This is a genomic window from Pseudonocardia oroxyli, assembly GCF_900102195.1.
GTDB classification, from domain to species: Bacteria; Actinomycetota; Actinomycetes; order Mycobacteriales; family Pseudonocardiaceae; genus Pseudonocardia; species Pseudonocardia oroxyli.
The window spans coordinates 17,271-73,498 of record NZ_FNBE01000007.1 but is presented as its reverse complement, the minus strand read 5'-3'; the positions used below and the strand labels follow the sequence as shown (position 1 = coordinate 73,498).

The 56,228-nt window shown below is 73.2% G+C and carries 52 protein-coding genes, 1 tRNA gene and 2 pseudogenes (1 of these 55 only partly in view); 20 read left to right on the top strand and 35 right to left on the bottom strand.

Going from position 1 to position 56,228, the window contains the following annotated elements; all coding sequences use genetic code 11:
* Window positions 1–260 carry the beginning of a metal ABC transporter solute-binding protein, Zn/Mn family gene (locus BLS43_RS12350; protein ID WP_093083017.1) on the bottom strand. The gene continues 700 nt to the left of window position 1, outside the view, so only the first 260 of its 960 coding nucleotides appear in the window; it begins with the start codon at window positions 258–260; its stop codon lies beyond the left edge, outside the window.
* 106 nt (window positions 261–366) lie between these two features.
* Here BLS43_RS12350 and BLS43_RS12345 point away from each other — a divergent pair, with 106 nt between their 5' ends.
* On the top strand, window positions 367–1,470 hold the full coding sequence (locus BLS43_RS12345; protein ID WP_093083013.1) for a LacI family DNA-binding transcriptional regulator: 1,104 nt from the start codon (window positions 367–369) through the stop codon (window positions 1,468–1,470).
* Here BLS43_RS12345 and otsB read toward each other — a convergent pair.
* From otsB to BLS43_RS12330, 3 genes are read right to left on the bottom strand one after another with little or no spacing between them, the layout of a single operon-like run.
* Complete coding sequence (gene otsB, locus BLS43_RS12340; protein WP_093083008.1) at window positions 1,436–2,188, bottom strand: trehalose-phosphatase; 753 nt, start codon at window positions 2,186–2,188, stop codon at window positions 1,436–1,438. The two genes, BLS43_RS12345 and otsB, sit on opposite strands and share 35 nt — an antisense overlap.
* Window positions 2,185–3,597, bottom strand: coding sequence for an alpha,alpha-trehalose-phosphate synthase (UDP-forming) (locus tag BLS43_RS12335; RefSeq protein ID WP_093083551.1), 1,413 nt, complete (start codon window positions 3,595–3,597; stop codon window positions 2,185–2,187). The genes otsB and BLS43_RS12335 overlap by 4 nt, the downstream gene beginning before the upstream one ends.
* A 43-nt stretch (window positions 3,598–3,640) precedes the next feature.
* On the bottom strand, window positions 3,641–5,068 hold the full coding sequence (locus BLS43_RS12330; RefSeq protein ID WP_237195751.1) for a threonine/serine exporter family protein: 1,428 nt from the start codon (window positions 5,066–5,068) through the stop codon (window positions 3,641–3,643).
* Between the two features lie 66 nt (window positions 5,069–5,134).
* Between BLS43_RS12330 and BLS43_RS12325 the strand changes: the two genes are divergently transcribed.
* Window positions 5,135–5,206 (top strand) — tRNA-Thr (locus BLS43_RS12325).
* 363 nt (window positions 5,207–5,569) lie between these two features.
* On the opposite strand, the gene BLS43_RS12320 is transcribed toward BLS43_RS12325, so the two are convergent.
* From BLS43_RS12320 to BLS43_RS12295, 6 genes are read right to left on the bottom strand one after another with little or no spacing between them, the layout of a single operon-like run.
* Window positions 5,570–6,340 carry a DUF6339 family protein gene (locus BLS43_RS12320; RefSeq protein WP_093083003.1) on the bottom strand — a complete coding sequence of 257 codons (771 nt, stop codon included), beginning with the start codon at window positions 6,338–6,340 and terminating at the stop codon, window positions 5,570–5,572.
* Entirely contained in the window at window positions 6,337–7,230 is an 894-nt protein-coding gene (locus BLS43_RS12315) for a hypothetical protein (RefSeq protein WP_093082999.1), read from the bottom strand. The genes BLS43_RS12320 and BLS43_RS12315 overlap by 4 nt, the downstream gene beginning before the upstream one ends.
* The gene (locus BLS43_RS12310; protein ID WP_093082994.1) at window positions 7,227–7,559 is read right to left on the bottom strand and encodes a hypothetical protein; all 333 of its coding nucleotides are present in this window, start codon (window positions 7,557–7,559) and stop codon (window positions 7,227–7,229) included. Before BLS43_RS12310 ends, BLS43_RS12315 begins: the two co-directional genes overlap by 4 nt.
* On the bottom strand, window positions 7,556–9,079 hold the full coding sequence (locus BLS43_RS12305) for a hypothetical protein (RefSeq protein WP_093082989.1): 1,524 nt from the start codon (window positions 9,077–9,079) through the stop codon (window positions 7,556–7,558). The genes BLS43_RS12310 and BLS43_RS12305 overlap by 4 nt, the downstream gene beginning before the upstream one ends.
* A complete protein-coding gene (locus tag BLS43_RS12300) occupies window positions 9,076–10,065 on the bottom strand; it encodes a PD-(D/E)XK motif protein (protein WP_093082984.1) in 990 nt (329 codons plus the stop codon). The genes BLS43_RS12305 and BLS43_RS12300 overlap by 4 nt, the downstream gene beginning before the upstream one ends.
* The gene (locus tag BLS43_RS12295; protein WP_218129800.1) at window positions 10,062–12,653 is read right to left on the bottom strand and encodes a Z1 domain-containing protein; all 2,592 of its coding nucleotides are present in this window, start codon (window positions 12,651–12,653) and stop codon (window positions 10,062–10,064) included. Before BLS43_RS12295 ends, BLS43_RS12300 begins: the two co-directional genes overlap by 4 nt.
* 380 nt (window positions 12,654–13,033) lie before the next feature.
* Here BLS43_RS12295 and BLS43_RS12290 point away from each other — a divergent pair, with 380 nt between their 5' ends.
* Together BLS43_RS12290 and BLS43_RS12285 are read left to right on the top strand one after the other, a co-directional pair.
* On the top strand, window positions 13,034–13,363 hold the full coding sequence (locus BLS43_RS12290) for a DUF6247 family protein (RefSeq protein ID WP_093082981.1): 330 nt from the start codon (window positions 13,034–13,036) through the stop codon (window positions 13,361–13,363).
* 11 nt (window positions 13,364–13,374) lie between these two features.
* Window positions 13,375–13,629 (top strand): hypothetical protein, encoded by a 255-nt coding sequence (locus tag BLS43_RS12285; RefSeq protein WP_093082978.1) that lies wholly within the window; start codon window positions 13,375–13,377, stop codon window positions 13,627–13,629.
* Window positions 13,630–13,899: 270 nt separating this feature from the next.
* On the opposite strand, the gene BLS43_RS12280 is transcribed toward BLS43_RS12285, so the two are convergent.
* On the bottom strand, window positions 13,900–14,679 hold the full coding sequence (locus BLS43_RS12280; RefSeq protein ID WP_245707453.1) for an amidase family protein: 780 nt from the start codon (window positions 14,677–14,679) through the stop codon (window positions 13,900–13,902).
* Here BLS43_RS12280 and BLS43_RS32000 point away from each other — a divergent pair.
* Window positions 14,563–14,814: pseudogene (locus BLS43_RS32000) on the top strand (hypothetical protein); the annotation flags it as partial. The gene BLS43_RS12280 and the pseudogene BLS43_RS32000 overlap by 117 nt on opposite strands.
* Window positions 14,815–14,905: 91 nt before the next feature.
* Here the strand turns inward: BLS43_RS32000 and BLS43_RS32315 are convergent.
* Genes BLS43_RS32315 through BLS43_RS31035 form a run of 3 tightly spaced genes read right to left on the bottom strand, consistent with a single transcriptional unit; the run spans window position 14,906 to window position 16,670 of the window.
* Window positions 14,906–15,961 (bottom strand): FAD-binding protein, encoded by a 1,056-nt coding sequence (locus tag BLS43_RS32315; RefSeq protein WP_093082971.1) that lies wholly within the window; start codon window positions 15,959–15,961, stop codon window positions 14,906–14,908.
* Window positions 15,847–16,455, bottom strand: coding sequence for a hypothetical protein (locus tag BLS43_RS31040; protein WP_245707452.1), 609 nt, complete (start codon window positions 16,453–16,455; stop codon window positions 15,847–15,849). Before BLS43_RS31040 ends, BLS43_RS32315 begins: the two co-directional genes overlap by 115 nt.
* Window positions 16,398–16,670, bottom strand: a complete 273-nt coding sequence (locus tag BLS43_RS31035; protein WP_245707451.1) for an LLM class flavin-dependent oxidoreductase — start codon at window positions 16,668–16,670, stop codon at window positions 16,398–16,400. Before BLS43_RS31035 ends, BLS43_RS31040 begins: the two co-directional genes overlap by 58 nt.
* A 163-nt stretch (window positions 16,671–16,833) precedes the next feature.
* Here BLS43_RS31035 and BLS43_RS12260 point away from each other — a divergent pair, with 163 nt between their 5' ends.
* Window positions 16,834–17,019, top strand: a complete 186-nt coding sequence (locus BLS43_RS12260) for a winged helix-turn-helix transcriptional regulator (protein WP_281245830.1) — start codon at window positions 16,834–16,836, stop codon at window positions 17,017–17,019.
* A 61-nt stretch (window positions 17,020–17,080) separates the two neighbouring features.
* Here BLS43_RS12260 and BLS43_RS12255 read toward each other — a convergent pair whose 3' ends face one another.
* The 11 genes from BLS43_RS12255 to BLS43_RS12205 all read right to left on the bottom strand — a co-directional run bounded on the left by BLS43_RS12255 (window position 17,081) and on the right by BLS43_RS12205 (window position 29,451).
* A complete protein-coding gene (locus tag BLS43_RS12255; RefSeq protein ID WP_093082964.1) occupies window positions 17,081–19,186 on the bottom strand; it encodes a xanthine dehydrogenase family protein molybdopterin-binding subunit in 2,106 nt (701 codons plus the stop codon).
* On the bottom strand, window positions 19,183–20,178 hold the full coding sequence (locus tag BLS43_RS12250; RefSeq protein WP_093082961.1) for an FAD binding domain-containing protein: 996 nt from the start codon (window positions 20,176–20,178) through the stop codon (window positions 19,183–19,185). Before BLS43_RS12250 ends, BLS43_RS12255 begins: the two co-directional genes overlap by 4 nt.
* Complete coding sequence (locus tag BLS43_RS12245) at window positions 20,175–20,675, bottom strand: 2Fe-2S iron-sulfur cluster-binding protein (RefSeq protein ID WP_093082958.1); 501 nt, start codon at window positions 20,673–20,675, stop codon at window positions 20,175–20,177. The genes BLS43_RS12250 and BLS43_RS12245 overlap by 4 nt, the downstream gene beginning before the upstream one ends.
* A 29-nt stretch (window positions 20,676–20,704) precedes the next feature.
* On the bottom strand, window positions 20,705–21,901 hold the full coding sequence (locus BLS43_RS12240) for a cytochrome P450 (protein WP_093082955.1): 1,197 nt from the start codon (window positions 21,899–21,901) through the stop codon (window positions 20,705–20,707).
* A 4-nt stretch (window positions 21,902–21,905) separates the two neighbouring features.
* Window positions 21,906–22,871, bottom strand: coding sequence for a PDR/VanB family oxidoreductase (locus BLS43_RS12235; RefSeq protein ID WP_093082952.1), 966 nt, complete (start codon window positions 22,869–22,871; stop codon window positions 21,906–21,908).
* An 11-nt stretch (window positions 22,872–22,882) separates the two neighbouring features.
* Complete coding sequence (locus BLS43_RS12230; RefSeq protein ID WP_093082949.1) at window positions 22,883–23,128, bottom strand: hypothetical protein; 246 nt, start codon at window positions 23,126–23,128, stop codon at window positions 22,883–22,885.
* Window positions 23,125–24,183, bottom strand: coding sequence for an aromatic ring-hydroxylating oxygenase subunit alpha (locus BLS43_RS12225; RefSeq protein WP_093082946.1), 1,059 nt, complete (start codon window positions 24,181–24,183; stop codon window positions 23,125–23,127). Before BLS43_RS12225 ends, BLS43_RS12230 begins: the two co-directional genes overlap by 4 nt.
* On the bottom strand, window positions 24,180–25,523 hold the full coding sequence (locus BLS43_RS12220) for an MFS transporter (RefSeq protein WP_093082941.1): 1,344 nt from the start codon (window positions 25,521–25,523) through the stop codon (window positions 24,180–24,182). The genes BLS43_RS12225 and BLS43_RS12220 overlap by 4 nt, the downstream gene beginning before the upstream one ends.
* Window positions 25,524–25,679: 156 nt before the next feature.
* Window positions 25,680–26,405 carry an IclR family transcriptional regulator gene (locus tag BLS43_RS12215; RefSeq protein ID WP_245707450.1) on the bottom strand — a complete coding sequence of 242 codons (726 nt, stop codon included), beginning with the start codon at window positions 26,403–26,405 and terminating at the stop codon, window positions 25,680–25,682.
* A 128-nt stretch (window positions 26,406–26,533) separates the two neighbouring features.
* Window positions 26,534–27,934, bottom strand: a complete 1,401-nt coding sequence (locus BLS43_RS12210) for an aspartate aminotransferase family protein (RefSeq protein ID WP_093082931.1) — start codon at window positions 27,932–27,934, stop codon at window positions 26,534–26,536.
* Between the two features lie 11 nt (window positions 27,935–27,945).
* Entirely contained in the window at window positions 27,946–29,451 is a 1,506-nt protein-coding gene (locus tag BLS43_RS12205; RefSeq protein WP_093082928.1) for a CoA-acylating methylmalonate-semialdehyde dehydrogenase, read from the bottom strand.
* Between the two features lie 89 nt (window positions 29,452–29,540).
* Between BLS43_RS12205 and BLS43_RS12200 the strand changes: the two genes are divergently transcribed.
* Complete coding sequence (locus tag BLS43_RS12200) at window positions 29,541–31,058, top strand: PucR family transcriptional regulator (RefSeq protein ID WP_093082923.1); 1,518 nt, start codon at window positions 29,541–29,543, stop codon at window positions 31,056–31,058.
* Between the two features lie 18 nt (window positions 31,059–31,076).
* Here BLS43_RS12200 and BLS43_RS12195 read toward each other — a convergent pair whose 3' ends face one another.
* Window positions 31,077–31,538, bottom strand: coding sequence for a hypothetical protein (locus tag BLS43_RS12195; RefSeq protein ID WP_093082918.1), 462 nt, complete (start codon window positions 31,536–31,538; stop codon window positions 31,077–31,079).
* Window positions 31,539–31,582: 44 nt separating this feature from the next.
* The gene (locus BLS43_RS12190; RefSeq protein ID WP_093082911.1) at window positions 31,583–32,515 is read right to left on the bottom strand and encodes an SDR family oxidoreductase; all 933 of its coding nucleotides are present in this window, start codon (window positions 32,513–32,515) and stop codon (window positions 31,583–31,585) included.
* Between the two features lie 92 nt (window positions 32,516–32,607).
* Between BLS43_RS12190 and BLS43_RS12185 the strand changes: the two genes are divergently transcribed.
* Window positions 32,608–33,441: a helix-turn-helix transcriptional regulator gene (locus BLS43_RS12185; protein ID WP_218129809.1), complete on the top strand. Its 834-nt coding sequence runs from the start codon at window positions 32,608–32,610 to the stop codon at window positions 33,439–33,441.
* 24 nt (window positions 33,442–33,465) lie between these two features.
* On the opposite strand, the gene BLS43_RS12180 is transcribed toward BLS43_RS12185, so the two are convergent.
* Window positions 33,466–34,017, bottom strand: coding sequence for a TetR/AcrR family transcriptional regulator (locus BLS43_RS12180; protein WP_093082902.1), 552 nt, complete (start codon window positions 34,015–34,017; stop codon window positions 33,466–33,468).
* 103 nt (window positions 34,018–34,120) lie between these two features.
* Between BLS43_RS12180 and BLS43_RS12175 the strand changes: the two genes are divergently transcribed.
* Genes BLS43_RS12175 through BLS43_RS12165 form a run of 3 tightly spaced genes read left to right on the top strand, consistent with a single transcriptional unit; the run spans window position 34,121 to window position 37,696 of the window.
* The gene (locus BLS43_RS12175) at window positions 34,121–34,585 is read left to right on the top strand and encodes a (2Fe-2S)-binding protein (RefSeq protein ID WP_093082897.1); all 465 of its coding nucleotides are present in this window, start codon (window positions 34,121–34,123) and stop codon (window positions 34,583–34,585) included.
* Entirely contained in the window at window positions 34,572–35,531 is a 960-nt protein-coding gene (locus BLS43_RS12170) for an FAD binding domain-containing protein (protein WP_093082892.1), read from the top strand. The genes BLS43_RS12175 and BLS43_RS12170 overlap by 14 nt, the downstream gene beginning before the upstream one ends.
* Window positions 35,528–37,696, top strand: a complete 2,169-nt coding sequence (locus BLS43_RS12165) for a xanthine dehydrogenase family protein molybdopterin-binding subunit (protein ID WP_093082888.1) — start codon at window positions 35,528–35,530, stop codon at window positions 37,694–37,696. The genes BLS43_RS12170 and BLS43_RS12165 overlap by 4 nt, the downstream gene beginning before the upstream one ends.
* 9 nt (window positions 37,697–37,705) lie before the next feature.
* Here BLS43_RS12165 and BLS43_RS29955 read toward each other — a convergent pair whose 3' ends face one another.
* Window positions 37,706–38,359: a hypothetical protein gene (locus BLS43_RS29955; protein ID WP_176921292.1), complete on the bottom strand. Its 654-nt coding sequence runs from the start codon at window positions 38,357–38,359 to the stop codon at window positions 37,706–37,708.
* Window positions 38,360–38,979: 620 nt separating this feature from the next.
* On the opposite strand from BLS43_RS29955, the gene BLS43_RS12155 reads away from it, so the two are divergent.
* Together BLS43_RS12155 and BLS43_RS12150 are read left to right on the top strand one after the other, a co-directional pair.
* Complete coding sequence (locus BLS43_RS12155) at window positions 38,980–39,327, top strand: metalloregulator ArsR/SmtB family transcription factor (protein ID WP_176921291.1); 348 nt, start codon at window positions 38,980–38,982, stop codon at window positions 39,325–39,327.
* The gene (locus tag BLS43_RS12150; protein WP_093082877.1) at window positions 39,314–39,754 is read left to right on the top strand and encodes an SRPBCC domain-containing protein; all 441 of its coding nucleotides are present in this window, start codon (window positions 39,314–39,316) and stop codon (window positions 39,752–39,754) included. Before BLS43_RS12155 ends, BLS43_RS12150 begins: the two co-directional genes overlap by 14 nt.
* On the opposite strand, the gene map is transcribed toward BLS43_RS12150, so the two are convergent.
* Window positions 39,742–40,533 carry a type I methionyl aminopeptidase gene (gene map / locus BLS43_RS12145; protein WP_093082873.1) on the bottom strand — a complete coding sequence of 264 codons (792 nt, stop codon included), beginning with the start codon at window positions 40,531–40,533 and terminating at the stop codon, window positions 39,742–39,744. The two genes, BLS43_RS12150 and map, sit on opposite strands and share 13 nt — an antisense overlap.
* Before the next feature lie 34 nt (window positions 40,534–40,567).
* A complete protein-coding gene (locus BLS43_RS12140; protein WP_176921290.1) occupies window positions 40,568–41,557 on the bottom strand; it encodes a YdcF family protein in 990 nt (329 codons plus the stop codon).
* A gap of 75 nt (window positions 41,558–41,632) precedes the next feature.
* Here BLS43_RS12140 and BLS43_RS12135 point away from each other — a divergent pair, with 75 nt between their 5' ends.
* A complete protein-coding gene (locus tag BLS43_RS12135; protein ID WP_093082863.1) occupies window positions 41,633–42,133 on the top strand; it encodes a hypothetical protein in 501 nt (166 codons plus the stop codon).
* A gap of 269 nt (window positions 42,134–42,402) precedes the next feature.
* Window positions 42,403–43,866 (top strand): class I adenylate-forming enzyme family protein, encoded by a 1,464-nt coding sequence (locus tag BLS43_RS12130; RefSeq protein ID WP_093082859.1) that lies wholly within the window; start codon window positions 42,403–42,405, stop codon window positions 43,864–43,866.
* Here the strand turns inward: BLS43_RS12130 and BLS43_RS12125 are convergent.
* The 4 genes from BLS43_RS12125 to BLS43_RS12110 all read right to left on the bottom strand — a co-directional run bounded on the left by BLS43_RS12125 (window position 43,838) and on the right by BLS43_RS12110 (window position 50,216).
* Entirely contained in the window at window positions 43,838–44,914 is a 1,077-nt protein-coding gene (locus tag BLS43_RS12125; protein WP_093082854.1) for an FAD-dependent oxidoreductase, read from the bottom strand. The two genes, BLS43_RS12130 and BLS43_RS12125, sit on opposite strands and share 29 nt — an antisense overlap.
* Window positions 44,911–45,576 carry a TetR/AcrR family transcriptional regulator gene (locus tag BLS43_RS12120; RefSeq protein ID WP_093082850.1) on the bottom strand — a complete coding sequence of 222 codons (666 nt, stop codon included), beginning with the start codon at window positions 45,574–45,576 and terminating at the stop codon, window positions 44,911–44,913. The genes BLS43_RS12125 and BLS43_RS12120 overlap by 4 nt, the downstream gene beginning before the upstream one ends.
* A gap of 2,379 nt (window positions 45,577–47,955) precedes the next feature.
* Window positions 47,956–49,206 carry a DUF4032 domain-containing protein gene (locus tag BLS43_RS12115; protein WP_093083543.1) on the bottom strand — a complete coding sequence of 417 codons (1,251 nt, stop codon included), beginning with the start codon at window positions 49,204–49,206 and terminating at the stop codon, window positions 47,956–47,958.
* A complete protein-coding gene (locus BLS43_RS12110; protein ID WP_245707449.1) occupies window positions 49,203–50,216 on the bottom strand; it encodes a LacI family DNA-binding transcriptional regulator in 1,014 nt (337 codons plus the stop codon). The genes BLS43_RS12115 and BLS43_RS12110 overlap by 4 nt, the downstream gene beginning before the upstream one ends.
* 185 nt (window positions 50,217–50,401) lie before the next feature.
* Here BLS43_RS12110 and BLS43_RS12105 point away from each other — a divergent pair, with 185 nt between their 5' ends.
* The 5 genes and pseudogenes from BLS43_RS12105 to BLS43_RS29950 all read left to right on the top strand — a co-directional run.
* Complete coding sequence (locus tag BLS43_RS12105; RefSeq protein WP_093082842.1) at window positions 50,402–51,697, top strand: extracellular solute-binding protein; 1,296 nt, start codon at window positions 50,402–50,404, stop codon at window positions 51,695–51,697.
* Window positions 51,694–52,653: a carbohydrate ABC transporter permease gene (locus tag BLS43_RS12100; RefSeq protein ID WP_245707448.1), complete on the top strand. Its 960-nt coding sequence runs from the start codon at window positions 51,694–51,696 to the stop codon at window positions 52,651–52,653. Before BLS43_RS12105 ends, BLS43_RS12100 begins: the two co-directional genes overlap by 4 nt.
* Window positions 52,654–53,487: a carbohydrate ABC transporter permease gene (locus tag BLS43_RS12095; protein WP_093082837.1), complete on the top strand. Its 834-nt coding sequence runs from the start codon at window positions 52,654–52,656 to the stop codon at window positions 53,485–53,487.
* Window positions 53,488–53,490: 3 nt separating this feature from the next.
* Complete coding sequence (locus BLS43_RS12090) at window positions 53,491–54,744, top strand: ABC transporter ATP-binding protein (RefSeq protein WP_093082832.1); 1,254 nt, start codon at window positions 53,491–53,493, stop codon at window positions 54,742–54,744.
* A 285-nt stretch (window positions 54,745–55,029) separates the two neighbouring features.
* A pseudogene (locus BLS43_RS29950) lies at window positions 55,030–56,228 on the top strand (hypothetical protein); the annotation flags it as partial.

Genomic DNA, 56,228 nt, shown 5'->3' with positions numbered 1-56,228 from the left:
GCGGCGCGCGCCACGGCCGCCGCGTCCGCCGGGGTGGCCTCGTACTCGTGCGGGTCGGCCGAGGGCGAGTCGATGATCGACCGCACCTCGACGAGGTCGCCGCCGACCGCCGTCGCGATGCTGCCGTAGACGTCGGTGGACGCCACGACGACCGGCTTGGCCGCCTCGGCGGGGGCCGCGGTGTCGGTGGACGAGCCGCAGGCCGCGAGGCCGAACAGGGCCGTGACGGCCAGCAGGGTGGTGGGGACTCGCGTTCTCATCGTGCTCCGTATCAACCTGTGCGCATGGTTTTATTGAAAACCGTTGTCAGTTCACTCTAGCGGGTGGGGTACCGACTGCCCACCACGGACGGCTACCTTTCGGGGTGTGAGCGGTCCCCCCCACGTCAGACGGCCCGCGACGCTGGCGTCGCTCGCCGCGGAGCTGGGCGTGTCCCGCACCACGGTGTCGAACGCCTACAACCGCCCGGACCAGCTCTCCGCGCCCCTGCGGGAGAAGGTCCTCGAGGCGGCACGCAGGCTCGGCTACCCCGGCCCCGACCCGGTCGCGCGCTCGCTGCGCACCCGCCGCGCCGGCGCCGTCGGGCTGCTGCTCACCGAGGCGCTGTCCTACGCGTTCCGGGACCCGGTGGCCACCGGCTTCCTGGAGGGCCTCGCGCTGGCCTGTGAGCAGGCCGGACAGGGGCTGCTGCTGGTCCCGGTGAGCCCCGAGCACGCGGACGTGGCCGCGGTCCACCAGGCGGGCGTGGACGGGTTCGTCGTGTACTCGGTCAGCGAGGACGACCCGCACTTCCGGGCCGTGCTGGAGCGGCCGGTCCCCACGGTGATCTGCGACCAGCCGATCGGTGTGGAGGGCGTCGACCGGGTGAGCGTCGACGACCGGGACGGCATGCGGGCCCTCGGCCGTCACCTGACCGGCCTCGGGCACCGCCGGATCGGGGTGCTCTGCATGCGGCTCGGCCCGCAGCGCCAGGACGGCCCCGCCTCGCTCGCGCGGCAGCAGGAGACGTCCTACCCCGTGCAGCGGGAGCGGATCAGCGGGATCCGGGACGCCCTGGTCGAGGTGGGCGTGGACTGGGCGAGCGTCCCCGTCGTCGAGCGGTTCGAGCACAGTCCGGAGGCGGGCGCCTCCGCCGCGGCCGAGCTGCTCGCGGGGCACCCGGACGTCACCGCCCTGGTCTGCACGTCGGACGTCATCGCCATCGGGGCCCTGCAGTGGGCCGCCGAGCAGGGGATCGACGTGCCGGGCAGGCTCACGGTGACGGGGTTCGACGGCGTGCCGGAGGCGGACCGCCTCGGGCTCACCACCGTGCGGCAGCCGGTGCGGCGCAAGGGGCAGGTCGCGGGCGAGCTGCTGCTCGAACGCGGCGACCGGAACACCCCCAAGTACGTCGTGCTGCCGACCGAGCTGGTCGTGGGCGCCACGAGCGGGCCCGCTAAGAAGCGCGAGGAGTTTTTCTCCGGCTGGTGAGCTCGGCCAGCACGGTCGACAGCTCGGCGGGGTCGGTGACCCGGTGGGCGGCCGCGGTGTCGCCCTCACCCACCTTGACGCCGACGTCCCCGGGCCGCAGCCGGGTGAAGACCGTCTCGTCGGTGGTGTCGTCCCCTGCGAAGAACACCCGCGCGCCGAACCGCTCGCGCAGCGCGTCCACCGCCGTGCCCTTGCTGACCTGCAGCACGGCGAGGTCGATCACCGACTTGCCCTCGATCGCGTCGACGCCGTCCCAGGTCGCCGGCCCGCGGCGGACCGCGTCCAGCACCTGCTCGCCCACCTCGGGTGCGGCGTTGCGGACGTGGACGGCGAGGCCCGCGGGCTTGTGTTCGAGGGTGACCCCGGCCGCGCCCTCGACGAGGTCGGTGAGCGCCAGGGTGAGCTTCTCCTTGAGCGCCTGCTGCTCCTCGGTCAGCAGCGGGGTGTCGCCGTCGAGCAGGCCGGGGCCGAACTCGCCGCCGTGGCTGCCGACCATGAGGACCGGCGGCCCGAAACCCGAGACCGCCGCCAGGTCGGCGAGCCCGCGCCCGGACACCAGCACGACGTGCGTGTCCGGGGCCTCGGCCAGCGCGCGGACGGCCGCGGCGGACTCGGGCAGCGGCCGCGCGTCGGACGGGACGGGCACGATGGGGGAGAGCACCCCGTCGAAGTCCAGGGCGACGAGGAGCGGACCGTCCAGGCCGTCGAGATCGATCACGTGTCCAGCCCCAGCGCGGACAGGAACGACCGGGCCCACCGGTCGACGTCGTGGCTCATGACCTGTTTGCGCAGCGTGCGCATCCGCTTGCGGCCCTCCTGGGGTTCCATGGTCAACGCCTGGTAGAGCGTCTCCTTGACCCCGTCGGTGTCGTGCGGGTTGACCAGCAGCGCGCTGGTCAGCTCCACCGCGGCGCCCGCGAACTCGCTGAGCACGAGCACCCCGCCCAGGTCGTGGCGGCAGGCGACGTACTCCTTCGCGACGAGGTTCATGCCGTCCCGCAGCGGCGTCACGAGCATGACGTCCGCGGCGACGAAGAAGGCGGCCAGCTCCTCCCGCGGCAGCGACTGGTGCAGGTAGTGCACCGCGGGATGGCCGATGTTGGCGTACTCGCCGTTCATCCGGCCGACGGCGAGCTCGATCTCGTCCCGCATCTTCTGGTAGTGCTCCACCCGCTCCCGGCTGGGGGTGGCGAGCTGGATCATCACCGTGTCCTCGACCTGGACCCGGTTCTCCTCCAGCAGCTCGTGGAAGGCGCGCAGCCGCACGTCGATGCCCTTGGTGTAGTCCAGCCGGTCCACGCCGAGGATGACCTTCGACGGGTTCCCGAGGTCCTCGCGGATCTGCGCGGCGCGCTTCTGCACGGCGTCGGTCCGGGAGAGCTCGTCGAGGTGCTTCGAGTCGATCGAGATGGGGAAGGCCCCGAGCGTGATCGTGCGGCGGCCCACGGTCACCTCGTTGGTCTTGTTGCGGACCGTCCCGGCGCCCGCCAGCCGGGTCGCCAGCCAGCGGAAGTTGCGGACCCCGCCCGCGGTGTGGAACCCGATGACGTCCGCGCCGAGCAGCCCCTCCACGATCCGGGTGCGCCACGGGAGCTGCATGAACAGCTCGACCGGCGGCATCGGGATGTGCAGGAAGAAGCCGATCTTGAGGTCCGGGCGGAGCTCGCGCAGCATGCCGGGCATCAGCTGCAGCTGGTAGTCCTGGATCCACACCGTGGCGCCCTTGGCCGCCACCTTCGCGGTGTACTCGGCGAAGCGCTCGTTGACCGTGACGTAGGCCTGCCACCAGTGCCGGTGGAAGGCGGGCGGGGCCACCACGTCGTGGTAGAGCGGCCAGAGGGTGCCGTTGGAGAAGCCCTCGTAGTAGTCCTCGACCTCCTGCGCGGTCAGGTTCACCGGGTGCAGCTGCAGGCCGTCCTCGACCAGCGGCTCCACCTCGACGTCCGGCACGCCGGGCCAGCCCACCCACGCGCCCTCCCGGGCGCGCAGCATCGGCTCGAGGGCGGTGACCAGGCCACCGGGGCTGCGCTTCCAGCGCCGACCCCCGTCGGGGAGCTTCTCCAGGTCCACCGGCAGCCGGTTCGCGACGACGACGAAATCGGGCGGGGGAAACTTCGTACGGGCCATCGGGTCCTCCCTGCCGGTCACGCTGCCGTTCTGCACTGGGACCCTACTGACCGCCGGCGGGGTTCGCGGGATCTGAATCGTCCGCAGTGACGTCGACCGCTCGGCGGCGCGGCCGGAACAGGAACTCCCCGAACGTGACCCCCGCCGCGAGCGCGAGCCCCGTCGCCAGCGCGATCGTGACGGTGACCAGGCCCTCGGACAGCCCCTCGACGGCCAGTTGGTAGAAGCCGCGGTAGGCCGAGTAGCCGGGCAGCAGCGGGGTGATGCCGGCGAGCGTGACGACCAGGCTGGGCACCTGCGCCGTGCGGCGCAGCAGCCCCGCCAGCGCACCCACACAGACCGCCGCGACACCCGTGGCCGTGACCGCCCCGACGTTCCCGAGCTGGGTCAGGGAGCTGAAGACACCCCAGCTGATCGCGCCGGACCCGGCCGCGACGGCCAGGCTGCGCAGCGGCGCGTACCCGGCGAGCGCGTACCCGGCCGCGGCCACGGCGCCGAGCACGATCGCGAGGCTGAACCGCCCGACGGACACCGACACCGACCCCGCGACGTCCAGCGCCACCCCGACCGCGAACCCGAACTTCAGCCCCAGCACGACGCCGGTGAGCAGCCCCGCGGACAGCAGCGCGACCTCGGCGACCCGGCCGGCCGCCGTGACGTAGTAGCCGGAGATCGCGTCCTGCACGGTGCCGACCACGGACAGCCCGGACAGCAGCACGGTGATGCTCGCCGCGACGACCAACGACGGTCGGGTGCCCGGCGGGAACAGCCCCGCGGCGAACAGCCCGACGGTCGCCGTGGTGGCGAGCAGCCCGCCCATGAGCTGCTGGAAGAAGGCGGGCAGCCCCCACCGGCTCAGCACCCGGCCGACCCGGTCGATCGCGCCGGTGACGAGGAAGGCGGTCAGCGCGGTGACCGGCCCGCCGCCGAGCAGGAAGGCGATCGCGCCCGCGAGCAGCCCCCACCCCGCCGTCGCCGCCCAGCGCGGGTAGGGGTGCGGGGTCTCGATCGCCTCGTCGACGGCCACGGCCGCCGCCCGCACGTCGAGCGTGCCCGACTCCAGGTCCTCCACGACCCCGTCGACCTTGGCCAGCCGGGTGAGGTCCAGCGTCCGGTACCGGACCAGCCGCATGGACGTGACCGGGCTGGCGGCGTTGCCGCGGTGGCAGCAGATCGTGATCGAGGTGAACGTGATGTCCACGTCCACGGCGGGCAGGCCGCACGCCTCCGCGAGCCGCAGCATGAGGTCGGTGACGACCGCGACGCTCTCCCCGCTCGACAGCTGCACCTCGCCCACGCGCATGCAGAGGTCGAGAACCTCCTGGACCCGTGCGTCGTCCGGCACCTGCGGGCCCACCATGAGCATGGGCAGCGTCGGGGGCCCGGGGGAGAGCAGCCGCTTCGCGTCCCGCCGCAGGGTCGCACGCAGCCGGTTCGCCAGCCGCTCCGCGGGATTGAGCTCGTCGACCACGCCGCCAGGCTGCCATCCGACCCGCGGGCTCTACACTCGGGGCCGCCCGGTCGAGCGGCGGGGCACGCCGGTGTAGCTCAGTGGTAGAGCAACCGCCTTGTAAGCGGTAGGTCGTCGGTTCGATCCCGACCTCCGGCTCCCTCTGACCTGCGCAGATGGAGATCCATCTCCACTGTGGAAGTTGCGTGACATCATTCGTGACATCACCTCGGTCGGTTCCTCGTCGTGGACTCGGGTCGTCTCGCGCATGCGACGTGTTCTACCGGAGGAGATAGGCTGGACCCGCCATCAGCGATGGACTGGACTGGACTGGCGTCGCGTACGGTGCCGGGCGCTCGATGAACTGCAGCTGCTGATTGCTGTCAGGAGTACCGGCTCCTGGTTGACTCGGTACCGGCGATCGTGTTGCCTGGGGCCAACGAGGATGGGCCCTCGACGTGTCCGGGATCGCGTATGTGCTCACCCCGCATTGTCCTGGTCGGGTCGTCGGCGCCTGCGGGTTCACTGAGCCCGTTGGTCCTCCGCGCGGATGGCGGTGACGGAGGCTGCGGCCTCCCGGCGAATCTCGTCGCAGAGGTCGGCGTAGTCGAGCGCGTCGAACTCGATGATCGGTGCGGTACGTAGTAGCCGTTTCAGGACGTCGCGCAGCACCCGACGATCGGCGAAGCCGCTCTTGGCGACGCTCGGCCAGACGTCGGAGAGGGCTCGGATGAGGGCGCGGCTGCCGCCAAGGCCAGCGCGGCGGGCGAAGATCTGGTCGAAGTCGGACTCGTTGAAGGTGCCGATCAGCCGGTAGGGGTCGGTCTCCGTCGGCACGGCGGTGAGGTGGGCGCGCCACCAGAGCCGTCCCCAGACGTGGCGGGTGATGTCAGTGGCGAGGAACCGATCACCGGTCGGTTCGCGGTAGCGCCAGAACGACACGTCGGGCAGGACGACCAGGGCGAGGAATGCCCAGATCGGCCGGACCGACGCCTCGGCGGCGACGAGGCCCATCCGCTCGTGGAGCAGCTTGGCGATGTCGAGGTCGAAGTCAGTGTGGGCGCGGCGTCGTCCGCCGCCGGGGAAGCCGGCTTCCTCCGCGATCTTGACCACCCGTTCGCGGAGGTCCTGGAGGTGTTCGCGGGGGACTCGGTGTCCGCCGGTGGCAGCGAAGACGGCTGACGGGTGTGCGAAGGCGTGCTCGTTCGTCAGTTCGCCAGGCTCGACGTGCTGGTAGCGCTGGTAGAGCTCGGTGGCGGCGGAGTCGAGCAGCCGCGGGTACAGGATGCTCATGCGCCCGCCAGGAGACCGGTGGCGTTCTGCAACCTGGTGGTGAACAGGATCGGCTCGTGCTGCCGTTCGCGGCGCAGCGCGTCGAGATCCCGGTCGGGGAAGGTCGCGCGCAGGACCGAGGCGAGCAGCGCGCCGACGGTGCCGGTGGCGTAGTCGTGGGTCGGATCGAAGTCCTTGTCGACAACGGCGCGTTCGACGAGTGACCGAATCACCTCGCTCTGCACGGTGGACAGAACGAGGCGGTCGGCGTCGCTGGGGTCGGCGGCGTTCTCAAGGGCGCCGACGACGACGGGGCGGCGCTTGTTGGCGAGCAGCAGGATCGACCCGAGGGCCTGGGAGTCGAGGTCCTCGCTGAGCTCGAGGTGCCATGCGGCGCCGGACGGGTAGCGCACCTGTTCGAAGTCGACGATCGCGAGCGGGAACAGGACGGCGTCCCCTTGGAGCATCACCGAGTGCACCTCCCGCCAGAGGACGCTGCCGGGCCGGCTCGGTGCCGTCGCCGAGGAGCCGGTGCCGGCTGCCCGGAGGATGAGGCTGGTCTCCAGGTCGAGTCTGCCGCCAAGCTCGTCGCCGGGTAGGTCGAAGTCGATCTGCAGCTCGGCGCCGTCGAGGGCAGGGAGGGAGCCCTGCCAGGCCTGGCCCCGCAGTGAGGAGTTCGCGGCGGCCCACACCACGGTGAGGGTGACGGCGGAGTCGGGGGAAAGGCCGCAGGCCTGGCGGGCGCGGAACCCGTCGACGCGCAGGGGACGCCGCAGGTGCAGGATCGTTTCGTAGTCCCAGTCGGGCAGGTCGAGGGGGAGCTCCTCGAGGGAGTCCCCGGTGACGCGCAGCCATGGGCCGGTGGCCACGACGTCGGCCGGTGGGCGTCGGTAGGGGTAGGCGCGGCTCACGAGGCGGCCACCTCCTCCGCGCGGGCACCGGAGACGACGATGTCGGTGATGGTGTCCGGCACGGGGAGGACGACGAGCTCGATCTCGGAGGGGCTGTCGACCACGCAGTCCTCGGTCCTGCGCAGACCCACGCCGTTGTCCCAATAGAGGATCTCGGGACGGGCCGCGCCGACCGGGGCGTCGTCCTCGCGCCCGCGTTCGCCGAGTCCGACGGAGAGCCTGGCGCGCAGGAGGACCGGGCCGGGCCCGCTCACCGCGAACCGCTGAGCGAGGACGACCCTGCCGTCGCGCTCATCGACGGTCGGTTCGGTCAGCTCGGCGACACTCACCTTCTGCCGAGGGGTCGGGGAGGGACGCCCCCACCACCGGCCCCGCGCCTGCCTCCACCCGCGGGTGACGCGGAGTCGGGGCGGGCGAAGGCGGCGGCGACGATCCCGCCGAGGAAGTTGCTGGCTGCGCCGAGCGCCACCCCGCTCTCGGGTCGCACGGTGGTGGCCGCCGAGCCCCTGAACCGCGACAGCCGCTCCTTGATCCGCTTCAGAGTGACGTTGACGAAGGTCCTGTCGTGCCCGCTGAGCTGCTGGCTCACCCACTGGTCGTGCGTCGGCGGCTCGCTGGCGGCGAACACGTCATCGAGCTCGTCGACGGCACGGAACACCCCGGCATAGGCCCGGTTGACCGACCCGGTCTCCGGCCCCTCCAGGTAACACACGACCAGCTCCGGCGCGCGCATCAGACACACATGGTGGGGATCGCCGGGAACGCCGGCGCATACCGCGGCGAGGCTGGCCGAGTCCTTGGCCATCGGGACGACGAAGTCCTGCTCGACGGCAAAGGCCCCGAGCTTCTGCTTGGGGCGCAGGCACTCCAGTGTCTCGCTGGTGCCGTCGCGCTGGACGCGGTAGGCATGGACGAACAGTTCGAGCGGGTAGGTTTCCGCCGGGCCCGGGACAGGGAAGATCGTGCCGGACGCGCGCACCTCCGGGACGAGCCGGTTGTCGCCGCGCTCGGGCAGCATGATCGGCCAGAGCTGCCAGGCAATGGTGTCGGCGAGGTGCCGGGCCGCCTCCCCGACGGTCTCGAAATCGTCGAGGTCGGGGTCGAGCACGGTCAGGGTGGTTCCGGACTCGTCCTCGGCGAAGGGCTGCAGCCCGAGGCTGCGCGCGACGGCATCGGCCTCGACCCCACGGAGGGGCTCGACGTGGTCGGGATCCTGGCGCACGTCGCCCCACCAGTGGCGGCCGGTGAACGGCCGCGGGTCGTCCGTTGGCGTCTCGCGGCCGTCGAACGACTCGCGCAGGGCGATGCCGATCAGCCGGGACTCGAGCCCCACGCCGGGCTCGAGGGTCCGGGTGTAGACGAGAATCGTGCCGACCTTCGACAGCCGGTACAGCACGGCCTTGCCATAGCCGTAGGTCCCGCCGCCCTGGTGGGTGTCGCGCTTCTCCCCGACGTTCAGGACGAACGAGACCCAGTCGCGGCGGTCCACAGCGAGCTCGTCGGCCCTCGTCGGTCCGCCGAGCCCCTTCGTCCCGCGGTCGACCACGGACAGCAGCCGCAGGGTCGGGGTCTTGACCAGCTTTCCGATCCCGAGATGGGGCTCCCGGGGTGCCGCCGGGGTCAGCAGCCGCTCCCAGTTCGGACGGTGCGTCGGGGCGACCGTCGTCAGCTCGAGCCGGAACGACGTGGGCCGGTCACCCAGCCGTGCGTCCCACGAGTTCTGCGCCGTCTCGCGGACGAACACCGTCAGCGGGTCGACCGGCGGGCGGCCGAGCTGGTTGCGGATGCCCTCGGACGCGATCGCGCCCGTCGGTGGGAAGGGCTGGGACCACCAGCGCGGCGTTGTCACGCCTGCTCCAGGAAGGTCTCGACGGGATCCTCCGCCGTCCGGGCGGCTGCTGCGGGGGCGCCGTCGAGGTCGACGTCGTAGTCGATGTTGGCGAGGCCGGCGAGCGTCGCGTCGCCGACCAGGCCTGCCGGTGTCAGGCGCGGGAAGCCCGGGCCGACCTCGTAGGTGTGCTGCTCCTCGACCTCGAAGATCCGTCGCGCATACACCTCCTTCTCGGACTCCTGGTATCCGAACGCGTTCAGGGCCGAGAGGAACGCGGCCTCGTCGTCTGCGACGTGCAGGACTTCGTCGACCAGGTCCGGCACCGTGCGGCCGCGGTCCGTGCGCAGCTTCAGCCAGACCAGCAAGAGCCGCCCGTCGCCACCCTCGAGCTGGCGCAGCCCGTGGATACGGACGCTGCGGGATTCGACCGAAGTCGTCGACTTGACCTCCAGCGCGACGTTCGCGCGATGGAAGTCCTGACGGCTGCGGAACGGCCCGGTCCAGAACGCCACGGCGCCCGGGTCGCGGGCCAGCATCGCGAGCAGGACCGTTAGCTCGCCGTACAGGCCGGCGAGCTCCGAGGGCGTCAGGGTGCGCCGGGATCCTGAGAGCAGGGACCGCCAGTCCGCGAGCGTCCTGCGCAGCGCGGTGACCGCGCGGTCCGGGGCCGCGGCGACGCGGGTGAGGACCTCGACGCACAGCGCGGTGAACATGTCGCGGAGCCGGTCGTCGGCGAGAGCGAGGGAGGCGTAGACACGGATGCTGGTCTCGTCCTCCAGCTCCTGGCGGCGCAGCGTGACCGCGCGCCCGTCGACGTCCTCCTGGAGCGTGTGCTTGGCGCCGATGGGGACCAGCAGATGGCGGGCCCCGGTGTCGCGGACTCCGACCAGCACCGGGCCGTGGGTAGTGTCGATGTCCGTGCTCGCGGTGCGGAACATGCTCGCCACGGGCTGCACCGCGGCTGCGGACCAGAGCTTCTCGAACCGGGCGCCGTCGGGGGTCACTCGTCGTCCTGGTCGAGGATTGAGAGGTCCTCCTCCTCGACGACGACCTGGGACAGGTCCGCGCTCATGTACTCGACGTCGGAGTCCTTGTCCTTCGGCTCCGGGAACACCAGGGCCACTCCCATCACGACGTCGTCGGTGGGGGCGTCGAGCGGGACTCGGCGCTTGGCCCGCGGCTCCGACCGGGGCTCGATCGGGTAGAGCAGAAGCAGACCTTCGGTCGGGCGCTTCGCCTTCCGGAGCTCCAGCAGTTCCTTGCGGCTCATGCCGCTCGCGCTGGGCACGTCAAGGTCGAGGGCCTCGTCCCGGCGGCTGGAGAGGGTCTTGATGTCGGCCACGCCGTCGAACTTGCCGTCCCCCTCGTGCGGCATCCGGGACCGGCGGACCATGCGCACCTCGACACCGTCGCCGAGCCGGCAGGTCTTGGTGTCGGCACCGGGCTGCGAGTTGCCGATCACCCCGATGCTCCAGCGACCAAGCGCGCCTGCCCGGACCCGCTTGCGGATGTACTCGGCGATGCGCCCGGGATCGGCGTCGGTGGAACGCTCGTGGAAGGAGTAGGCGCTCAGGAACTGGAGGACGTCGTCATGGGGGACGTCGGTGAAGAGCACGGTCTCGTCGCGGGACTGTGCTCGGATCCCGTCCTCGCCGGCCCGGGCGATCAGCTCGCGCGCGGCCTCGGCGTTGCCCGCGAGCCAGGGCTTGCCCTCGTCCGAGACGTCGAAGAACCGGGACTCGACGAGCAGGCCTCCGTAGGCAGCGGTGGCCCGGACAGCGCTGGTCATCTTTGCCTTCGCGGTGATGCTCATCTTCGGGTGCGTGCGCAGCCGCACGGCGAAGTTCAGCGGGTCGACACCCGGGTTCATGTAGCGGTCGATGTCCTGGCGCATCTCGGCCTCGACCGTCGCCAGGTGGCTGAACCAGTCCTTGAGCTCGTCGGTCATCCAGATGCGGGGCAGGTCCGGGTAGTGGTTCCGGTAGCCGAACCAGCGGCCCATCTGCAGCAGCGTGTCGTACGCGGAGACGGCGCGGACGAAGAGGCTGGACACCAGCCCCTCGAGCGTCAGGCCGCGGGAGAGGGTGTTACCGCCGACGGCGATCGCAGTCACTGGGCCGGACTCGTAGTCGAGCCGGTCTGTGCTCCGGTAGTTGTCGATCACGACCTTCGTGGCCTGCACGACCTCGGGCAGCTTCTCCCTCAGCGCCGCGAACGACACCGGGCTCTCGTCCAGATCCACGGCCGGGACGAGAGCCGTCTCCCGTGCCCAGGTGTCACGGAGCCGGTCGAGCAGGTCCGGGTCCCTGGCGTCCAGACCGCGCAGCATGCGTGCGCGCAGGTCCAGGAGCGGGTCCTTGAAGCGTCCGTGGACAGTCGTGTCGGTCGTGGTGTGGATGAGCATCGTCGAGTGCGGGTTGCCCCCACCCCGCACCCTGCGTGCCGCGGTCGCGAGCCAGAACCACTCGACGGCGCGCCGCAGCGAGTGGCTCATGCCCGGGTAGAAGTCGGCGGCCTCCTTCTTCGTCCGCGGTTTGAGCTCGTCGACCTCGTCGTCGGGCACCGTGCGGATCATGTCGAACCCGCCCTCGAGGTCCTCCGGGTCGTCCCCCGGCAAGAGGTCGCGGCCGAAGAGGACCTCGGTGCCGTGGTACCCCGTGGGCTGGGGCAGGTTGACAACGAAGTCGCGCGGGTAGAAGTCCTCGTCGTCGCCCGGGTTGATCAGCAGGTTCGCGAAGGGCGTGGCGGTGTAGCCGATGTAACCGACCTTCGGGAACTTGCTCATCACCTCGTAGAGCAGCGGGTTGATCTTCGCTGTCGCGACGGTGGACTGGTCGGCCTCGTCGTCGATGATCAGGGTCGGGATCTTCGTCAGGTATTCGTCCGCGGAGTCGAGCCAGTCGCGGAGCTTGCGCAGCACGGGGGCGTTTTTCTTGACGACCAGCAGCATCGTCTGGTCCTTGGCGGCGAAGTACGCCTTCGCGTTTCCGCCGGGCGGGGTGAAGTCCTTTTGCGGTGTGGTGATCTCGTACCACTGGGCCTGGTTCGGCACCACGAGATCGCCGCCGAGCCGGAGCTGGGTTTGGCGGCGGAGGGTGTTGTGGATGCCCGACAGGACGATGAAGAGTTTGTACCCGCGGTCGGCCGCCTTGGCCATGACCGCAGTGAAGTTCGTGGTTTTGCCGGACTGGACGAAGCCGACGACGAGCCCGCGCGTACGGAACTCGTTCTGCTTCGGATGGTCCAGCAGGGAGACGATCTTCGTCGACGCCTCGTCCACCGAGGCGATGTTGGCGTCGCCGAAGTCCTTCTGCCGCATGGACTTCTCGATGGCCGGCCAGTTCTTGTCATTGTCCTTCGGGCCCGTGTACCAGGTGACGCGCCCGTTCCGCCATACCGACGGGGGCTGGTCGAGGTTGCGGATCCGGATCGTCTCCGCCTCGTGCTTCTGGCGGACGGCCTCTACGACCTGGGGGTCCATCCCGGCGGCCTCGAGGTCGTCGGCGGCTTCCTTGGGCGAGCTGACGTCGGCGTACTTCAGGAAGAGCTTGTAGGCCTTCTCGACCCGCGTATCCGAAACTCCATCAGTCACCCGAAACCCCCACGTGCCCCACCGGTCTTTCGGAAGGCTAATCAGCGGATCGGAGCGGTGCGTTACGGGGCCACTCGTTCGAGTGAGCTGCCGGAGCGACTGAACGCGACACCCGCAACTGCGTTGGGGGCCGCTGCGCGGTCGTCGTCCGGCCGGGGCCGGGCCGTGTTGTCGGGGTGGTTGAACCGCTTACTCCGCGCGGTCTCACGTTCGAGGGTGCTGCGCATCGGCTGCGCCGACGGCCCTGCGGGCCGTCCTTGATTGAGCCTCGCCGCGCGGAGCTCCAGTGCCACTCGCAGGGACTCTGGGCGTGCCCTGCTGCCTCGGTTGCCCATATCGGTTGAGGTTCCAGGTACCTGTCGTCGCGCTATGCTCGGCTTGTGACAGCACTCTGGTCGTTCGACGAGCAGCCGCGCAGGGGGGATCCCCTCCTGCCTGGTGCCTCGCCGGCCGCGATCCGTGAGGGGCTGCTGGTCCAGGATCAGGCGGCGTTCGACTCCGCGTACGCCGATGCACTCGTCTCGGCGAGGGAGCAGCTCGATCTCACGGAGTTGCTGCGCTGTCTGGAGCATTGGCGTCGGCGGGCGTTGCTCCAACGCGACCCGCAGGACTTCGAGGCCCTTGTGCGGCGGGCTTCAGAGCGGTTGAGCGGTACGCCGCTGCCGAAGGACGAGCCGTTGGCGGTCACCCGTCGCCGAGTGGGTATGTAGACCCTCGCCTCGTGTACGACGTCACCACCGACCAGCAGGCGCACGCTCAACTTGATGCCCTGCCCGCGGAAGCCCTGGGCTACCTCGCCGAGGCCCGCGCGGTGCTGGAGGTCGCTCCGTGGAACGGTGAGCCCATCAACACCGGCTACCCGGACGCGCCGGTCCGAACGCTGCTCTTCGGGGCACACGGCGAGGGCATGGTCGTCTACTTGATCCTCGAGGATCGGCGCCAGGTCGACCTGCTCAAGATCCTCTGGTTGAGCTGAGCGATGGCCGGCCGCCCGGTCTGCTGTGTCCGGGCGCTCGTGACATCAGTCGTGACGCGAACTGGGGCATACTCCTGACGCTGGAGCGACGACCATGGAGACTTCGGTACGCGGCTGATACTGGTAGAAGGCTCGGATCGCGCTGTCGCACTGACTTGTAAGCGGTAGGTCGTCGGTTCGATCCCGACCTCCGGCTCCCTCTGAGCTGCGCAGTTCGTGACATCACTCCGGTCGGTTCCTCGGCTCGCCCTTCTCCGCGCTGAGCGTGGTTCAGGCCACCCGGCGTGGCCCCGACGTGATCCACGTCGTCTGCTCGATCAGCCGCGACACGGCGAGGACCTGGTGGTCGCCCAGGTGGGGGCCGATGATCTGGAGGCCGACGGGGAGCCCGGACGGGGTGAGGCCGACGGGTGCCGATGCCGCGGGGCGGCCGGTGAGGTTGGCGATCGCGGAGAAGGGGGTCCACTCGTCCGGCGCGGCGGGGAGGCCGGCGAGGGTGGCGGGTCCGGGGAGGGCGCGGTCGTACGCGGTGGTGCACACCGTCGGGGTGAGAAGGATGTCGATCTCGTCCGTCAGCCGCGCCATCCGGTTCGCCGCCGCCTTGCGTTCGCGGACCGCGTCGGTGAACTGCTCGGCGGTCCAGGATCGCTCGAGGACGGCCCGGACCGGAGCCGACAACGGGACGCGCGCGGCGAGCTCGCGCAGACCGACCAGGTCGGTCTCGGCGGCGACGAGCGCGTCGAACGTCTCGCGCAGGTCGGGCCAGTCGAGGCCGAGCCGCCGGACCGGCACGTCGAGGGCCGCGATCGCCCGCTCCACCACCGCGCGCACGTCGGGGTCGACGCGGGCGTATCCGAGGTCGGGGCTGTAGCCGACGCGCAGCCCGGCGGGGAGGGTGAGGTCGCGCCAGTCCACGTCGTCGCAGGGGATCGAATGCCGGTCCCGCGGGTCGGGGCCTGCGATCACGGAGAGGACCAGCCCGATGAAGCTCTTCGTCAGGCGGATCCGGGCCGGGCTCCCCGCGACGTCCCGCTCACCATCCACGCCCACGACGACTTCGGTCTCGCCACCGCCGACGCACTGGCCGCGGCCACCGCGGGCGCCCATCCGGACGTCTCGGTCAACGGCGTCTCCTACCGCTGCGGGTTCGCCGCGCTGGAGGAGGTCGTGACCGCGTTCGACGTGCTCTACGGCGTGGACACCGGGATCCGCACCGAGGGTCTGCAGGAGCTGGCGGACGTGGTGATGCGCGAGATGGGGGTGCCCCGGCCGAGGTTCAAGGCCGTGACCGGCGAGTACGCCTATCTGACGAGCACCCCCGGGGACGCCCTCGGCTGCCACCGCGACGGCCAACGCTCGTTCCCGCCCGTCTCCGGCTGCCTGCACGCCGACACCGTCGGCGCGGACGTCCGCTGGGTGTGGGACAGCCTGAGCGCCGACGCCATGGCCCGCCGGCTCGCCGTCGACCTCGGATTCGACCCGATCCCGCCGACGTCACCCGGGTGCGCGAGGCCCTCGACGACGCGGTGGCGGCGATCGCCGAGTTCCCCGTTGGCTCACCCCGGAGCAGGCGGAGGGGATCTGTCGGTCGGTGCCGGCCCCGGTGCCGGCGTGACCGACCTCCCCCACCTCCAGCCGGTGGGGGTTGTCCCGGTGGGACAGCGGGTGGCGGTGACGATGTCCCTGCGGGGGATGGGCTGCCCGCGAGTGCCGGGCGCTGATCACACGGTTCCGGCGCTGACGGCGGCGGCCCCGACCCGGTCCGGGTCAGTCCGCGTCCGGGTCGATCGGGAAGTCGTCGCGGAAGAGCAGGTCCGGGTCCCACTCGCGCTTGAGCGCCTGCAGACGCTTGAGGTGCTCGGGCGGGAACGCGCGGGCGACGACCTCGGGGCCGGTGTCGGTCTCGAAGCACCGCGACCCCGAAGTTGGCGCCCGCGCCCCGCATCGCCCAGAACAGGTCGGGATGCTCGGTGGCGCTCGCGTGCACCAGGTCGCCCGCCGCGGTCACCACGTCCACGGACCGGAGCAGGTCGATCGTCAGGCCGTGCTCGCGCGCGAACCAGCCGATCCCCGCGGTGGTCGCCAGCCCGCCGACGCCGGCCCCGCCCGCGTCGCCCGCGGTGATCGCGAGCCCGTGCGGGGCGAGCGCCTGCGCGACCTCGGCCCAGTGGGCGCCCGGCCCGACCCGCACCCGGTCGCCGGACACGGAGATCTCGTTCAGGGCGTCGAGCGCCAGGACGAGCCCGCCGTCGTTGAGCGAGCGGCCGGACAGCCCGTGCCCACCGCTGAACAGCCCGAGCGGGACGTCCCGGTGGCGGGCCGCGAACCGCACGGCCTCCCGGACCTCGGCGACGGTCTGCGGGCGCAGCACCATCCCCGGCCGGGCGCCGCGGAAGTACCCCGAGGTGTAGCGGGCGTAGCCGTGGTCACCCGGCAGGATCGCCCGCTCCGCGAGCGCGGCGGGCACCGGGTCGCCCGCGAAGGACGCGACGGTGCGCGCCGTCGGGCGGACCCGCCGCGGCGGCGCGCCTCACCGACCCGCTCGCGGATCTCCGGCGCGGTGACCTCGGCGAACCGCCGGATCTCCGCCGGGTCGTCGCTCGCCAGGATGAAGACGCCGACGCCGTCCTCGATCGCCCGCTCGGCGAGCGCGGCCGCCGAGTACTGGGGAGTGACGTCGAGCAGCCGGTGGATCGTGCGCGGATCGCGACCCGCGGCGCGGGCGGCCTCGTCGATCACCCGGTTCCCCGCGGCCAGGTCGCCGGGCTTCAGCCAGGGCAGGCTCGGCAGCCACCCGTCTCCCTTGCGCCCGACGAGCTGCTGCATCGCCGCTGCCGCGCGCCCACCCAGATCGGGATGTCGCGGCCGTCGCTGAGCAGGTCCAGGCTCGCGAGTGCGCGGGCGAGCACCGCGGGCGGTCGCAGCGGCAGGTTGAGCACGTTGCCCGCCACGTGGATGCGGGAGGTCCGCGCCGCGACCCAGGTGAGCAGGGTCCAGGTGTCGTGGAACGACGCCTGGTAGGGGTGGTCCTGGAAGGTCACCAGATCCGCCCCAGATCCTCGCTCAGCACCGCCAGGTCCACCGGACGCCGGAGTGTGGCGTGGGCGGGGGTGACGAAGCTGCCGAAGCGGAGCGGATGGCCGTAGTCGGGCATGGCTCCAGCGTGCCGCCGGAGATCATCCTCGACAACACCGCGTCGACGGGCTGTCGAGCCGGATGCTGACCGTCCGGCTCCGCGAGCTCGAGGAGGCGGGCCTCATCGAGCGGATCGTGACCCCGACCATCCCGGTGAGCGTCCGCTACCGCACCACGCAGCGGGGCCGTGAGCTCCTGCGCGCCCTCCAGCCCCTCGGTCAGTACGCCCACCGCTGGGAACCCGAGACCCCGTGAGCGGCGATGGTCGCTCTGGCGACCATCGCCGCTCACGACCTCGGTGGGGTCCGGGCGGCGGTCAGCCCAGGACCTTGTCCAGGGTGATCGGGAGGTCGCGGACCCGGACGCCGGTGGCGTGCCAGGCCGCGTTGGCCACCGCGGCCGCGGTGCCGACGATGCCGATCTCGCCGACCCCCTTGGAGCCCATCGGGTTCACGTAGGGGTCGTCCTCGTCGAGCCAGTGCGCCTGCAGGTCGGCGACGTCCGCGTTCGCGGGCACGTGGTACTCGGCCAGGTCGTGGTTGACGACCGCGCCGGTGCGCGGGTCGAGCAGGCTCTGCTCGTGCAAAGCCATGCCGAGGCCCATCGTCATGCCGCCGAGCAGCTGCGAGCGGGCGGTGCGCGGGTTCACGATCCGGCCGCACGCGAACACCCCGTACAGCCGCGGCACCCGCACCTCGCCGGTGTCGGCGTGCACCCGGACCTCGGCGAACTGCGCGCCGAAGGCCGACATGACGTACTCCTGCTCGGCCGGGTTGGGCGGCACGTCGGCGGCGGCCTCGTCGCCCTCGCGCGGGTCGTCGCCGAACTCGTCCCGGAACTCCCGCGCGGCCTCCACCAGCGCGGACCCCCAGGTCGTGGTGCCGGACGAGCCGCCCGCCACCGACGCCTCGGGCAGGTCGGTGTCGCCGAGCAGCACGTCGACCCGGGCCTCGTCCACGCCGAGGGCGTCGGCGAGGATCTGCGGCAGCACCGTGTACGCGCCGGTCCCGAGGTCCGCGGCGCCGATCCGGCCGACGTAGCGGTCGCCCTCGCGGCGCACCGTCGCCGTGGACTTCGTCATCCGGATGGTCGGGTAGACCGACGCGGCCACGCCCGTGCCGACCCACCAGCCGTCGACCCGCCGCGTCCCCGGCTCGGGGTCGCGGTCGGCCCAGCCGAACCGCTCGGCCCCCGCGCGCAGGCAGGCGACGAGGTTGCGGGAGGAGAACGGCCTGCCGGTCTCCGGGTCGACCTCCGGCTCGTTGCGGATCCGCAGCTCGACGGGGTCGATGCCCAGTTCGACGGCCAGCTCGTCGAGCGCGACCTCGGGGCCGAACATGCCAGGGCACTCGCCCGGCGCCCGCATCCAGGAGGGGACGGGGACGTCGAGCGCGGCGAGGCGGTGGGTGGTGCGGCGGTTGGGCGCGGCGTACATCGTGCGGGTGGGCACGCCGGTCTGCTCCGCGAACTCCTTGACCTTCGACGTCTGCTCGACGACGTCGATCGCGATGCCGCGCAGCGTCCCGTCGCGCTCGGCGGCGAGCTGGAGCCGCTGGATGGTCGGCGTCCGGTGGCCTGCCAGGGCGAACATCTCCTGGCGGGTCAGCGCGAACCGGACGAGCCGCCCCGGCAGCGCACGGGCCGCCAGCGCCGCCGTGACGACGTTCGCGTGCGGGGTGCCCTTCGACCCGAACCCGCCGCCGACGTACGGGCACACCACCCGGACCTGCTCCGGCGCGAGGCCGAAGACCTGCACCACGGTGTCCCGCACGCGGTGCACCGACTGGGTGGAGTCCCACAACGTCAGGTGCGTGCCGGTCCAGAGCGCCGAGGTGGCGTGCGGCTCCATCGGGTTGTTGTGCTGCATCGGCGTGCGGTAGGTCCGCTCGAGCGTGACGGGTGCCAGCGCCAGCGCGTCGTCCATGTTCCCGGTCGCGGTGTCCGTCTCGTGGCCCGCGTTGACCTTCTCCGGGGTGTAGAGGTCCGTGCGGTCGGCGCGCAGCTCGGCGCGCAGCTCGGCGTTCGTGGCCTCGGCGGCGTAGCGGACCTCGACGAGTCCGGCGGCCTCCCGGGCGATCTCGTCGCTGTCGGCGAGCACCGCGGCCACGATCTGCCCGCGGAAGCCCACCTCGGCGTCCTGCAGCACGGCCAGTTCGCGGTCCTCGGTGGACGCCAGGTGCTCGGCGGTGGCGTGGGTGAGGACCCGCTGCACGCCGTCGAGGGCCTCGGCCGCGGTCGTGTCCAGGTCGACGATCCGGCCGCGGGCGACCGTCGAGGTGACCACGCGGCAGTAGGCGGGCGGGCCCGCGCCCTCCGGCACGGGGGTCTCGTCCGCGTAGACGGCGGTGCCGCGGACCTTGAGCCCACCGTCGCGGCGCAGCAGGTCCCGGCCGATCGCGCGGGGCTCGAGCACGTCGGTCATGCCGTCTCCCTCGGTGTGGTCTGCCGCAGAGTCGCGGTCAGGGTGCGCCGGGCGAGCGGGATCTTGAAGGCGTTGCCGCCGTCGAACCCGGGTTGGGGGCGGGCGTCGGCCAGCTCGGCCTCCGCCGCGGCCGCGAAGGCCTCCTCGGTGGCGGGGCCGCCGCGCAGGGTGTCCTCGGCGCGGACCGCCCGCCACGGCGTGTGGGCCACGCCGCCGAGCGCGATCCGGGCGTCCAGGACCGTCCCGTCGACGACGTCGAGCACCGCGGCGACCGAGACCAGCGCGAACGCGTACGACGCCCGGTCCCGCACCTTGCGATAGGCGTGGCGGCCCCGCGGGTAGGAGACGTCGATGGCGGTGATCAGCTCGCCGTGCGCCAGCTCGGTGTCCTGCTCGGGGGTGTCGCCGGGCAGCCGGTGCAGGTCGGTGAACGCGAGCGTCCGGCCGCCGTCGGGCCCGAGGATCCGCACCTGCGTGTCGAGGGCGGCCAGCGCCACCGCCATGTCCGACGGGTGCGTGGCGATGCAGTGCTCGGACGCCCCGAGGATCGCGTGGTTGCGGGTGGCCCCGCCGATCGCGGCGCAGCCGGAGCCCGGCACGCGCTTGTTGCACGCGCTCGCCGGGTCCTGGAAGTACGGGCAGCGGGTGCGCTGCAGCGGGTTCCCGCCGGTCGTGGCCATGTTGCGCAGCTGGCCGGACGCCCCGGACAACAGCGCCGCGGCGAGCACCGGCAGCCGGGCGCGCACCCGCGGGTCGGCGGCGAGGTCGGCGTTGGTCACGCCCGCCCCGATCCGCAGGCCGCCGTCGATGTCGACGATCTCGGTGGAGGTCAGCGACGTGACGTCCACCAGGAGGCCGGGATCGGCGATCCCGAGCCGGAGGTGGTCGACGAGGTTGGTGCCGCCGCCGAGGAAGGCGGCGTCCGGGCGGTCGGCGACCGCGGCGACCGCGGCCGCGGCGGTGTCCGGGCGGTCGTAGGCGAAGGGCCTCATCGGGTCGCCGCCCCGGCCGCGGTCCGCACGGCCTCCCGGATGCCCTTGTAGGCACCGCAGCGGCACAGGTTCCCGCTCATCCGCTCGGCGATCTCGGCGTCGTCGAGCGCGGGGGTGTCGGTGAGGTCGGCGGTGACGACGCTCGGCCACCCGCGGGCGTGCTCGTCGAGCACGCCCGCGGCCGAGCACACCTGACCCGGCGTGCAGTAGCCGCACTGGAAGCCGTCGGCCTCCTGGAAGGCCTGCGGGAGTGGCCCGTCGATCCCCGCCGCGGTCACCACCTCCGCCCCGTCCCGGGTGACGGCGAGGGTCAGACAGCTCAGCACCCGCCTGCCGTCGACCAGGACGGTGCACGCGCCGCACTGCCCGTGGTCACAGCCCTTCTTCGGGCTCGTGATCCCGAGGCGCCGGCGGAGTAGGTCCAGCAGCGAGGTCCGGGTGTCGCAGGTGGTGGTGTGGGTGGCGCCGTCGACCGTCAGGGTCAGTTCGGGATCCATGCCCCGACGGCTTCCCCGAGCGGCGCGCCTCAACCACCGGCGTGGGCGCGCAGGGGCACGCTCTGCCAGCCCTTGAGGGTGTTGTTCAGCTTCGGCACGGGATCCCCGAGCGGTTCGAGGCGGGCGATCCGGCGGGCGAGCGCGGTCAGGACGAGCTCGATCTCGAGCCGGGCGATGGGTTGACCGACGCACTGGTGGATGCCCATGCCGAAGGCGACGTGGCCCGAGGCCCGGCGCGTGATGTCCAGCCGGTCGGCGTCCGGGCCCCACTTGCGGGGGTCGCGGTTGGCGGCGGCGAGGAACAGCAGCACCTTCTCCCCCTCGCCGATCACGGTGCCCGCCACCTCGACCTCGCGGGTGGTGGTGCGGAAGAAGGTCTGCACCGGCCCGGCGTAGCGCAGGGCCTCGTCGAAGGCGAACTTCGCGAGGGTGGGGTCGGCGTGCAGGGCCGCCCACTGCTCGGGGTGGGCGGCGAGCGCCGCCACGGTGTTCGCGATGCCGTGCACGGTCGTGTCGACCCCCGCGGAGAGCAGCGATCGGACGAGCATGGGGGCCTGCTCGTGGGTGATGTCGCCCGCGTCGGCGGCGGCCCAGATGGAGGCGCCGAGCCCGTCGGGGCTCAGCGCGTCCCGTTGGCAGCTTTTCCAGATCCACTCCTGGACCGGTGCCGCGGCGGCCAGCGCCTCCTCGAGCAGGGCGTTGCGCGGTCCGAAGGCGTTGAAGGCGAGCCCGCCGTAGGGCAGCAGGTTCTCCCGGCCGTCCGCCGGCAGCCCGACGATGTCCGGGAACACCTGCAGCGGGTAGCGCTCGGCCAGGTCGGTGACGGCGTCGAACTCGCCGCGGGCGACGAGCTCGTCAGCGATGGACTCCGCGCTCGCCGTGAAGCCCTCCCGGAAGCGGCGCACGGTCCGCGGGGCGATGACGGCGCTCATCGCCTTGCGGGTGGCGGTGTGGGTCGGGGGGTCGGCCTCGAGCAGCAGGCTGGGCGGGCGCCAGGGCTTCTCCCTGTGGAAGTCCGAGAGCCCCGCGCCGCGGCTGGAGCAGAAGGTCGCCGGGTCGGTGAGCGCGGCGTGGACCTCCGCGTAGCGGCCCATGGCCCAGATGCCGTAGCGCCGCAGGTGGACCACCGGGCCGCTGTCGCGCAGGCGCTGGTGGAAGGGGTAGGGGTCGGTGAGGATCTCGTCGCCGAACGGGTCGTCGTCGAGGACGGGGATCGTGGTGATCACGGGGTCACAGGTCCAGCACGAGACGGGCCGAGCAGGACCGGGACACACAGATCATCATCGTGTCGTTCGCGGCCTGCTCCTCGTCGGTGAGCAGGGAGTCGCGGTGGTCCGGGACCCCGTCGAGGACGGCGGTCTCGCAGGTCCCGCAGGTGCCCTCCTGGCACGAGGACAGCACCTGGACGCCGGACGCCTCGACGACGTCGAGGATCGACCGGTCGGCGGGCACCGCGAGCGTGGTGCCGGACCGGGAGAGCTCGATCTCGAAGGACTCCATCGGGCCGTCGGTCGCGCCCGCCTTGGGGGCGAACCGCTCCAGGTGCAGGGCGCCCTGCGGCCAGCGGGTGCACTGCTCCTCGACGGCGGCGAGCAGGGGCTCGGGGCCGCAGCAGTAGACCGCGACGTCCGCGCCCGGCTCGGCCAGGATCGTGGGCAGGTCGAGCAACCCGACCTCGTCCATCGGGCGCACGGTGACCTTGCCCGGGTAGGCCTGCTCCAGCCGGTCCCGGAAGGCCATCGACGAGCGGGTGCGGCCGCCGTAGACGAGCCGCCAGTCCGCCCCCGCCGCCTCGGCCTGCGCGAGCATCGGCAGGATCGGGGTGATGCCGATGCCGCCCGCGACGAACACGTAGCGGACGGCCGCGACCAGCGCGAAGTGGTTGCGCGGGCCGCGCACGTGCACGGTGTCGCCCTCGGCGAGGGTGTCGTGGACGTGGGCGGAGCCGCCGCGCCCGGCGGGCTCGCGCAGCACCGCGACCTGCAGGACCGAGCGCTCGGCCGGGTCCCCGCACAGCGAGTACTGCCGGACGAGGTCGTCGGTGAGGACGAGATCGATGTGCGCGCCGGGCTCCCACTCGGGCAGGTCGGCACCGTCGGCGCTGCGCAGCGTCAGCTGCACGACGCCGTCGGCCAGGGTCTCCTTCTTGTCCAGCACCAGGTCGAGCTCGTACTCGTGGTGGGGTGCGGTCTGCATCGAAAGCCTCCTCAGGTGTGGGCGAGGATCCGCGCGCGGTCGTCCGGCGGCGGGGCGGAGTCGCGGGGATCGGCGTGGTGGCCGGTGGGGTGGCCGAGCAGCCACTCCCACAGCTCGACGGGATCCTCGAAGTCCCGTTCGGCGCCGCAGTGGCAGACCGCGCGGAGCCGGTCGGTGCCCAGCACCCAGTGGATGCGGTAGACCCGCTCGCCGTCCAGGACCGGGGGCGCCTCCGGGATCTCGCCTCCCCCGGTCATCGGGCGGCCGGGGCGTTCTGCGGCGCCTCGCCGACCATCCGGGCCAGCATCCGCCGCGCCGCCAGGCCGCCGGTGTCGATGTTGATCGACAGCTCCTGGTAGCCCGCGGGCTCGCGCGCGACGACCTGCTCCAGCACGTCGAGGGCGACCACGTCCTGCAGGACGACGGTCCGGTTGTTCTCGGCGAGGAAGGCCGAGACCTCCTCGTCGTCGAGGGCGAAGTCGCGGGCGACCATCCAGAAGTCGTGGGTGGAGTGCTCGGTCTCCGGCGTGATGGCGTACACGACCTCGACGTGGAAGGCGTCCGGGTCCGTGCCGTCCGGGTTCGGGACCGACCCGACCGGCGCGATCCGGCTGTGCAGCTTGTACAGGCACGGCGGCGTGTACTCGATGTCCTGCCAGCGGGCGATGCGCCCCTGCAGCCCGGTCGACTTCGCATAGAACGGCGGGCACTCGGCGTCCGCCATGTGGCGCGACACGTAGACGATCCCGGCGTCGTCGTCCACCTCGGTCGTGATCGGCGTCGAGGCCACCTCGGGGGTGCCGATGTAGCCGCCGTGCAGGTAGGTCTCGTGGGACAGGTCGAGCAGGTTGTCCACCAGCAGCGAGAACCGCGCGGCCAGCGGCTCCAGGCCGCGGACGGTCGTGTAGCCCTCGGCGTCCAGGTACGTGGCGCGCGGGATGCGCGACTCGTCGGCCAGTCCCGGATCCCCGATCCAGATCCACACCAGCGAGTCCAGCTCCGCGACCGGGTACGAGGTGAGCCGGGCGGTGCGCGGCACGCGCGTCTGCCCCGGCACGGCCACGCACTTGCCGTCCGCGCCGTAGGTGAAGCCGTGGTACCCGCAGACCACGGCGCCGTCGACCAGCCGGGACGGGGCCTGGGACAGCGGGAACCGGCGGTGCACGCACCGGTCGGAGTGGGCGACGACCTCGCCGGCCTCGGTGCGCCAGAACAGGATCGGCGCGTCGCAGATCGTGCGGGCGAACAGCGCGTGCTCGATCTCGGCGGAGTACGCGGCGACGTACCACTGGTTGCGCGGGATGGCGCTCACGACGGGACTCCCTCGGCTCGGGTGGTGGGGACATCGGCCGCGGTGCGCAGCCGCAGGAGGAACAGGGTGGCCGCGGCGACGACGAACACGACGCCGAACAGCAGGTACAGCGACTGCGGGGTCCAGCCGCCGTCGAGCAGGGTGCCGGCCAGGGTGGGGGCGAGGATCGCGCCCGCGCGGCCGATCGCCAGCCCGGTGCCGACCCCGGTCGTCCGCACCGCGGACTCGTACACCGTGGGGGTCAGGGCGTAGAGGCCCGCGACGCAGCCGTTCACGAACAGCCCGATCACCACGGCGACGACCAGGGCGAACGCCAGCGACGACGTGGTCGCGATGAAGAAGGCGAGCAGGGCCCCGGTCGCGACGAGGTAGGCGGCGAGGACGTTCCGCAGGGGGAAGCGGGCGGCCAGCAGGCCGAGCAGCGCGGCGCCGAAGATGCCGCCGACGTTCAGCAGCGTGCCGCCCGCGATGCCGGCGGTCGGGGAGAGCCCGGCCTCGGTGAGCAGGGTGGGCGTCCAGCTGGTGACGAAGTAGAAGCCCGCCATGATGCAGAAGAAGACGACCCACAGCACCAGCGTGGTGCGGCGGAGCCTCGGGGTGAGGAGCTCGCGGTAGCCCGCGGCGACACCGCGCGGGGCCGCGGGGCGCTCGGGGAGGACGGCGAGCGCCGCGTGCCCCATCCTGGCGAGCAGGCCGTTGATCCGCTCCAGGGCCGCGGCCGGGCGGCGGGCCACGAGGAAGTCCAGTGACTCGGGCAGCCGCCACCACACCAGCGGGATGGCGAGCGCGGTCGCGAGGCCGCCGACCAGGAACACCGACCGCCAGCCGAACTGGCCGATCAGGAGCACGGCGAGCAGGCCACCGAGGGTCGCGCCGAGGGCGTAGCCGGTCGAGTTGAGGCTGACGGCGAGTCCCCGCCACCTGGCGGAGGCGTACTCGGCGGCGATGACGTTGCTGGTGGCCAGCACGCCGCCGATGCCGATCCCGGTCAGCGCCCGCAGCCCGCCGAGCTGCCAGGCGGCCTGGCTGACCGAGGAGAGCAGCATGGCGGCCGCGGCGACCGTCAGACAGCCGAGCACCATCGGCCTGCGGCCGATCCGGTCGGCCCACGGCGCAACGAACATCGAGCCCAGCGCCATGCCGATCAGTCCGGCGGACAGCAGCAGACCGAGCTGGGCACCGGTCAGGCCCCACTCGGCCGAGACGGACTTCCCGGTGAAGGCCATCACCAGCACGTCGAAGCCGTCGATCATGTTGAGCAGCACGCAGACGACGACCGCGCTCCACTGGAAGCGGGACATGGGTCGCTCGTCGATCAGGTCGCGGACGGTGGCGCTCATCGCGGGCCACCGGGGCGGACGGGAAGGCGGGAATCACGCATGGCAGCACTCCGTTGTCGACTGCTCGGGCCCGGACGAGGTGGTGGTCGGGCCTAGGGAGGATGCGGTCCGCGCGTCACAAGGCTGAACCGGGCTTCCGGAAAATGGAAGAGTTGCTCAGTAGGGTTCGGCGAGCGCCCGGCTGATGGCCCGTGCGCTGGTCCGGACGAGCGGCACGACGGCGTGCGGGGACACCGAGCCGTACCGGACGACGAGCGAGACCGCGGCGACGACCTGTCCGCGTTGGTCGTGGACCGGGGCGCCGACGGAGAGGGAGTCCAGCGTGACCTGCCGGTCGCTGATCGAGAACCCGTTCGTGCGGACGTCGGCGAGCATCCCGCGCAGCCGCGCGGGATCGGTGACGGTCTTCTCGGTGAAGCTCGCGATGGGCCCGCCGAGCACGTCGTCCTGGACGTCGGCGGGGGCGTGCGCGAGCAGGACCAGACCGACCCCGGTCGCCGTGAGGGCGAAGCGCCCGCCGACGCGGGTGAGCACGGGCACGGCTCCCGAGCCCGCGATCCGCTCGACGAACACCACCTCGGTGCCCTCGCGCACGGCGAGCTGCACGTTCTCCCGGCTGATCTGGGACAGGTCCTCCAGGAAGGGCAGTGCCCGCTCGCGCAGGCCCGGGCCGCGGGGGGCCAGCGCGCCGAGCTCCCACAGCCGCAGGCCGATGTGGTAGCTCCCGTCCTCCGCCCGTTCGAGCGCGCCCCACGCCACCAGCTCGGCGACGAGGCGGTGGGCGGTCGAGAGCGGGACGCCCGCCGCGGCGGCGAGCTGGCTGAGCGTCAGCGCCCGTCTCGTGGTGGAGAAGGTGTCCAGCAGCGTGAGCGCACGCGACACGACCGGGCCGGTGGGCCCGGTCGGGTGGCCACGACGCGACACGGTGCGCTCAGTGCTCCTCGGCGGTGCGGCTGGGGGGACCCGCCACTCGTACCGGTCGGCGGCCGGTCCCGTCCAGTGCCCGACGATCAGACGACCTGCTCCGCCTGGACGAGGACGTGGCGCAGGATCATCTCGATCTCGTCGAACTCGGCCTGGCCCGCGATGAGCGGCGGGGCCAGCTGGATGACGACGTCTCCGCGGTCGTCCGGGCGGCAGTACAGGCCGGCGTCGAGCAGGGCCCGCGGCAGGAAGCCGCGGACCAGGCGCTCGCGCTCGTCGGCACCGAACGTCTCCCGGCTGTCCTTGTCCTTCACCAGCTCGACGGCCCAGAAGTAGCCGTCACCGCGCACGTCGCCCACGATCGGCAGGTCCAGCAGCCTGCGCAGGGTGTCCCCGAAGGCCTGCTCGTGGTCGAGCACCCGCTGGTGGAGCCCCTCGCGCTTCATCAGGTCGAGGTTGGCGAGCGCCACCGCGGCGGACACCGGGTGCCCGCCCCAGGTGTAGCCGTGCGGGAAGGTCACGCCGGGGCGCAGGAAGGGTTCCATCACGCGGTCGGAGGCGATCAGCGCGCCGAGCGGGCCGTAGCCGGAGGTCATGCCCTTGGCGCAGGTGATCAGGTCGGGGACGTAGCCGAGCTTCGCGCAGGCGAAGGTGTGGCCGTGCCTGCCGAAGGCGCAGATCACCTCGTCGGACACGAGCAGCACGTCGTGTCGGTCGCAGATCTCGCGGACGCGCGCGAAGTAGCCGGGCGGCGGGGTGAGGCAGCCGCCGGAGTTCTGCACGGGCTCGAGCACCACGGCCGCCACGGTGTCGGCGCCCTCGAACAGGATCGCCTCCTCGATGCGGTCGGCGGCCCAGCGGCCGAAGGCCGCCTGCCCCTCGGCGTCGTCGGCGAACTCGGGGTGGCGGTAGCGGTTGGTGTTGGGCACCCGGAAGCCGCCGGGGGCGAGGGGCTCGAAGTCCTTCTTCATCATCGGCAGGCCGGTGATGGCCATGGCGCCGTGCGGGGTGCCGTGGTAGGCCACCGACCGGCTGATCACCTTGTGCTTCAACGGCTTCCCGACGAGCTTGAAGTACTGCTTGGCCACCTTCCACGCCGACTCGACGGCCTCGCCGCCGCCCGAGGTGAAGAAGACCCGGTTGAGGTCGCCGGGCGCGAGGTGGGCCAGCCGCTCGGCGAGCGCGGCGGCGGGCGGGGTCGTGTAGCCCCAGACGGGGAAGTAGGCGAGCTCCGCGGCCTGCTTCGCCGCGACCTCGGCGAGCTCGCGGCGCCCGTGCCCGGCCTGCACGACGAACAGGCCGGCGAGCCCGTCGAGGATCGTGCGCCCGCGGGAGTCGGTGAGCCGCACGCCCTCGCCCTTGGTGATCACCGGGACGGGGTTGTCGGGGCCGTAGGCGCCGGAGCGGGCGAAGTGCATCCAGAGGTGGCGGGCGGCGGCCTCGGCAGCCGGGTGCGCCGGGGTGGTCGGGTTCTCGACGGCGGTCATGGCTGCTCCTGTCAGGCGTTCTGGGGGAAACCGAGGTTGATCCCGCCGTGGCTCGGGTCGAGCCAGCGGGTGGTGACGACCTTGCCGCGGGTGAAGAAGTGGAAGCCGTCGGTGCCGTGGGCGTGGGTGTCCCCGAACAGCGAGCTCTTCCAGCCGCCGAAGGAGTAGTAGGCCATCGGGACCGGCACCGGCACGTTCACCCCGACCATGCCGACCTCGATCTCGGTCTGGAACCGCCGGGCCGCGCCGCCGTCGTTGGTGAAGATCGCCGTGCCGTTGCCGTACGGGTTGGCGTTGACCAGCTCGACGCCCTCGTCGAAGGTGTCCACCCGGACCACCGACAGCACGGGGCCGAAGATCTCGTCGGTGTAGATCGTCATGTCGGGTGTGACGTGGTCGAACAGGGTGGGCCCGACGAAGAACCCCGCACCGTCGGCGTCGTAGGAACCCGCCCGCCCGTCGACCACCACCGTGGCGCCCGCGGCCTGACCGGCGTCGATGTAGCCCCACACCCGCTCCTGCGCCGCCCTGGTCACCAGCGGTCCCATGTCGCAGCCCCGGGTCCCGTCACCGGTCCGCAGGGCGACCGTGCGGTCCGCGATCCGCGCGACCAGCTCGTCGGCGACGTCGCCCACCGCGACCAGCGCGGAGATCGCCATGCAGCGCTCGCCCGCCGAGCCGAAGCCCGCGTTGACCGCCTGGTCGGCGGCCAGGTCGAGGTCGGCGTCGGGCAGGACGACCATGTGGTTCTTCGCCCCGCCCAGGGCCTGCACCCGCTTGCCGTGCGCGGTGCCGGTCTCGTAGACGTAGCGCGCGATCGGGGTGGAGCCGACGAAGCTGATGCTCCTGACGTCCGGTGAGGTCAGGAGTGCGTCGACGGCGGTCTTGTCGCCGTTGAGGACGTTGAACACGCCGTCGGGCAGCCCCGCCTCCTTCCACAGCTCGGCGATCCACAGCGCCGCGCTCGGCACCTTCTCCGAGGGCTTGAGCACCACGGTGTTGCCCGCGGCGATCGCGATGGGGAAGAACCACATCGGCACCATGGCCGGGAAGTTGAACGGCGAGACGATGCCCACCACGCCCAGCGGCTGCCGGATCGAGGCGACGTCCACCCCGGTGGAGGCGTTCTGCGTGGCCGACCCCTTCAGCAGGTGCGGTGCCCCGCAGGCGAACTCCACGACCTCCTGCCCGCGGGCGACCTCGCCCGCGGCATCGGAGAGGACCTTGCCGTGCTCGGCGGTGATGATCGCCGCCAGCTCCCCGGCGCGTTCGTCGAGCAGCTGCCGGAAGGTGAACAGGATCCGGGTCCGTCGGGCCAGGGAGGTGTCCCGCCATCCCGGGAAGGCGGCCTTCGCGGCGGCGATCACCTCGGCCGCCTCCTGCTCCGACGCCAGCGGCAGGGACGCGGTCACCTCGCCGGTCGCGGGGTTGGTGACGTCGGAGAACCGGCCGGACTTGCCGTCGACCTTCTGGCCGTCGGCCCAGTGGGAGAGCACGGGGACTGCAGCGGGTGCCATGGTCCGAGTCTGGGCGCGCTCCGGGATCGACTCAGGTGGCGATCTGTCAGGATCCCGGGCCGAATCCGACGATCTGTCATGCTGGCGGCGTGTTCACCACCGTCGCGGAGGTTCTCGAACTCCCCGTCCTGCAGGCGGGGGCGCCGGTGGTGCGCGCCGGGCGCGAGGCCCTGGGCGCGCCGGTCCGCTGGGTGCACGTCAGCGAGCAGCGCGATCCCGCGGGAACCTTGGCGACCGGCGTGCTGGTGCTGTCGATCGGGGTGGTCGTCAGCGACCCCTCCGTCAGCCCGACCCGGTACCTGGCCGCGCTGCGGGAGGGCGGCGCGGTGGCGCTCGTCGTCGAGCTGGGGCAGCACCTGCGCGCGGTCCCGGCACCGTGGGTGCAGGCCGCCCGGGCGCTCGGGTTCCCGCTGGTCGAGCTGCGGCGGACGGTCCGGTTCGTCGAGATCACCGAGGCCGTGCACGTCCGCATCGTCGGACGGCAGTACGAGCGCCTGGCCTTCGCGGAGCGGGTGGCGACGGTGTTCCGCGGGCTGGCCGCGGACGCGGTGGCGGCCGACGTCGTGGTCGCCGAGGCCGCGGAGCTGCTGGTCGCGCCGGTGGTGCTCGAGGACGTCGGGCACCGGGCGCTCGCGGTGGCGGGCGGACCGGCGGAGGAGGTGCTGCGGGACTGGGGCGCCCGCTCGCGGCACGCCCCGACGGGCGTGCCCGGCGGCGGCCCGCAGGGATGGTCGAGCGTGCCGGTCGGGCGGCGGCGGGCCCGCTGGGGGCGGCTCGTGGTCCCGGTCCGCCTCGAGGACGACGAGCGGGCGCGGCTGGTCCTCGACCACGCCGCCGACACGCTGACCGTCGCGGCGCTGCTGCGGGGTGATGCGGGTGGTGCCGTGCGTGCGGCCGTGGACCGGTGGCTCGAGGACCTGCTCGCCACCGCCCCCGCCGGGGAGGGTGCGCTGCAGGCCCGTGCCCGTGCGCTCGGTCTCCCGGCGGACGGGCCGTACGAGGTGCTCGCGGTGGCGGGCGGCGGGGCCGGGACGAGGCAGGCGCTGGCCGCGGCGGCGCCGAGCGCGTTGACCGGCGTCGCGGGCGGGTGCGTGCTCGCGGTCCTGGCGGGCGCCGCGAGCCTCCCGCCGAACACCCTGGGGACCGCGCCGGCAGGCGCCGCCTCCGCCGCGACCTTCGCCGACCTGTCCGACGCCGTCGTCGCCGCCTGCCGCGCGGCCCTGGCGGCCGCCGCCACCGGTGCCCCGCCGACCGAGGCCCCGTGGCGGCCCGCGGACCTGGGGGTGCGAGGCCTGGTGTGGGACCTGCGCACCGATCCCGCGCTGCTGCGGTTCGTCGAGTCCGAGCTCGCGCCGGTCCTCGCCCTGGGCGACCGGCGGCGCGCCGAGCTCCTCGCGGACGCAAGGGCCTTCACCGAGGCGGACGGGGTCGTGGCGGCCTTCGCCGAGCGGATCGGGGTGAGCCGCGCCGCGGCCTACGCCCGCGCCGACCGGCTGTCCGCGGCCCTGGGGCGAGACGTCCGGCAGCCGATGGTGCGCCTCGCCCTGCACCTCGCCCTGCTGGGGCGGGCGGCGAGCGCCGCGCGCGGTGTCCCGGCGGGTGCATGAGTGCGCGTGGTCGACGCGTCAGCGCCGGTAGGTGAGCCGGAAGTCCAGCTCCCACGTCCGTCCGCCGTCGTGGGACTGCTCCCAGCGGCCGTCGATGGTCGAGGCGTCCGGGGAGAACTCGCCGACGAAGCGTTGGGCGAAGTCGAGCGGGCTGAAGTCGGCCTCGGTGCGCACCAGCGTCCAGACGCCGCCGGTCAGGGTCATGCGGTGCAGCCGGGTGACCCCGCGGGAGTCGTAGTAGTGCTGCAGGTACGCGTCCTCGTGGGGGGCGATCACGAGCATGCTGTCCGGGATCGGGTCCGGCGCGTCGGAACGCCCCACCAGGTAGGCGCCGCGCAGCGCCCACTCGAAGCGCACCCGACCCTCCAGGGAGCCCGGGTCGGCGATGCCCCACGCGGGCGGCGGTGTCGGTCGGATCGTCCACGTGCCCTCGAGGACGTCGAGGGCGGAGAGTGCCTGGCTGCGGTCGGCGGTGCTCATGTGAGGGGGACCGCGCCGGCCCCCGGAACTCATCGCCGAGTGCCTCAGCGGCTCGGGACGGCCACCTTCGTGAGCTCCTCGGACACCGTCCACAGCCGGGTGGCGTCCTCGGCGCTGCGCAGGGGGCGGTACAGCGTCGCGGGCGCGGGTCCGCCGCCGAGCCCGGCGAGCCCCTTCGGCCCGTAGAACTCGCCGCCCTTCGCCGTCGTCGTCGCGGCGAGCAGGGCGGGCAGCCCCGCGGACTCGGGGGTGCCGAGCAGGATCCCCCGCCGGGACAGCGCGCGGATGACCTTGACCTCGGTCGTGTCCTCCGTCCGGCCCACCTCGGGGCGGGCCGCCAGCAGGTTCGTCGGGGCCACGCCCGGGTGGGAGAGCACGCTGGTGATCCCCCAGCCCTCCGCCCGGCTGCGGCGATCGAGCTCGAGCCCGAACAGTCCACACGCGACCTTGGACTGACCGTAGGCGCGGCTGCCGTCGTAGGAACGCTCCCAGTTGAGGTCCTCCCAGTGCATCGCGCCGCGGCGGGCGGCGATGCTGACCTGCGTGACCACCCGGGCGCGCCCGGCGCGCAGCAGCGGCAGCAGGTGCCCGACCAGGGCGAAGTGGCCGAGGTGGTTGGTGCCGAACTGCAGCTCGAACCCGTCCGCCGTGGTCTGGTGGTCCGGTGGGGTCATGACGCCCGCGTTCGCGATCAGGAGGTGCAGCGGCCGGTCCTCGGCGACCAGCTCCGCCCCCAGGGCGGCCACGGAGTCCAGCGAGGACAGATCGAGGGCGCGCAGCTCGACGGTCGCGGCGGGTGCCGCGGACCGGATGCGGGCCAGGGCGGCCTCGCCCTTGCGCGGGTTGCGGACCGGCAGGATCAGCTCGGCGCCCGCGGCGGCGAGCCGGGTCGCGATGCCGAGGCCGATGCCGTCGCTCCCGCCGGTGAGCAGAGCGCGGGTCCCGGTCAGGTCCGGGAGGGTGATGTCGGGTGCCATGGCTCCAGTCTGCGCAGGCGCGCGATCCGCAACCACGGCCTGACGATCCGTGGTTGCGGAGTCCACCCGAACGGTAGGAAGGAACGGTGCAGATCGACCGACCCGGCCTGGCGGAGTTCCTGCGACTGCGTCGCGAGGCCTTGCAACCCGAGGACGTCGGCCTCCCGCGGGGGCAGCGCAGGCGCACCGCGGGCCTGCGTCGCGAGGAGGTCGCGGCGCTCTGTCACATGTCGACGGACTTCTACTCGCGCATCGAGCGGCAGCGCGGCCCGCAGCCCTCGGCGCAGATGATCGCCGCCATGGCGCAGGGCCTGCACCTCTCGCTCGACGAGCGCGACCACCTGTTCCTCCTCGCCGGGCACCAGCCGCCCCTGCGCGGGGCGGGCGGCGACCACGTCAGCCCGGGCATGCTGCGGGTGTTCGACCGGCTCGTCGACACTCCCGTCGAGATCGTGACCGAGCTCGGGGAGACGGTGCGGCAGAACGCGTTCGGGGTGGCCCTCACCGGCGACACCAGCCGCTTCACCGGCCTGCACCGCAGCATCGGATACCGCTGGTTCGCCGATCGCTCCAGCCGCGCGCTCTACGCCGAGGAGGACCACCCGTTCCTCTCCCGCCTGTGGGTCTCCGGGCTGCGGCAGGTCGCCACGCTCCGCGGCCCCGGCTCACGCGCGGCGACGATGGTCGAGCTGCTCTCCGACGACGCCGAGTTCGGTGCGCTGTGGGCCGAACACGAGGTCGGGCTCCAGCCCCGCGAGCACAAGCGCTTCGTCCATCCCGAGGTCGGGGTCCTGGAGCTGACCTGTCAGACCCTCCTCGACCCGGTCCAGTCCCACGCGCTGCTGGTCTACACCGCCTCCCCGGGGAGCGAGAGCGCGGAGAAGCTCCAGCTGTTGTCCGTCATCGGGGCGCAGAGCCTCGCGTGACCGTCGTGGCGCGCTCCCGCGAGATCAGGTCGCGATCCCGCGCCACACCAGCTCGGTGAGGTCTTCGGCGGCGCGCCGCCCGGCCTCGTCCGGGCCGAGGAAGAACAGGCCGCCGAGGGCGCGCAGCACCGTCTCGGGATCGGTGTCGGGTCGGACGGTGCCCGCGGCGATGTTGGCGCGCAGCAGCTCCGCCCCGGCCTCCACCATCGACCGGTAGGCCCCCCCGGCGGCGAGGCTGGCGGTCTGGAGCGCTTCGGCCAGGCCGCGCTTGGTCGTCATGTAGTGCGCGAGGTACTCGGTCACCCAGAGCCGGAAGGCCTGCTCGGGGGTGTGGTCGGCCAGCAGCCCCGGCACGGCCGCGATCAGGTGGCCGACCTCGCGCTCGTACACCGCCAGCACCAGGGCGTCCTGGGTGGGGAAGTGCCGGTACACGGTGCCGACGCCGACCCCCGCGGCCTTCGCCACGGCGTTGAACGAGAGTTCGCCGGTGGCGACCGCGGCGGCGGCCACGCCCAGGATCCGGTCCCGGTTGCGTCGGGTGTCCGCCCGACGCAGGCTGACCGAACTCGAGGACATCCGGTCACGGTAGCTCAGCGCGGGTCCGCATTGCGGAGCGGATAAGTATCCGCTAGCGTCGGGTGCGGCGCCGACCCCCCTTCCACCACATCGGAAGCGAATCGTGGACATCACCCTCGAAGTCAATGGCGAAACCCGACACCTCAGCATCGACCCCCGGGTCACCCTGCTCGACGCGTTGCGCGAACGGCTCGGGATCACCGGACCCAAGAAGGGGTGCGACCGCGGTCAGTGCGGTGCGTGCACCGTGCACGTCGACGGTCGACCGGTCCTCGCGTGCCTCACCCTCGCCGCCACCGTGCGGGAGCCGGTCCGGACCGTGGAGGGCCTCGCCGCGGACGGGCGACCGCACCCGGTCCAGCAGGCCTTCGCCGAGCAGGACGCCCTGCAGTGCGGTTTCTGCACGTCGGGGCAGGTCATGTCGGCCGTCGCCGCCGTGGAGCAGGAGGTGGCGGACGTCCGGGAGTTCATGTCCGGGAACCTCTGCCGCTGCGCGGCCTACCCCAACATCGTCGCGGCGGTCGAGCAGGCCCGGTCGACCAAGGAGAGCGCCGATGCGCGCGTTTGAGCTCACCGCACCCACCACGCTCGACGAGGCGCTGACCTCCGGGGCGACCGCCCTGGCAGGCGGGACCACGCTCGTCGACCTCATGAAGCTGGACGTCCTGACCCCGCCGCGGGTCGTCGACATCAACGCGCTGCCGTTGCGCGGGATCGAGGTCGATCCCGCGGGCGATCTGCGCATCGGCGCCCTGGAACGGATGAGCGCGGTCGCCGCGCACCCGCAGGTGTACCCGGTGATCAGCCGGGCGTTGCTGCTCAGCGCCTCCCAGCAGCTGCGCAACATGGCGAGCATCGGCGGGAACCTGATGCAGCGCACCCGGTGCGGCTACTTCCGGGACGTCGCGATGCCGTGCAACCGCCGCGATCCGGGCAGCGGCTGCCCCGCGATCGAGGGCGCCAACCGGATGCACGCGGTGCTGGGCACCAGCGACGCCTGCGTGGCCACGCACGCCAGCGACCTCGCCGTCGCGCTCGTGGCGCTCGACGCGCGGATCGAGCTGGTCTCGACGCAGGGCGGGCGCTCCGTCGCCCTCGCCGACTTCTACCGCCTGCCGGGCGACACCCCCGAGCGCGAGCACGACCTCCGACCGGGCGAGCTGATCGGCGAGATCGTGGTCCCGCGCCTGGACTGGGCCGCGCGCTCGACGTATGTGAAGGTGCGGGACCGGCAGTCCTACGAGTTCGCGCTGTGCTCGGTGGCGGTGGCGCTCGACGTCCGGGACGGCCGGGTCGCCGACGTCCGGATCGCCGCGGGCGGTGTGGGCACCGTGCCGTGGCGGCTCACCGCGGTGGAGGCGGCCCTGCGCGGCGGCCCCGCGGACGAGGCGGCCTTCGAGGCCGCCGCGCAGGTGGCCGCCGACGGGGCACGGCCCCTGTCGCACAACGGGTACAAGACGGCGCTGCTGCCGCGGACCGTCGTCCGGGCACTGCTCGAGGTGAGCCGAGGATGACCATGCGAACCGATGCTCCGCTCAAGACCTCCGGGGCCGCGCGCTACGGCCTCGACGTCACCCCGCCCGGCACGGTCTACGGCTACGTCGTGACCAGCACGATCGCGCACGGCGAGATCACCGCGATGGACGTGGCGGCGGTCCGGGCGGCGCCGGGCGTGCTCGCGGTCTACACCCCGTTCGACCCGCTCCCGCTGCGGACGCCGATGTCGCCCCTCCTCGGCGAGACGTGGGTCCCGTTGCAGGACACCGAGGTCACCTACTACGGCCAGCCCGTCGGGTTCGTCGTCGCGGAGACCTTCGAGCAGGCCCGCGACGCCGCGCTGCTCGTCGAGGTCACCTATGACCGGCGACCGGCGCGGACCTCCCTGCACGCCGGTCTCGCCGACGCCCTGGACGCCCCGCCCTCGCTGCACGGGGAGCCGCCGACGCTCCAGGTCCTCGCCGACGGCGTGGAGTCCATCGAGGACGCCCTGGCCGCGAGCGCCGTCCGGGTCGACGCGACGTACGAGACCGCCACCCAGAACCACGCCGCGATGGAGCCGCACTCCGCGGTCGCGGTGTGGGAGGACGGGCGGCTGACCCTCTACAGCGGGACACAGGGCTCGGACCTGCAGGCGGCGCAGCTGGCCCAGGCCCTGGACGTCGAGCCGGCACGGGTGCGGGCGCTGAACCCGTTCGTCGGCGGGGCGTTCGGGGGCAAGGGGCACGCGGGGGTGTCCGCGTTCCTCGGCGCGGCCGCGGCCCGCGACCTCGGCCGGCCGGTGAAGGCGGCGCTCACCCGCGAGCAGGTGTTCACCGCGACCGCCACCCGGCCCGCCACCGTGCAGCGCCTGCGGATCGGCGCGGACGCCGACGGTCGCCTGACCGCGTTGGCGCACGACTCCTGGTCCTCGACCACCGCGACGCCGTCCTTCGTGGAGCCGACCTCGCACGGCACGTCGCGCGAGTGGTACACCACGCCGAACCTGGCGATCACCCAGAAGATGGTGCCGCTGCACGTCCCGCCGACCACCTTCATGCGGGCGCCGGGCGAGGCCCCCGGGTCGTTCGCGTTGGAGAGCGCGATGGACGAGCTCGCGGTGGCGCTGGGCATGGACCCCGTCGAGCTCCGGCTGCGCAACAGCTCGATCGCGCCGCCCGGCAGGGACCTGCAGTGGTCCAGCAAGCATCTCGACGAGTGCTTCACGCTGGGCGCGCAGCGGTTCGGGTGGGCGCAGCGCCACCGCCGCCGGGTCGACCGCGACTGGCTGGTCGGGTACGGCACGGCCACGGCGATGTTCCCGGCACTGCGGTTCCCCTGCGCGGTGCGGATCACGCTGCGCCCGGACGACACGGCCGAGGTCGCGACGAGCGGCGCCGACCCCGGCACGGGGCTGCGCACCGTGCTGTCGCTGTTCGGTGCGGAGGCGCTGGCGATCCCGCCGGAGCGGGTCGAGGCCGCGCTGGGTGACTCGACCCTGCCCCCGGGCGGCATGTCCGGCGGCTCGACGGCGACCGCGTCGGTGGGCTCGGCGATCGCGGTGGGCGCGCCGGCGGTGATCGACGCGCTGGTCGCGGTGGCCACCGGGCCGGGCGGGCTGTTCGAGGGCCGGGAGGTCGCCTACGCCGACGGGCGGGTGTTCGCCGAGGGGGACAGCGCCACGTTCGGCGAGGTCCTGCGGGCCGCCGGACGGGACGAGGTCACCGCGATCGGGACCTCCGCGCCGGGCGAGGAGATGACCAAGCACTCCTTCAGCTCGTTCGGTGCCCAGTTCTGCGAGGTCCGCGTGCACCGCTGGACGCGCGAGGTGCGCATGTCCCGCATGCTCGGGGTGTTCGACGCCGGGCGGATCGTCCACGAGCAGGCGGCCCGCAGCCAGATCATGGGCGGCATGATCTGGGGCGTCTCGGCGGCGCTGCACGAGGGTCTGGAGATCGAGGAGAGCGGGCGCCCGGCCAACGGCGACTTCGCGAGCTACCTGATCCCGGTCAACGCCGACATCCCGACCGTGGACGTCGAGTTCGTGCGCTACCCCGACACGCTGCACAACCCGGTGGGGGCGCGGGGGCTGGGCGAGATCTCCGTCGTCGGCGTGGCGGCGGCCATCGCCAACGCGGTGTACGACGCCACCGGCATCCGGGTGCGTCGGATCCCGATCGTGCTGGAGGACCTCCTGGAGTGAACCGCCGCGCTACTGCGGCAGCGCGGCGATCACCTTCCGCAGCACGGGCTCGTAGGCGGCGCCGCCGAGGCGTTCGAAGCTGCTCATCGTCACGGTGAAGCCGTACTTCGTGCCGACGACGTTCGCCTCGGCCTGCAGCTCGCGGTAGGCGAGGTAGGACTTCGTGCCGGTGTCGAGGTCGACGACCTGGTCGTAGGACCGGGTGGCCGTGTCGCGGCTGTAGTCGTAGGTGACCTCGGCGGCCGTCGCCGAGCTGCCCGTGACCGAGAACTGGGCGACGCCCTTGCCGTCCCCGAACAGGCAGTTCCCGGAGTCCACCATGGGCTGTCCGACGAGGTCGGACACCTGGGCCGCGGTGAAGGGACAGTCCGGGGGAGTGACGGCGGCGGGGAACCCGGTGTCGTTCGAGTCGTCGGTCAGGGGGTCGTCCGCGGCGACCCCGCCGTCGTCCGCCCCGGAGGCGGAGCCGCCGGCGAGGCCGCCGAGCACGGGCTGGAGCGGGCCGAGCGGACCGCCGAGCAGCACGTAGCCGACGCCGCCGCCGATCACCAGCACGGCGGCGACCAGCACGGCGATCAGCGTGGTGGGTCTGCGCCGCGGCGGCTCCGGGTCGCCGAGGCGGGGCGGGGCGAGCCTGCCCGCCGGGGCACCCGTGTCGTACATCCGGTCCTGCGGGCCGGTGCCCGGTGGCGGGCCGAAATGTGGAGGCGGTCCGTAGCCCTGGGGCGGCACCTGCCCCTGGGTCGGTCCGTAGCCCGGGGGCGGGTATCCCGGGGCTCCCGGGGGCGGCCCGTAGCCCTGGGCCGGTCCGTAGCCCTGGCCGGGGTGACCGCCCGGACCCTGCGGGGGTGGCCCGTAGCCGGGGGGCGGCGCAGAGCCCTGAGGTGGGCCGTAGCCCTGAGGTGGGCCGTAGCCCTGAGGTGGGCCGTAGCCCTGAGGCGGGCCGTAGTTCTGGGGGCCGGAGGTCTGTGGGCCTGAGCTCGGGGGCGGGCCGTACCCCGGCCGGGGTCCCTGCTGCGCTCCGGCCGAGCCCGGGGGTGGACCCTGCGGGGCCGGTTGTCCCGCCTGGTCGAGGGGCTGCCGGTCCGAGGGCACGCGGGGTGGGCCGTCGAAGTGCCGGTCCGGGTCGTCCGCCATCGTGCGCTCCTCGGTCGGGAGGTCGGGGCCGAACCCGGCCGTCGCCGAGGACTCGACGGGGGACGGGAGTCCGTGAGCATTCTGTGACGAGCGTCACGTCATTATGTAACTTGGCCTTTAATTAAGCCTCTGGTTACATAGTGCGGGTGGACCTGTTCGCCGCGCTCGCGGACCCCGTGCGCCGGGAGGTCGTGGAGCTGCTCGCGGACGGCCCGGTCACGGCGGGGGTCATCGCGGAGCGCTTCCCGGTGACCCGGCCCGCGGTGAGCAGGCACCTGCGGGTGCTGCGCGAGGCCGGGCTGGTGGAGGCGCAGGTGCGCGGGCAGCAGCGGGTGTACACGCTGCGCCGGGCCGGGCTCGCGCCGCTGGAGGAGTGGCTCGAGCGGTTCCGCGCCCCCGTGCTGCCCGCCGACCGGCTGGACGCCCTGGACACCGAGCTGCGCCGCGGTCGCCGCGCGCGCGACACCGAAGGAGAGCGCCGTGGCACCGCGTGACGTCGTCGTCCGCCGGACCTACCCGGATCCGGTCGAGGAGGTCTGGTCGGCCTTCACCGACCCCGCGCGGCTGGCCCGCTGGTACGGCACCTATGCGGGCCGGGGACGCCCGGGTGGCACGGTGGAGGTCACCGTCACCGCCGAGGTCGACGCGGGCGGCGAGGTGGGCGAGCCGGTCACCGCGCTGATCCACGAGTGCGCGCCGCCGCACCGGCTGGTCGTCGAGTTCCCGGTGGGTCCGCAGAGCTGGCGGGTCGAGCTGAGCCTGAGCCGCGCGGGCACCGGGACCGAGGTCGAGCTGAGCCAGCGCGCGGTCCCGAACGTGGCGCCCGCCGATCTCGAGGCGGGCTGGGCCTGGTATCTCGACCGGCTCGGCGCGACCCTCGGCGGAGCGGCGATGCCGGACTGGGCCGCCTACGCGCCCTGAGTCGCGAGCTCGTCCTCCCGGCGGGTCAGGACCAGGGCGTCCCCCTCGGTGATCGCGACCGTGTGCTCGGAGTGGGCGGTGCGGGAGCCGTCGGCGGAGCGCAGGGTCCAGCCGTCCTCGTCGAAGACGATCTTGTCGGTGGTCCTGGCGAACCACGGTTCGAGGGCGAGGGTCAGGCCCGGGCGCAGCGTCAGGCCCCGGCCGGCGCGGCCGATGTTGGAGACGTGCGGGTCCTCGTGCATGGTGCGGCCGATGCCGTGGCCGCCGAACTCGTCGTTGACCGGGTAGCCGTGGTCCGCGGCGACGGCGGAGATCGCGGCGGAGATGTCGCCGATCCGGTTGCCGGGCCGGGCGGCGTCGATCGCGGCCTCGAGAGCCTCCTCGGTGGCGCGGACGATCCGCAGGTCCTCCTCGGCGGGCGTGCCCACGACGACCGTGCGCGCCGAGTCCGCCGCCCACCCGTCGATGCTCACGGCGATGTCCGCGGTGACCACGTCCCCGTCCCGCAGCACGTAGTCGTGCGGCTTGCCGTGCAGGACGGCGTCGTTGACGGCCAGGCACAGCACGTTGCGGAACGGGCCGCGGCCGAAGGAGGGGGCGTAGTCCCAGTAGCAGGACTCCGCTCCGCGCCGCGCGATCATGTCGCGGACGTGGTGCTCCAGGTCCAGCAGGTTCACCCCGACGTCCGCGATCCGGCCCACCTCGGTGAGGATCTCGGCGACGAAACGCCCGGTCACCTGCATGCGTTCGATCTCCGCAGGCGTCTTCAGCTCGATCACGACGACCTCCCGGTATAACAATACCGGCCGCCCCCTACCCGACGACGGCGACCAGGACCGCGGGGAGCGGAAGCGCGGTCAGTGCGAGCAGGACGAGGTGGACCGCGCGGTGCTCCCGCAGGATCGCGACGAACTCCCGCAGCACCGCGCTCGGCCAGAAGTAGCCCGCGGTCGGGGCGCCGACGGCCTGGGCGTCGACGCCGAGCCTGCGCGCCAGCATCGCCGCCCGCAACACGTGGTAGTTGCTGGTCACGATCAGGCCGGGCCCCTGCACCAGCTCCCGGCTGAACAGCAGGTTCTCCCGGGTGGTGCGGGAGGCGGTCTCCGCGCGCACCGCGGTGGGCGGTGCGCCGTGCTCGACCGCCCACCGCGCCATCGCCTCCCCCTCGGCGACCTGCTCGTCGGCACCCTGGCCGCCGGAGAGCACGAGCAGCCGCGCGCCGCGGCGGAAGAACTCCGCGATCCCCGTCCCGACCCGGGACGCCAGCAGCGGGGTCACCCGGTCGCCGATCAGCCCGGACCCGAGCACGACCACCCAGTCGGCCGACCGGCGTCGGGTCAGCAGGCCGTAGACCCAGGCGTAGCCCAGGAAGGCGGTGAACTGGAAGGCGAGATACACCGCGACCAGGCTGCCCAGCAGCCAGAGCGCCTTCAGCCAGGTCGGCCCGGACAGGATCACCGGGAGCGCCGCGGCGACGAGGGAGAGCACGCCCAGCCCGGCGAGCAGCGACAGCGAGTTGCCCGCGCTGACCCGCTCGCGGCGCAGCATCGTCACCCCGTTGAGGACCAGGAACACGCCCAGGACCAGGGCGAACAGCGGCGAGAACAGCGCGGCCACGAACAGGAGCGCGAACAGCGGGTTGCCGGTGTCCGCGCTGAAGACGCCGAGCACACCGACCGTGACGACGAGCGCGGCGAGCAGCCAGTAGGCGTTGCTCAGCCTGCGGGGCTCGCGGCGCACCCGGCGCGCCGCGGCCCAGCAGCACAGCACCGCGATCGCGAGCGCCACCAGGGGGAGCAGCATGGCCGCCATCCTCGCCCGAGTCGGCGCCGGGCGCGGCCCGATTCACCGCAACGAGACGATGAGCAGAATGTGCCCATGTCGATCAGGGGCGAGACCGAGCCGAGCCGCATCGCCGCCGTACTCCGCGAGCGCATCTACGGCGGCATCGCCTGCCTGAGCACGCTGCTGGTGTTGGCGCGGGCGGACGAGCACGAGCCGTGGCTCGCGTTGCTCGACGTGGCGGTGGCGACCGGGGCCCTGTGGGCGGCGAGCCTGTTCGCGGACGTCGTGGCGCACCTCGCCGCGCACGGCTCGGCCCCGCGGGGTGCCGAGCTGACGGGGACGCTGCGGGCCTCGGGACAGATCCTCGAGGCCGCCGTCGTCCCGGCGCTCCTGCTGCTGCTCGCCGGGCTGGGGGTGCTCCGGACCGAGGCGGCGCTGCGGGCCGGGATCTGGGTGTCGGTGGTCGCGCTCGGGATCTTCGCGTCCCTCGCGGTCCGACGCACCGGCCTGCCGTTCTGGAAGCGGACCCTGCTCGTGGCGATCCTCGTCGGGATCGGCGCGCTGGTCATCCTCGCGAAGACCGTCGCGCACTGAGTCGCCGCCCGGGGAGACCCTCGGGTCGGGAACGCGTCCTGCCTGATCGAGCCGCACTGGCTGGGCGAGGAGCGGGCGATGCCCGACCCGAGGTCGTCCTACCCTCGAGGAGGCCGCGCGAGCGCGACCTCTGCACGGATCAACGAACCGGACGCCGCGGGGATGTTCACCCACAGCGGTCAGGACGTGATGACCCAGCGGAATCGGACTGGTCCGTTGGGGAAGCCCGGTTGGACGAGGGTTGGAGCGGCCCGGTGCACGGTGTCCCCATGACCACCTACATCGAGGACCTGGTGGAGGTCCTGGCGCAGGCGGGCGACCGGCCCGTCCTGCGCCACGAGGGCACCGACACGACCGGTGCCGCCCTGCTCGCCGAGATCCGGCGCACCGCCCGCGCGCTCGACGGGCTGGGGATCGGGCGGGGGGACCTCGTCGCCCTGCTCGCCCCGAACACGCCCGAGGCGCTCGCCGTCCGCTACGCGGCGCACCTGATCGGCGCCGCGGCCTGCTACCTCTCGGTGCCGCCGGACCCGCAGCGGCGCGCGGCGATGATCGCGCAGTTCGCGCCGCGGCTGGTGGTGGTCTTCCCGGAGACGGCGGACCTGCTGCCGCCGGTGGACGCGGTCGTCGCGTCCGTCGGGCCCGGTGCCGGACTGCGGCTCGACGAGCTCGCCGCGCCCGAGTCCGACGCCCCGCTGGAGTGCCGCGCCCGGCCCGCGGACCTCGCGGTGCTGATCTCCTCCGGCGGGACGACCGGGGTGCCCAAGGGCAGCCGTCGGGACTTCGCGCGCTACTCGGCGATGACCGCGACGCCGCCGGACCCGGCGCGCAGGCAGCTGGCGAACGGCAAGCTCGCCTACCTCACGCAGGTCCTGGTCGACCAGACCCTGCTCGGGGGCGGACTGGTCGTCCTGCAGGACCACTACGAGCCCGAGGCCACCCTCGCCGCGGTCGCCCGGGAGCGGATCACGCACCTGTTCCTCGTGGAACCGCAGCTGTTCGGGCTGATGGACCACCCCGGCGTCGCCGCGGCCGACCTGTCGTCCCTGCAGGCCGTGACCCACATCGGCGCGATGGCGGCGCCCGTGCTGCGGCAGCGGGCGCGGCGGATGCTGGGCCCGGTCGTGATGCACACCTACGGGGCCAGCGAGATCGGCATCGTGTCCGCGCTCCCGCCCGCCGAGCACGACCGGCCCTCCCGGTTCCGGTGCGCCGGGCGGATCGTGCCGGGGGTGGGCGTCCGGTTCCGCGCCGCCGACGGCACGCTCGACCGGCGGGCGGGCGCGATCGAGGTCCGCTCGCCCGCCGTGGCGCAGGGGTACACGAACCGGCCGGTCGAGGAGGCGGAGCACTTCGTCGACGGCTGGTACCGCACCGGCGACTACGGCTGCCTCGACGAGGAGGACATGCTGCGCATCCTCGGCAGGCGGTCCGACATCGGCGAGCTCGGCGCCGTGACCCCGGTCCAGCTGCAGGACACGCTCTGTCGCCTGCCGAGCGTCCGGTACGCCGTGCTGGTCGCCGATCCCGAGACGGGCGTGCGGATCGCCGCGGCGCAGGCGTGGCCGGGCGGGGCGGTCGACGTGGCGGACTGCCGCGCCGCCGTGGCCGCGCGGTACGGCGAGGCCGTCGCGGCCTCCCTGCAGGTGGTGCCGATGGTCGCGATCCCGCTCACCGAGCAGGGCAAACCCGACCGGGTGGCGATCAGGCAGTCGGCTGCGGCCCGGTGCTGAAGAATCGGACCAGCCCCTCGGGGGCGTCGTCCGCCAGCACCAGCTCCAGGCCCGCCGCGGACTCCGCGGCGGCCTGCGCGGCGCGGGCGAACAGCTCCTCCTCGTAGGTGCGGAGCGGGATGCCCTCGACCAGGGCGCGCCCGAGCTCCGCACCGTCGAGCATGGCGAGGTTGGCGCCCTCGCCCGCGAACGGGCTCATCACGTGCGCGGCGTCCCCGAGCAGGGTCACCCCGGGCACCGGGTCCCAGCGATGGCCCACCGGCAGGGCGTGGACGCGGCGGGGGACCAACGGCCCGTCCGCCTCGGCGACCAGGGCCCGCAGCTCGTCCGCCCAGCCCTCGAACCGGCTGAGCACGGCCGCCTTCGCCGCGGTGGGGTCGGTGAAGTCGATCGTGTCCAGCCAGTCCATCGGGGCGGTGACGGCGACGTAGACGTGGTTCCCGCCGTCACTCTCCCGGTGGGCGAGGAAGGCCTTGCGCTGGCCCAGGGCCATCAGGCTGCCGGCCCCGACCACGTCCCGGGGTTCGCGCAGGTCGGCCTCGACGAAGCTGACCCCGGTGTAGGCGGGCGTCGCCGCGGAGAGCACGGGGCGGACCCGGGACCAGGCGCCGTCCGCGCCGACGATCAGGTCGGCGGTCTCCGCGGTGCCGTCGGCGAACCGGACGAGCCCGGGCTCGACGTGCACGACCTTGCGTCCCCAGCGGACGGTCCCGTCCGGCAGCGCGTCGAGGAGGAGGTCCCGCAGGTCGCCGCGGTCGATCTCCGGGCGCTGCCCGTCGCCGTCGTCGGCGTGGCGGACGACGCCGTGCCGGTCCAGTACCCGGGTCGCGTCGCCGCCGCTCAGGACCTTGGTCAGGAAAGCGGCATGGAGCCCGGCCGCGCGCAGCGCGGCCTGCCCGGACTCCTCGTGCAGGTCGAGCATGCCGCCCTGGGTGCGGGCGTCCCGGCCCGCCTCGAGCTCGACGACCGTGGGATGGACGCCGTGGCGGCACAGGACGGCGGCGAGCGTGAGGCCGCCGAGTCCGGCGCCGACGATCAGGATCTTCATTCGGGGACCTCCGTGGATGTGATGCCGCGCAGCAGGGCGCGCACGGCCCAGGAGCGGCGGGCGGCCGGGCTGCCGGACAGCAGCGGCCCGGCCAGGGCTCGGACGTGGGGCAGTTCGCTCTCCCGAACCTCCCGGGACAGGGCGTGCCGGTCCCGCTCGACGGCCTCGTCGCTCCGCCGTGCGGCGTGCTCGGCCGCCGAGGCGGCGACGTGCAGCAGGAGCAGGTCGACCCCCCACGCGGCCCGCTCGGGCGGGACGCCGCCGCCCCGCATCAGCCCGAGCAGGGAGTCGATCAGCGCCAGGTAGTGCGGTCCGTGCGGCCAGGCGGTGAGGGCCGAGCGGGCCAGCGAGGGATGGGCGAGCAGGACGTCCGCGTAGGCGGCCAGCAGCTGCTCGACCCCGTCCTCCCACGAGCCGGTCGGGGCGGGCCGCGGCTGCCGGAGCGCGTCGCCGAGCAGCTCGTCGAGCACCGCGGCGTGCAGCTCGTCGGTGTCGGCGACGTAGACGTAGAGCGAGGCCGCGCCCGTGTCCAGCTCCTGGGCCAGGCGCCGCATCGTGACCTTGGCCAGACCCTCGGACCGCAGGATCGCGGTCGCGGCCGCGACGATGCCCGCGCGGGTGAGCGGCGGTTTGGCGGGGCGGTCGCGGCGGCTGGTGGGCATGGCCCCGACTCTACACGAACATGTTCGTGACGAACATGTTCGTTTGGCGCTGTGGTATCCCCCGGACGGCTCGTTGCCTCCTACGGTGATGCCGGTGACCACGGGTGAGGACGCGCACGAGCTGCGCGTGCACGGGGTGGCGGGAACGCCGCCGGAGGCGATGCTGCAGCTCGGCGCGGTGTGGGTCGACGGGCCGGGCGGGGACCCCGGCGCCGGGCGGACGTGGGACGTCGGAGTGTCTCCGCGGCCATCCACGGTGGACCAGATCACGCTCTGGCGGGCCCCGCGCCGGGACGGGCGGGTGCGGGCCTGGTCGTGGAGCTCGTTGACCTCGGGGCGCTGGTACCAGGCCTTCTACCTGCTGCTCCTCCCGTTCATGATCGCGAACCTCGCGGGGTGGATGGTGGCGGGCCGCACGCCCGGCGGGTCGCCCGAGGCCGGGGCACCGGCCGCGCTGCGGACCGGGCGCCTGCGCTGGACCACCCTGCTCGTGCGGCTGGCGGGGTTGCTCGTCACCGTCGTCTTCGTGGTGTCGGTGCAGCTGGTCGTGGCCGACCTGGTCGCGTGGCAGTGGTGGTACCGGGCCGACGGCAGTCCACTGTGGGTCGTCGCGCTGGGGCCGCTCGGCACGGCGGCGGTGTTCGGTGTGCTCGTCGCCCTGACCCGGATCCGGCCCAAACCCGAGGAGCTCGCGCCGGGCCCACGACCGAGCCTGCGCGCGCGGTGGGCCGCGCTCGGCGAGCAGTGGAGGCGGCCGCGGGACCCGGTGGGCATCGGGTTCCTCACCCGGGCCCAGTGGCTGCTGTGGAACAGCGGTGCGATCAACGTCGCGCTCCGCAGGCTGCACCTCGCCACCGGGCTCGCCGTGATCGCGCTCCTCACGGCCTGGCCCGTCGGCGGGACCTCGCTGCCGTGGCTGCGCTCGCTCACCCTGGCCCTCGCACTGCTCACCCTGGTCGGCGTGCTCGTCCTGCTCGGGTGGATCGGCCTGCGCCGGGGCCGCGACGCGCCGGCCACCCGTGAGCTCGACGACGAAGGCGACCCGGGTGCGGCCCTGGCCTTCCGGCTCGTCCGCACGGTCGTCGTCTGGCCCGCGGTCGTCGCGGTGCTGCTCGCCGCGGCCGTGCCGCTCGGCTGGTCCGAGCCGCTGGTGCGGCAGTGGGCGACCCTGCCCGCGCTGCGCGGGTCGGCGGTGTGGGTGACCCTCGCGGTCGTCGCGCTGGTGGTGGCGCTCACCGCGGTCGACCGGGGCGGGCGCCGCCTCGCCACCCCGGGCGCCGTCCTCCTGCTCGCCGCGAGCATCGGAGCGGAGTTCGGGGCCGGGGTGATCAGCCGGGCGGCCGGGCTGGTCGGCGGGATCGGGGACTTCCCGCCGGTGGTGGACCGGTTCGTGGACTGGCTCGCCGTCGCCGTGACGACGAGCCTCGCCGCCCTCGTGCTGGTCGCGGCGGCGCGGTGGCTCGTCCTGCGGGCCCGCGGCGTCCCCGCCGTGCCCGCGCTGACCGCGCGGGCCTCGTGGCTGACCGCCGCGCTCGGCGGGATCGGGCTGGTCCTGACGGCCCTGGTCATCGTGCAGGTGTTCCGCGGTGCGGACGTCGCGGACCTGCCGTGGGGGTTCGGCCTGGCCGTCGTGCTCGCGCTGGTGGTGCCCCTGGTCGCGGTCGCGAGCGTGCTGGTGGCGGAGCGCGGCACCGCGTGGTTCGTCGCCGCGTCGGTGGGTGGGGCCGTGGTGGCCGCCGTCGTCGGGTGGGCGGTGCGGACCGGGCGCAGCCTGCGGTTCGCCGGCATCGACGTGCCGCCGCCGACGTTCGCGGAGTTCTGCCTCGCCATCGCCGTGGTGCTGCCCACCGCGGCGATCCTGGGCCGCATCTACCTGGGCCTGCGCCACCAGGGGGTGCGGCGCGGGGTCGGGGTGCTGTGGGACGTCGGCACCTTCTGGCCGCGCTGGTTCCACCCGCTCGCCCCGCCCACCTACTCCGACCGGGCGGTGCCCCGGCTCGTGGCGCGGATCCGCGCGGAGGGCACCGTGCTGCTCGCGCCGCACAGCCAGGGCGCGGTGATCGCGAACGCGGCGCTGCTGCTCGACGCGGAGACGCCCGGCGACCGTGCGCACGTGGCCCTGCTCAGCTACGGGTCGCCCTGGCAGCGGCTCTACGCGGAGTTCTTCCCGTCGCAGGTGGACGAGGGTGCGACCGCGGCCGTCTGCCGCCGGGTCGCGGGCCGGTGGGTCAACCTGTGGCGCGCCACGGACCCCATCGGCGGCCCGATCCCCGGCACGCCGCACGCGACGGCGATCCGGCGGCCGCGCCAGGAGGGGCACTCCGACTACTGGGTCGAGCCCGCCTACCGCGCCGCGGTCCGGTTCCTGCGCGGCTGGGCCTACTCGGGCACCGAGAACCAGCCCGTGCTCGGCTCGACCACCGCGGCGCGGGCGGCGGAGTCGCGGGGGGCGCGGCCCGCGAGTGCGGCCAGCGACCGGGCGTCCCCGACGTCCGCACCCTCGCGCTCGGAGAGGATCCAGCGGACCTCGAGGAGGTCGCAGTAGGCCTGGACCGGCGAGCCCACGCCGCCGACCGCCTGGTGGGCGCGTCGGCAGCCGGGGCGGAAGCAGGTCTCCAGCCAGCTCGCCGCGGTCTCGGCGTCGGAGGGGTCGCGGCCGTCCCGCCTGCATAGCCAGGCCCGGTGCGCCTCCAGGTCGCCGAGCAGCACCGAGGCCTGCCCCTCGCCGACGTCCAGGCCGGTCAGCTCCTGCAGCCTGCGCGCGTGGAACCGGCGGTCGCCCACGCCGACCTGCATCGTGACCTTGTCCGGGGCGTCCCCCGCGGGTTGCAGCTTGACCTCCTCGACGGCGAAACCCAGCTCGTTCAGCTCGCGGATCTTGCCCTCGACGCGGTAGCGGTCGCCGAAGGAGAACGTCGGCGCCGCGTTCAGCGCCGACCACAGCGCCTCGTACCGCTCCGGGATCGCGAACGCCTCGGCCATCAGCTGGGGATGGATCTCCGGCGGCCGGTCGAGCCGCTCGGCCAGGTCGATCATGCCGCCCGCCACGTTCTCCACCAGGATGTCCAGGTCGAACCGGCGCTGGCCGTCGGACAGCGACGGATGGATCTCGCTGGTCTCGGCGTCCACCATGAACGCCTGCAGGAGCTGGCCGTCCCGCATGAACAGGGTGTTGGCCAGCGAGCAGTCGCCCCAGAAGATCCCGTGCCGGTGCAGCTCCACCAGCAGCCCCGCCATCGCGTCGAACAGCCGGGCGCGGTGGGCGGGCCGGTTCGGGGGCAGGCGCATGAACAGCCGCCGGTACTGCCAGGAGCCCTCGAGGAAACGGGTGACCAGGATGGCCGTGTCGGCGGGCTGGTAGACGACGCCCGCGGGCCGCACGGCGGGCAGCTCCTCGTCCTCCATCCGGCGCAGCACGGTGAACTCGCGGCGCGCGATCCGGTGCGGCAGCTCCTTGAGCGCCCAACGCCGCCCGTCGGTCTCGACGAACCGGACGAGGTGGCGGCTCGGCCCCACCGAGACGTCGACGAGCGGGACCTCCGCCGGGCTCCACTCGCCCAGCGGCCGGTCCCAGGGCAGCGCGAGCAGCCCCGGCGTCAGGTCGCGCAGGATGATCTCCGGGGCACTCATCGGCGCTCCTCCCGTGGGGGTGCGGTGCTGCCGCGGACCACGAGCTGGGTCGGGAGCACGATGCCCGGGCCGGGGTCCCCGCCGGACAGCGCGGTCGCCACCATGTGCCCGGCCAGCGCGCCCTGCTCGCGGACCGGTTGGCGCACCGTGGTCAGGTCGGTGAGCTCGGCGAGGGGGTGGTCGTCGACCCCGATCACGGAGACGTCGTCGGGGATCCGCAGCCCGGCCCGGCGCAGGGTCCGGATCGCGCCCAACGCCACCTCGTCGCTGTGCGCGTAGACCGCCGTCGGCGGATGGCGGAGCCCGAGCAGGCGGGCCATGGCGTCCGCTCCCTCCACACCGCCCCAGTCCACCGTGGCCACGAGGTCCTGGTCCTGCGGCAGACCCGCCTGCGCGAGGGCCTGCTCGTACGCGACCCGCCTGCCCACGGGCTCCTCGCTGCGCTGGTCCGGGTCGAGTGCCTCGATCATCGCGATGCGCCGGTGCCCCAGGTGGATCAGGTGGTCCATGGCCTGGCGCCCCGCGGCCAGGTCGTCGATGGTCACGAACGGGACGGTGCTGGGCGGGCCGCCCACGGTGACCAGGGGGACGTCCGCCCCGTCCCACCCGTCGACCTCGAAGGCCAGCGCGACGACGGCGTCGACGACCCGGCGTCCGGGCATCCGCTGCAGCTGCTCGGCGCGGTCCGCGGCACCGCCGACACAGCGGACGAGCAGGTCCAGGCCCGCGCTGCGCAGGGCGCCCGCGAGCCCGTCGAGCAGAGCCGCGAAGTACCACCGGTCGAGGTGCGGGACCAGCGCCGCGACGCGCCCGGTCCGGCCGCCCGCGAGCCGCGACGCATCGGGTGAGACCACATAGGACAGCTCGTCGGCGACCCGCCGGACGCGCTCGCGGGTGGCCGCCGCGACGTGCGGATGCCCGCCCAGCGCGCGCGACGCCGTAGCCGGGGAGACCCCGGCGAGCCGGGCCACGTCGGCGAGGTTGACCGCGCGCTCCGTCGGTGCGGACACGGGCGCAGCATAGGCCCCGATCGGAAGCGCTTGCATAACGATGAGGTCGCCGATTGTGGGATCGACGCGCCGAATGTCCTCGTCTGCTCTAGCGTTCGTGTGACCCTTGACACTGTCGACGTCTGTGCCCACAGTGACCTCTGGAAGCGCTTCCAGCCTGCCCACCGACCAACGGAGGTCGATTCATGCGACGCCCCTGGAGGAGCCGCCTCGCCGCGGCCGCACTCGCCGTGGTGGCGGTGGGCGGTCTCGCGGCGTGCGGTTCCGGCGAGTCGGGACCCCCCGTCCTGACCTGGTACACGAACCCGGACGACGGTGGCCAGGCCACCATCGCGCAGAAGTGCACGGCCGCGGCGAACGGCCGCTACTCGATCGCGGTCTCGGTGCTCCCGCGCGAGTCGTCCGAGCAGCGCCAGCAGCTGGTCCGCAGGCTGGCGGCGAACGACACCTCGATCGACATCATGAGCCTCGACCCGCCCTACATCCCGGAGTACGCGCAGGCCGGGTTCCTGGCCCCGATCCCGCCGGACGTCGCGGCGCGGGTCACCGAGGGCACCGTCCAGAGTGCGATCGACGGCGCGACCTGGGACGGCAAGCTGGTGACGGTGCCGTTCTGGGCCAACACCCAGCTGCTCTGGTACAAGAAGTCCGCCGCGGCCGCCGCGGGCATCGACATGTCGCAGCCGGTCACCTGGGACCAGCTGATCCAGGCCGCCGAGAAGGCGAACACGAACATCGCGGCCCAGGGCAGGCGCGCCGAGTCGCTGACGGTGTGGTTCAACGCCCTGATCTCCTCCGCGGGCGGTGCGGTCATCGCGCAGAACTCCACGGACCCGACGCAGATCCAGCTCGGGCTCGACAGCCCCGCGGGGCAGCGCGCGGCCCAGGTCATGAGCGATTTCGCCAAGAGCGGCCGCGAGGGTGCGGCCTTCTCCACCGCCGGTGAGGACGAGAGCGTCGCCGCGTTCGAGGCGGGCACCGCGGGCTGGATGGTCAACTGGCCGTTCGTGTGGAGCAAGGCGAAGAGCGGCGTCGAGGGCGGCACGCTCCAGCAGTCCGTCGTGGACGACTACGGATGGGCGATCTACCCGCGGGTCGACGCGGACAAGCCCGCCGCCCCGCCGTACGGCGGGATCAACCTGGGCGTCGGCGCGTTCAGCAGGCACCCGGACCTGGCCTACGAGGCCACCGAGTGCATCACCTCGACGCAGAACCAGAAGGAGTACTTCCTCACCAACGGCAACCCGGCCTCGCGCTCGTCGGTGTTCAGTGACCCCGAGGTCCTCGCGGACTTCCCCATGGCACCGACCATCGAGGAGTCCCTCCAGCTCGCCGCCCCGCGGCCGCAGACCCCGTACTACAGCGAGGTCTCCGGCAGCATCCAGCGCGAGTACCACCCGCCCGCATCCGTCTCGCCTGCGACCGGCGCCGACGCGACCGCGCTCATCCAGGCGGTCCTCTCGGGGAGGCAGCTGCTGTGACCACCACCGTTCCGCCGACCACCACGGCGCCCCCCGCCACCGCCCCGTCGACGGGTGCGTCCGACCGCGCCCGGGGCGAGCAGCGGCTGGGGTGGATGCTCGCCGGGCCCGCCTTCGCGGTGATGCTGCTGGTCACGGCGTATCCCATCGGCCAGGCCGTCTACCAGTCGCTGTTCGCCTACCGGCTCACCGACCCGGAGAACCGCCGGTTCGTGGGGCTGAACAACTACGGCGTGGTGCTCAGTGACGCCATCTGGTGGCAGTCCATCGGGGTCACCGTGCTGATCACGGTGATCACGGTCGTCGTGGAGCTGATCCTCGGGTTCCTGCTCGCGCTCGTCATGGCGAACGCGCTGAAGTCCATCCGGCCGGTGGTGCGGGCGGCGATCCTGCTGCCCTACGCCATCATCACGGTCGTCTCGGCCTTCGCCTGGCAGTTCGCCTTCGACCTGAACTCCGGCTTCGTGAACTCGTGGTTCTCCTGGATCCCCGGGATCTCCGCGGACACGGACTGGTTCGGCTCCTTCGGCAGCTCCATCCTGGTGATCTGCCTGGCCGAGATCTGGAAGACCACCCCCTTCATCTCGCTGCTGATCCTGGCGGGCCTGGCCCAGGTGCCGGACGTGCTGCAGGAGGCCGCCAAGGTCGACGGCGCCTCCTGGTGGCAGCGGATGTGGAAGGTCACCATCCCGAACATGAAGGCGGCCATCATGGTCGCGCTGCTGTTCCGCACGCTGGACGCCTTCCGCGTCTTCGACTCCATCTTCGTCATGACGGCGGGGGCGAACGGCACCGAGTCGGTGTCCTTCCTCGCCTACCGCCAGACGATCGCCCGGTTGGAAGTCGGGCTGGGCTCGGCGGTGTCGGTGCTGTTGTTCATCGCCGTGGTGCTCATCGCGTTCGGGTTCATCAAGGGCTTCAAGGTGGACCTGAGCCAGGCACGGGGGGAGAAGTAGATGTCTGCGAAGGAACGCAACTGGTGGATCGTCGCCGGCGTCGTCATCGTGCTGTACGCGCTGTTCCCGATCGCCTGGATCGTGTCGCTGTCGTTCAAGGCGCCCGCCGACATCGCCAACGGGCAGTTCCTGCCCACCGTGTTCACCTGGGCGAACTACTCCCAGATCCTCACCGGTGACGCGGCCGCGCTCTTCCTGCCCGCGCTGCGCAACTCGTTCGGCATCTGCCTCATCGCCACGTTCCTGGCGTGCATCCTGTCCATGTTCGCCGCGTACGCCATCGCGCGGCTGGACTTCAAGGGCAAGAAGCTGATCCTGTCCACGGCGCTGGCGGTGGCGATCTTCCCGGTCATCTCGATCGTCACGCCGCTGTTCAACCTGTGGCGGCTGATCGGGCTCTACGACACCTGGCCCGGCCTGATCATCCCGTACCTGTCGCTGACCCTGCCGCTGTCCATCTGGACGATGTCGGCCTTCTTCCGCGAGATCCCGTGGGAGATGGAACAGGCGGCCCAGGTCGACGGGGCCACCTCGTGGCAGGCCTTCCGCAAGGTCATCGTGCCGCTGGCGGCGCCCGGCGTGTTCACCACGGCGATCCTGGCGTTCTTCCTGGCCTGGAACGACTTCGTCTACGGCATCTCGCTCACCTCGACCAGCGCGGCCAGACCGGTGCCCGCGGCGCTGGGGCTGTTCTCCGGGGCCTCGCAGTTCGAGGACCCGACGGGGGCGACGGCGGCGGCCGCGGTCGTCGTCACCATCCCGGTGATCATCCTGGTCCTGATCTTCCAACGCCGGATCGTCTCCGGCCTCACCAACGGCGCTGTGAAGGGCTGAGCTATGGCATCCGTGGAGATGAAGAACATCGTCAAGAAGTACGGTGACGGCTTCCCGGCGGTCAACGACGTCAGCCTGGACATCGCCGACGGCGAGTTCATGATCCTGGTCGGCCCGTCCGGCTGCGGGAAGTCGACGCTGCTGCGCATGGTCGTCGGCCTGGAGGACATCACCTCCGGGGACATGATCATCGGCGGGACGCGGGTCAACGACAAGGCCCCGCGCGAGCGCAACCTGTCCATGGTGTTCCAGAACTACGCGCTCTACCCGCACCTGTCGGTGTTCGAGAACATCGCGTTCCCGCTCCGGCTGGCGAAGACGCCCGAGGCGGAGGTGCAGGAGAAGGTCCGGGCCGCCGCGGACGTCCTCGAGCTGCACGAGCACCTGGACCGCAAGCCCGCCAACCTCTCCGGCGGCCAGCGCCAGCGGGTCGCGATGGGCCGGGCGATCGTGCGGGACGCGGACGCGTTCCTGTTCGACGAGCCGCTGTCCAACCTGGACGCCAAGCTGCGCGGCCAGATGCGGACGGAGATCGCGCGGTTGCAGCGGCGGCTGGGCATCACCACCATCTACGTCACGCACGACCAGACCGAGGCCATGACCCTCGGTGACCGGGTCTGCGTGCTGCGCAGGGGCGTGATTCAGCAGGTGGCGTCGCCGCGGGAGCTGTACGAGCAGCCCGTCAACCTGTTCGTCGCCGGGTTCATCGGCTCCCCGCCGATGAACTTCCTGCCGGCCAAGCTGCGCAACGGGACCCTGGCCACCCCGTTCGGGGACATCACGCTCGACCCGAAGCGGGGCGCGGACATCGGGGACCGGGACCTGGTCCTGGTGGGCATCCGGCCCGAGGCCTTCGACGACGCGTCGCTCGTGGACGAGGCGAAGAAGCCCTACGGCTCCACCTTCCGCGCCCGCGTCGACGTGACGGAGTGGCTGGGGGACAGCCAGTTCGCCTACATCCCGTACGAGGCGCCCGAGGAGGTCGTCGAGCAGCTCAAGGAACTGTCCCGGGAGCTGGACTCCGAGGCGCTGCGGACCCAGGCCGTGGTGTCGATCGACTCCACCAGCCGGATCCGCGCGGGCCGCGAGGCGGAGTTCTGGCTCGACGCCCGCAAGGTCCACGTCTTCGACCCGGCCACCGGGGAGAACCTCACCCGGGACTCGGACGCCGGCGCGGAGCTCACCCGCCTGGCGGAGGAACAGCGCGCCGAGGAGATCGACGAGGCCCGCGCGAGCGGGTTGACCGTGGAGGGCTGAGCCTCCCCGGACCCGACGACGGCGGCCGCTCCCGAAAGGGGGCGGCCGCTGTCGTGTGCAGCGCTGAGAACACGCGGAACCCACGGCGGCGGCGTCACATCTCCGCTGGTGAAAGCCCCTTTCCGGGCTCCGGGGAGTAACACCGGGAGATCCTCGGGGGAGTTTTGAGTAGCGATTGCTCTCCTACCCGGGTGGCCGTCGCTGTTGACTTCTGGTCATCGGCAGGACGGGCACTCCGGACGGCCCGCCGAGACCACGGGAACCGAGTACGGACGGGCGAGCGACATGGCGCAGGAACAGGGGCACGGCTCGCCCTTCTTCGACGACGGGGACCTGGTCGATTGGACCGGCGACAGTCAGGGAGAGCCGTTCACGATCTTCGGTCGAGACGGCGCCGACGAGCCCGCCCCGGTGGGCCCCGTCTTCCTCTTCGACCACCGGTACGCCGACACGGCGCGGGAGCCCGGAGCGGTACTCCCCGGCGGGGCGGCGGGTTTCGAGGCGGACGGGCCCGGTTGGGCGGACGACGTCGAGCACGGACACCAGGACGACCACAGCGAGCACACGGCCCACGGAACGGGCCACGAGGGAGATGTGAACGACATGAGCACCCACGACAACGGCATCCAGGTCACCGGCCCGGTACAGGTCGAGGCGGCCGACGGCGGGCCCACCCAGGTCACGGGCCCGGTCCAGGTCGGGGACCACGAGGGCGGGGCCACGCAGGTGACCGGTCCGGTCCAGGTCGGCGGCGGGCACGACGGTGGCACGCAGGTCACCGGTCCGGTGCAGGTGGGTGCCGCGGACGGCGGGGCCACCCAGGTGACCAGTCCGGTCCAGGTCGGCGGCGGGCACGAGGGTGGCACGCAGGTGACCGGCCCGGTGCAGGTGGGTGCGGCGGACGGGGGTCCGGTGCAGGTGACCGGTCCGGTCCAGGTCGGCGGCGGGCACGACGGCGGCACGCAGGTCACCGGCCCGGTGCAGGTGGGTGCGGCGGACGGGGGTTCGGTGCAGGTCACGGGGCCGGTGCAGGTCGGCGAGTCCGGCGAGGCCGTGCAGGTCACCGGGCCCGTGCAGGTCGGTCGGGCCGGGGACCCGGTGCAGGTCACCGGCCCCGTGCAGATCGGCGCGGACGGTCAGCCGGTCCAGGTCACCGGCCCGGTGCAGGTCGGGCGGGACGGCGGCACCGGTGCCACCCAGGTCACCGGCCCCACCCAGGTCGCCCCCGCCAACGCGGCGGCGTCGGCGAGCGAGGCGGCCGCGCAGGTCACCGGCCCGGTCATGGTCACCGGGGCGCAGGAGTCCCTGCAGGTCACCGGTCCGGTCCAGGTCGGCGGCGGCCACGGGGGCGGCACGCAGGTCACGGGCCCGGGCCAGGTCGGTGCCTCCGACGGCGGCCCGGTGCAGGTCACCGGCCCCGTGCAGGTCGGCGGGCACGAGGGCGGCCCGGTGCAGGTCACGGGGCCGGTGCAGGTGGGTGCGGA

Bases quoted from the DNA above. Each gene is read 5' to 3' on its own strand.
- BLS43_RS12335 (WP_093083551.1), bottom strand. From the start codon at position 3,597: ATGGCCCGTACGAAGTTTCCCCCGCCCGATTTCGTCGTCGTCGCGAAC.
- BLS43_RS12320 (WP_093083003.1), bottom strand. From the start codon at position 6,340: ATGAGCATCCTGTACCCGCGGCTGCTCGACTCCGCCGCCACCGAGCTC.
- BLS43_RS31040 (WP_245707452.1), bottom strand. From the start codon at position 16,455: ATGCAGCAGCTCGTCGGGCGCAAGGGAGACGGGTGGCTGCCGAGCCTG.
- BLS43_RS12255 (WP_093082964.1), bottom strand. From the start codon at position 19,186: ATGACCGACGTGCTCGAGCCCCGCGCGATCGGCCGGGACCTGCTGCGC.
- BLS43_RS12250 (WP_093082961.1), bottom strand. From the start codon at position 20,178: ATGAGGCCCTTCGCCTACGACCGCCCGGACACCGCCGCGGCCGCGGTC.
- BLS43_RS12245 (WP_093082958.1), bottom strand. From the start codon at position 20,675: ATGGATCCCGAACTGACCCTGACGGTCGACGGCGCCACCCACACCACC.
- BLS43_RS12235 (WP_093082952.1), bottom strand. From the start codon at position 22,871: ATGCAGACCGCACCCCACCACGAGTACGAGCTCGACCTGGTGCTGGAC.
- BLS43_RS12230 (WP_093082949.1), bottom strand. From the start codon at position 23,128: ATGACCGGGGGAGGCGAGATCCCGGAGGCGCCCCCGGTCCTGGACGGC.
- BLS43_RS12220 (WP_093082941.1), bottom strand. From the start codon at position 25,523: ATGAGCGCCACCGTCCGCGACCTGATCGACGAGCGACCCATGTCCCGC.
- BLS43_RS12210 (WP_093082931.1), bottom strand. From the start codon at position 27,934: ATGACCGCCGTCGAGAACCCGACCACCCCGGCGCACCCGGCTGCCGAG.
- BLS43_RS12205 (WP_093082928.1), bottom strand. From the start codon at position 29,451: ATGGCACCCGCTGCAGTCCCCGTGCTCTCCCACTGGGCCGACGGCCAG.
- BLS43_RS12195 (WP_093082918.1), bottom strand. From the start codon at position 31,538: ATGAGCACCGCCGACCGCAGCCAGGCACTCTCCGCCCTCGACGTCCTC.
- BLS43_RS12190 (WP_093082911.1), bottom strand. From the start codon at position 32,515: ATGGCACCCGACATCACCCTCCCGGACCTGACCGGGACCCGCGCTCTG.
- BLS43_RS12180 (WP_093082902.1), bottom strand. From the start codon at position 34,017: ATGTCCTCGAGTTCGGTCAGCCTGCGTCGGGCGGACACCCGACGCAAC.
- BLS43_RS12170 (WP_093082892.1), top strand. From the start codon at position 34,572: ATGCGCGCGTTTGAGCTCACCGCACCCACCACGCTCGACGAGGCGCTG.
- BLS43_RS12165 (WP_093082888.1), top strand. From the start codon at position 35,528: ATGACCATGCGAACCGATGCTCCGCTCAAGACCTCCGGGGCCGCGCGC.
- BLS43_RS29955 (WP_176921292.1), bottom strand. From the start codon at position 38,359: ATGTACGACACGGGTGCCCCGGCGGGCAGGCTCGCCCCGCCCCGCCTC.
- BLS43_RS12140 (WP_176921290.1), bottom strand. From the start codon at position 41,557: ATGCTGCTCCCCCTGGTGGCGCTCGCGATCGCGGTGCTGTGCTGCTGG.
- BLS43_RS12135 (WP_093082863.1), top strand. From the start codon at position 41,633: ATGTCGATCAGGGGCGAGACCGAGCCGAGCCGCATCGCCGCCGTACTC.
- BLS43_RS12130 (WP_093082859.1), top strand. From the start codon at position 42,403: ATGACCACCTACATCGAGGACCTGGTGGAGGTCCTGGCGCAGGCGGGC.
- BLS43_RS12125 (WP_093082854.1), bottom strand. From the start codon at position 44,914: ATGAAGATCCTGATCGTCGGCGCCGGACTCGGCGGCCTCACGCTCGCC.
- BLS43_RS12120 (WP_093082850.1), bottom strand. From the start codon at position 45,576: ATGCCCACCAGCCGCCGCGACCGCCCCGCCAAACCGCCGCTCACCCGC.
- BLS43_RS12115 (WP_093083543.1), bottom strand. From the start codon at position 49,206: ATGAGTGCCCCGGAGATCATCCTGCGCGACCTGACGCCGGGGCTGCTC.
- BLS43_RS12105 (WP_093082842.1), top strand. From the start codon at position 50,402: ATGCGACGCCCCTGGAGGAGCCGCCTCGCCGCGGCCGCACTCGCCGTG.
- BLS43_RS12095 (WP_093082837.1), top strand. From the start codon at position 52,654: ATGTCTGCGAAGGAACGCAACTGGTGGATCGTCGCCGGCGTCGTCATC.
- BLS43_RS12090 (WP_093082832.1), top strand. From the start codon at position 53,491: ATGGCATCCGTGGAGATGAAGAACATCGTCAAGAAGTACGGTGACGGC.